Raw genomic sequence first — 55,833 nt, 5'->3', positions numbered from 1 at the left:
ACATCCTGCGCATCCTGCAGAATGACGGGCGTATCTCCTTCACCGAGCTGGGCGAGAAAGTCGGGTTGTCCACTACCCCCTGCACCGAACGTGTCCGCCGCCTGGAACGTGAGGGCATCATCATGGGCTACAACGCCCGCCTCAATCCGCAACACCTCAAGGGCAGCCTGCTGGTGTTCGTCGAGATCAGCCTGGACTACAAGTCCGGCGACACCTTCGAAGAGTTCCGCCGCGCCGTCCTCAAGCTGCCGCATGTGCTGGAGTGCCACCTGGTGTCGGGAGACTTCGACTACCTGGTGAAGGCGCGCATTTCCGAGATGGCCTCGTACCGCAAGCTGTTGGGCGACATCCTGCTCAAGCTGCCGCATGTGCGCGAATCGAAAAGCTACATCGTGATGGAAGAGGTCAAGGAGAGCCTCTGCCTGCCAATTCCGGACTGAACCGTCAGACCAGCACCTGGCGGGTGCTGGCGATATAACCATGGATCAGCCGCTCGGCCTCGGGTTCGATCGGCTGCTGCGGACCACGACCACGGGGGCAGGCCATGCGCGGCGTGGTGCCGAACAGGCGGCAGATCAGCGGGCGCTCTTCATAGACGGTGCAGCCTTGCGGGCCGAGGTGCACACAGTCCAGGCGCTCCAGCGCCGCATCCTGTTCGGCCTGGGTCTTGCGCGGCAGGCGAGCCATCTCTTCACTGGACGTGGTGACCGGGCCACAGCACTCGTGGCAGCCGGGCTCGCATTCGAAGGACGGGATGAGTTCGCGCAGGAACTGGATCTTGTGGTTGCAGGGCATGGGCGGTGTGTCGTCGAGGTTTGTGAGGATTATAGGGCCATTCGCCGAGCAAGCCCTCGCCCGGTTGCCCAACCGCGAAACCCCAGCTTATCCTCGCCCCCTTCGCACCGACTCCAGGGCCTCCCCAGATGATCCACAGCGCGCAGCACGCCGCCTCCTACTATGCCGCCAGCAGCGCGCCTCAACCGGACTACCCCAGCCTCGAAGGCGAGCACAGCGCCGATGTGTGCATCGTCGGCGGCGGTTACTCGGGCCTGAATACCGCCATCGAGCTGGCCGAGCGCGGCTTCTCGGTGATCCTGCTCGAAGCCCGCAAGATCGGCTGGGGCGCCAGCGGTCGCAATGGCGGGCAGTTGATCCGTGGCGTTGGCCACGATGTCGAGCAGTTCCTGCCGGTGCTCGGCAAGGATGGCGTACGCAGCCTCAAGCTGATGGGCCTGGAAGCCGTGGAGATCGCGCGTCAACGTATCGAGCGCCACGCCATCGCCTGCGACCTGACCTGGGGTTACTGCGACCTGGCATACAAGCCCGCCGAGCTGGACGGCTTCGCTGAAAATGCCGAAGAGCTGCGCAGCCTGGGCTACCGCCACGAGGTCCGCGTGGTGCCCGCGTCCGAGATCCGCAGCGTGGTCGGATCCGACAGCTTCGTCGGCGGCCTGGTCGACATGGGCTCAGGCCACCTGCACCCACTCAACCTGGCCCTGGGCGAAGCGGCCGCCGCCGAGCGCCTGGGCGTGAAGCTGCACGAGGGTTCGGCAGTAACCCGCATCGACTACGGCCCGCAAGTCCAGGTGCACACGGCGCGGGGCCGCGTGCGCGCCAGTACGCTGGTGCTGTGCACCAACGCCTACCACAACGACCTCAACCGCGAACTGGGCGGCAAGGTGCTGCCCGCCGGCAGCTACATCATCGCCACCGAACCCCTGGGCGAAGCACGTGCCCGCCAGTTGCTGCCACAGAACATGGCCGTGTGCGACCAGCGCGTGGCGCTGGATTACTTCCGCCTGTCCGCCGACCACCGCCTGCTGTTCGGCGGCGCCTGCCACTACTCCGGGCGCGACCCGAAGGACATCGGCGCCTACATGGGCCCGAAGATGCTCAAGGTGTTCCCGCAGCTGGCCGGTGTGCGCATCGACTACCAGTGGGGCGGCATGATCGGTATCGGCGCCAATCGCCTGCCGCAGGTCGGGCGCCTGGCCAGCCATGCCAACGTCTATTACGCCCAGGCCTACTCCGGCCACGGCCTGAACGCCACGCACCTGGCCGGACGCCTGCTGGGCGAGGCCATCAGCGGCCAGCAGGCGGGGCGCTTCGACCTGTTCGCCAAGGTACCGCACGCGACCTTCCCTGGCGGCAAGCACCTGCGCTCGCCGCTGCTGGCGCTGGGGATGCTCTGGTACCGACTCAAGGAGCTGCTCTGATCACGCTCGCCAGAATGGCTTGCACCCTTCCTCCCGAGCCTGCTGGCGGCTGATGCCGATATCCAGCAACTGGTGATCGCTCAACTCGCGCAGCACCCTGCGCGAGCGCCAGCGATGCACCATCAGCCCCAGGCGACCCAAGCCCACAGGGGCACTGGAAACCTTGGGCCACTGCCCTGCGCGCAGTTCTTCCGCCAACAGTTGCAGCCGTACATCGCTCAAGCCGTTCATTGCCATGTCTCCTGATTGCCTCGAAAGCTGGAGAAAGCATGCGCTCGGCAGACATGCACGATACAGATTCAACACAGGATTATTATTTCCATACAGAATTGGCGCAACGACGGCTGAATGCCGTATTTTTGGCCAATCTGTATCGCTCACCTTGCCCAACGTGTGCAGGAGTATGCCGTGACCCTCTACATGAACCTCGCCGAATTGCTCGGTGCCCGGATCGAACAAGGCCTGTATCGTCCCGGCGAACGGCTGCCGTCGGTGCGCTCATTGAGCCTGGAACACGGCGTCAGCCTGAGCACCGTACAGCAGGCCTATCGCCAGCTGGAGGACAACGGCCTGGTGGCTCCGCGCCCCAAGTCCGGCTACTTCGTCACGGAAAATCGCAGCCTGCCGGCCCTGCCCGCCATCAGCCGCCCCGCCCAACGCCCTGTGGATATTTCCCAGTGGGAACAAGTGCTCGAATTGGTACGTGCCAGCCCTCACCCCGACGTGATCCAGCTCGGCCGCGGCATGCCCGACATCGAGAGCCCGACGCTCAAGCCCCTGCTGCGCAGCCTTGCCCAGCTCAGCCGGCGCCTGGACATGCCAGGGCTGTACTACGACAACATCCACGGCAACGAAGCCCTGCGTGAACAAATCGCCCGCCTGACGCTCGACTCAGGTTGCAACCTCGGGCCAGGCGACCTGGTGGTGACAACTGGTTGTCACGAAGCGCTGTCGACCAGCATCCGCGCAGTGTGCGAGCCGGGCGACATCGTCGCGGTGGATTCGCCCAGCTTCCACGGCGCCATGCAGACGCTCAAGGGCCTGGGCATGAAGGCGCTGGAGATCCCCACAGACCCGACCACCGGCATCAGCCTGGAGGCGCTGGAACTGGCGCTGGAGCAATGGCCGATCAAGCTCATCCAGATCACCCCCAGTTGCAACAACCCGCTGGGCTACATCATGCCCGAGGCGCGCAAGAAGGCCCTGCTGACCCTGGCCCAGCGCTACGACGTGGCGATTCTCGAAGACGATGTTTACGGCGACCTGGCCTACACCTACCCACGCCCACGCACCATCAAATCGTTCGACGAGGATGGCCGCGTACTGCTCTGCAGCTCGTTCTCCAAGACTCTGGCCCCAGGCCTGCGGGTCGGCTGGGTGGCGCCCGGGCGCTATCTGGAGCGGGTGCTGCACATGAAGTACATCAGTACCGGCAGCACGGCCTGCCAGCCCCAGTTGGCGATCGCCGACTTCATCGCCGAAGGCCACTATCAGCCGCACCTGCGCCGAGTCCGGGCGCAGTACCAGCGCGCCCGCGACCAGATGAGCGACTGGGTGACCCGCTACTTCCCGCCCGGCACCCGCGCCAGCCGGCCCCAGGGTGGCTTCATGCTGTGGGTGGAACTGCCCGAGAGCTTCGACACGCTGCGGCTCAACCGTGCGCTACTGGAACAGGGCGTACAGATCGCCGTCGGCAGCATTTTTTCGGCGTCGGGCAAGTACCGGCACTGCCTGCGCATGAATTTCGCCACCCGCGCCACCCCGGAAATCGAGGCGGCGGTACGCAAGGTAGGTGAAACTGCCTATCGCCTACTGGCGCAGGACAGTGACGCCGGGTAACTTTGCAGCGCTTTGCACGGTCCAACCTTCCAGTGACCTGTCGTACAGGACGATTCGCCTTTGAGACTCCAGCGGGCTCTGCCCCTCCTGCTGGCGCTGCTGCTCGGCCTGAGCGGCTGCGCCAGCGTCGATGCACCTCGCGACGTGAGCCAGGCGCTGCCGGCCAACGACTCGGCGTTCGGCCGCTCAGTCCAGCGTCAGGCCGCGCCCTATGAGGGGCGCTCCGGCTTTCGCCTGCTACCGAACAGCAACGAAGCCTTCCGCGCCCGCGCCGAGCTGATTCGCAACGCCCAGACCAGCATCGACCTGCAGTACTACATCGTCCACGATGGCCTGAGCACCCGCGCCCTGGTGCACGAGCTGCTGCGCGCCGCCGACCGCGGCGTGCGGGTGCGCATCCTGCTCGACGACACCACCAGCGATGGCCTGGACAGCCTGATCGGCACCCTCGCCGCCCACCCTCATATCCAGATCCGCGTGTTCAACCCGCTGCACCTGGGCCGCAGCACTGGCCTGACGCGTGCCATGGGGCGGCTGTTCAACCTGTCGCTGCAGCACCGGCGCATGCACAACAAGCTGTTCCTGGTCGACAACAGTATGGCCATCGTCGGCGGCCGCAACCTGGGTGACGAGTACTTCGACGCCGAGCCCAACCTGAACTTCACCGACATCGACCTGCTGGGTGTAGGGCCTGTGGCCGAGCAACTCGGCCACAGCTTCGACCAGTACTGGAACAGCGCCCTGAGTCGGCCGATCGGCGACTTCCTGTGGAGCACGCCGGACGCCAGCGACCTGCGCGCTAGCCGCCAGCGCCTGGAAACCTGGCTGGCGCAGGCCAGGGTGCAGCGCAAGGCGCTGTACGACCGACTGATGGCCTATCAGACCGCGCCACGCCTGGATATCTGGCGCAATGAGCTGATCTGGGCACACAGCCAGGCGCTGTGGGATGCGCCGAGCAAGGTGCTGGCCCGCGGCGAGCCCGACCCCCAATTGCTGATGACCCAGCAACTGGCGCCGGACCTGAAGAACGTACACCGCGAGCTGATCCTCGTCTCGGCCTACTTCGTGCCGGGCGAGCCAGGCCTGCTGTACCTCACCAGCCGCGCCGACGCCGGCACCTCGGTCAAGCTGCTGACCAACTCGCTCGAAGCCACCGATGTGCCGGCCGTGCACGGCGGCTATGCGCCCTATCGCCGAGCCCTGCTCGAACATGGCGTGGAGCTGTTCGAGCTGCGTCGCCAGCCCGGTGACCCGAGCGCCGCGCGCGGCGTCCTCAGCTTCAAGGGCCAGTCCGACTCAAGCCTGCACAGCAAGGCAATGGTCTTCGACCGGCGCAAGACCTTCATTGGCTCCTTCAACTTCGATCCCCGCTCGGTGCTGTGGAACACCGAGGTCGGGGTGATGGTCGACAGCCCGGAGTTGGCCGAGTACACCCGCGCGCTGGCCGAACAGGGCATGGCGCCGGCCTTGAGCTATCAACCGAAGCTGGTGGACGGGAAGATGGTCTGGGTGACCGAGGACAATGGCCAGGTGCATACCCTGACCGCTGAGCCGGGCGGAATATGGCGCCGGTTCAATGCCTGGGTGGCCAAGGCGGTGGGTTTGGAGAAGATGCTCTAGCAGCCGGGCCGCGCGAGTGCGGCCCGGCTATTTCAGGCGGAGGCGGGCTCGAACGCACCGGGACGCCGGGTCAGCAGCACCAGCCCTGCAGCCCCTGCAGCCATCAGGAACAGCAAGGCATGTCCACTGACCCACTGGCTCCCTGCCCCGGCCAGCAACGGCCCGAGCAAACAACCGATCCCCCACAGTTGCGCCACATGGGCGTTGGCACGCACCAATGCGTCATCGCGATAACGCTCGCCGATCAGGATCAGCGACAGGGTGAACAAGCCCCCCGCGCTCGCACCGAACAGTACCCACAGCGGCCACACCGCCGGGGTGTGCAGCAGCAGCGGAATCGCCAGGCTCGAACCCAGCAGACTCACCGCACAGCCACTGAACAAGGCTTGCCGGGACATGCGATCGGCCAGGGCGCCAATTGGCAACTGCAGCACGGCATCGCCGACCACCACGGTGCTGACCATGAACAACGCCACTTCGGCGGTGAAGCCCTGCTGCAACACATACACCGGCAGAAGCGTCAGAATCATCGCCTCGAATGCCGCGAACAACGCAATGGCCCAGGCAATGACCGGCAAGCGTCGACAGAAGGCGAACAAGTCGCTGAAGGTCACGCTGCACGCCTCGGTCGACGGCGCACCACCGCGGCCTAGCAGGAGCAAGGGTGCGAGCAACAGCAGGCCGCTGGCGGCCCAGAAACCGAAATCATCTTCCGAGCCGAGAAAGCCCAGCACCAGCGGCCCGGCCAGCTGGCTCAGGGCATAGCTGCTGCCATACAGCGCCACCAGTCGCCCACGCCACTGCTCGACCACCAACTGGTTGATCCAGCTTTCGCCGAGGATGAACACCACCGTCAGTGACATGCCGATCAGCAGGCGTAGCGCCAGCCACAGCGGATAGCTGGGCAACACCGCCACCAACACAATTGACAACGCACCGCCCCACAGGCACAGGCGCATCGCCGATGGCACGCCGACCCAACCCGCCAGGCGACTGGCCAGGCTCGCGCCGAGCAGTACGCCGATTGCCGGCATCGCCGCCATCACGCCAATGGCGAACCCGCCGTAGCCCCAGCCTTCCAGGCGCAGGGATACCAGCGGCATGCTCACGCCGAGCGCAAGCCCGACACTGAGCACCGACGCCAGCACGGCAAAGTAGGTTCCCCAACGCATTGCAGACCCCCAGGTAAATTTGTTCAGGCCCATTCGCGGGCAAGCCCGCTCCCACAGGTACGCCGCCGCTCGCAAGGACGGCGCTGGGCCTGTGGGAGCGGGCTTGCCCGCGAAGAAGACTACCGGATTACAGCTTGATCCAGGTCGCCTTCAGCTCGGTGTACTTCTCCAGTGCATGCAGCGACTTGTCACGGCCGTTGCCCGACTGCTTGAAGCCGCCGAACGGTGCGGTCATGTCGCCACCGTCGTACTGGTTGACCCACACGCTGCCAGCACGCACGGCGCGGGCAGTCTTGTGCGCCTTGGAGATATCGGCGGTCCAGATGCCAGCTGCCAGGCCATACGGGGTATCGTTGGCGATGGCGATGGCCTCTTCGGCAGTGTCGAAGGCGATCACCGACAGCACCGGGCCGAAGATTTCTTCCTGGGCGATCTTCATGGCGTTGGTCACGCCGTCGAAGATGGTCGGCTCGACGTAGGTGCCGCCGGTCTCTTCGAGGATGCGTTTGCCACCGGCCAGCAGTTTGGCGCCGTCCTGATGACCGGCGTCGATGTACGACAGCACGGTGTTCATCTGCTGAGTATCGACCAGCGCACCGACCGTGGTGGCCGGATCCAATGGGTTGCCTGGCTTCCAGGCCTTGAGGGCCTCGACCACCAGCGGCAGGAACTTGTCCTTGATCGAGCGCTCGACCAGCAGACGCGAGCCAGCGGTGCAGACCTCGCCCTGGTTGAAGGCGATGGCGCTGGCAGCGGCTTCGGCGGCGGCCTTCAGGTCAGGGGCGTCGGCGAAGACGATGTTCGGGCTCTTGCCACCGGCTTCCAGCCAGATGCGCTTCATGTTCGATTCGCCCGCGTACACCATCAGTTGCTTGGCGATCTTGGTAGAACCGGTGAACACCAGGGTATCGACATCCATGTGCAGGGCCAGGGCCTTGCCGACGGTGTGGCCATAGCCAGGCAGCACGTTCAGCACGCCTGCCGGGATGCCGGCCTCGATGGCCAGTTGGGCGATACGGATGGCGGTCAGCGGGGACTTCTCGGACGGCTTGAGCACCACCGAGTTGCCGGTGGCCAGCGCCGGGCCGAGTTTCCAGCAGGCCATCAACAGCGGGAAGTTCCATGGGACGATGGCACCCACGACGCCTACCGGCTCACGGGTCACCAGGCCCAGTTGGTCGTGCGGGGTCGGTGCGACCTCGTCGTAGACCTTGTCGATGGCTTCGGCAGTCCAGTGGATGGCCTGGGCAGCGCCCGGAATATCGATGGTGGAGGAGTCGCCGATCGGCTTGCCCATGTCCAGGGTTTCCAGCAGCGCCAGTTCCTCGACATGCTTGCGCAGCAGGTCGGCGAAGCGGATCAGCTTGGCCTTGCGCTTGGCAGGAGCCAGTTGGGACCAGACGCCAGAGTCGAAGGTGGCGCGAGCGTTTTCCACGGCGCGGTTGGCGTCGGCCAGGTCACAACTGGCAACCTTGGCCAGGAAACGTCCGTCGACTGGGCTCAGGCACTCGAAGGTTTCGCCGGAGGCGGCGTCGGTGTATTCGCCGTTGATGAAGGCGCGGCCTTCGATCTTCAGTTGCTGGGCACGCTGTTCCCAATCCGCACGAGTCAGGGTGGTCATACGAAACTCCTCCTCTTGTTAAGGTGCAGCCCCGTATTGAGGACTCACGGGCACTGTCAGAAATTCTGGCCGGGCGACAAGCGCACACGGGCATCCGACACCCTAAACCAGGCCGGTTAAACTATCAATATATTTGACACGAATGGCTTAAAAGCCTACTGATGTGCATTTTATTAAACAACAACAGGGTATCCAGCATGAGCATCGACAGCATCATCGACTTCGCCCAGGTCCTTACCGAAGCCGAGCGCTATCGCCCGGCGGCCGAGAAAATTCTCAAGGGCGAGCCGGACCAGGCGGTTTACAACCACTATTCGAGCCCCTGCGGGCAGTTCGCCGCGGGCGTCTGGGAGGGTGAAGTCGGCCAGTGGACCGTGAACTACACCGAGCACGAGTATTGCGAGATCGTCCAGGGCGTATCGGTCCTGCGCGACCAGGACGGCGGCGCCAAGACCCTGCGGGCCGGTGACCGCTTCGTCATCCCGGCCGGCTTCAAGGGCACCTGGGAGGTTCTGGAAGCGTGCCGCAAGATCTACGTGATGTTCGAGCAGAAGTAACGGGGCTTGCGAGGATTAAGTACCGCATCCGTCGAACGGGAGGCTGCAACGATGGCAGCGTCCATTTCCGGACAGTCGACAAGGAACAGCATATGACTACCGACATCCTCGCCCCTGCACGCCACGTCATCGGTTCGCGCTACGTTGAAAGCGTGGGCGCCTACATTCTCGAGCTGACGGGCCTGAGTGCAGTTCGGATTGTTACCGGCGCCGCAGACCTGCGGGACTACAGGTCCGACCAGGTCAGGATCGATGTAGACGACGAAGGCATCATAAGCGGCCTGCGCAACTACTGAACCCTGTGGCGCGTAAGCTACGCCTGAAAAGGCAGCAATAAAAAAACCCGCTTCCTTTCGGTTGCGGGTTTTTTTGGTTGCCGGATCAATTACTTGATCTTGGCTTCCTTGTACACCACGTGCTTGCGGACGACCGGATCGTATTTCTTGATCTCGATCTTGTCCGGAGTGGTGCGCTTGTTCTTGTCGGTGGTGTAGAAGTGGCCGGTACCGGCACTCGAAACCAGACGGATCAATTCACGCATGATGTTCTCCCTTAAACCTTGGCGCCAGCTTTACGGATGTCGACCAGAACGGCATCGATGCCGCGCTTGTCGATGATACGCATGCCTTTGGCGGAAACGCGCAGACGCACGAAACGATTCTCGGATTCAACCCAGAAACGGTGGTGCTGCAGGTTCGGCAGGAAACGACGACGGGTTTTGTTGTTTGCGTGGGAAATGTTGTTCCCGGTTACCGGACCCTTACCGGTAACTTGACAGACTCTCGACATGCCTCAGCCCTCTAAAACCACATGCCCAACCCGGCATGGGTTGGCCGCTTAATCTCTCAGTCTATGGCGCCAAGGCGCCGTGTTTCCGGGGGTCTTATCGAACCGGCTCAAATGAGCGACAGGCCGAGCCCCTAGAAAAGAGCGCTGCTTTATACCAGAAAGGGTCGGCCACAACAACAGAAGATGCACATTCCGATCGGGCCGATCGCGCCCGGCCAGCATAGCGACAAGGCCCGCGCACTGTCGACCGCTCGTCGCCGCGCAGCATAAAAATCAGGTGGTCATTTCCCGACTGGCGCACTAGGGTAGGACGTTTCCGCCTCCAGACTGCACTGGCAGATGGGCCCCTGACCAGCCGAGGATCCACCATGCGCGTCGCCGCCCTTTCCGTTCTATTCACTTCCCTGCTCGCCGCAGGCATCGCCCAGGCAGCTCCGCTGTCGGTGTGCACCGAGGCCAGCCCGGAAGGTTTCGACGTGGTTCAGTACAACTCGCTGACCACTACCAACGCCTCGGCCGACGTGCTGATGAACCGCCTGGTCGAGTTCGACGCGGCCCAGGGCAAGGTGGTGCCGAGCCTTGCACAAAGCTGGACGGTCTCCAAAGACGGCCTGGTCTATGACTTCACGTTGCGCGGCGGCGTGAAATTCCACAGCACCGACTACTTCAAGCCGACCCGCGAACTGGACGCCGACGACGTGTTGTTCAGCTTCCAGCGCATGCTCTACCCCGCCCATGCCTGGCACAAGTCCGCACCCGGCGGTTATCCGCACGCCCAGTCGCTGCAGTTGGGCAACCTGATCAAGTCGATCGAGGCGCCCGATCCACAGAGCGTGCGCTTTACCCTCACCCATCCGGACGCGACCTTCCTGGCCACCCTGAGCATGGGCTTCGCCTCGATCTACTCGGCCGAGTATGCCGACAAGCTGCTCAAGGCCGGCACGCCCGAGAAGCTCAATAGCCAGCCCATCGGCACCGGCCCGTTCGTCTTCCAGCGCTTCCAGAAGGACGCCTTGGTGCGTTATCGCGCCAACCCCGACTACTTCGGCGGCAAGCCTGCGGTCGACCCGCTGGTGTTCGCCATCACCACCGACCCGAACGTGCGCCTGCAGAAGCTCAAGCGCAACGAATGCCAGGTAGCCCTGTCGCCCAAGCCGCTGGACATCGCCGAAGCCGCGAAGAACGACAAGCTGAAGGTAGCCTCCACCCCGGCCTTCATGACCGCCTTCGTGGCCATCAACAGCGAGCACCCGCCGCTGGACAAACCCGAAGTGCGCCAGGCGATCAACCTCGCCTTCGACAAACCGGCCTACCTCAAGGCCGTGTTCGATGACACCGCCATCGCCGCCAACGGCCCCTACCCGCCCAATACCTGGAGTTACGCCAAGGACCTGCCCGGCTACGCGCTGGACCTGAAGAAGGCCAAGGCGTTGCTGACCAAGGCCGGCCTGGCCGACGGCTTCAGCACCACGATCTGGACCCGGCCGTCGGGCAGCCTGCTCAACCCCAACCCTAGCCTCGGCGCACAAATGCTCCAGGCCGACCTGGCGAAAGTCGGCATCAAAGCCGAGATCCGTGTGATCGAATGGGGCGAGCTGATCCGCCGGGCCAAGGCCGGTGAACATGACCTGCTGTTCATGGGCTGGGCGGGCGACAACGGCGACCCGGACAACTTCCTCAGCCCGCAATTCTCGTGCGCGGCGGTCAAGTCCGGGACCAACTTCGCGCGTTTCTGCGACAGCCGTCTCGACCAGTTGATCAACGCCGGACGCACCACCAACGACCAGAGCGTGCGCAGCCGTCTGTACCAGCAGGCGCAGACGCTGATCCAACAACAGGCGCTGTGGCTGCCGCTGGCCCACCCGACCGCCTCGTCCCTGCTGAGCAAGGGCGTCGAGGGCTATCAGGTGAGCCCGTTCGGGCGGGTGGACTTCAGCAAGGTGTCGGTGGAGCGCTGACTGGCATTCGGTGCCGGCCTTTTCGCCGCTGCGACTTACCCGCGAATAGGCCGGCACTGCCTCCACTACGCCCCGATCCAACCCTGTTCCACCATCGACAACGGCTCGCCATCGCCGACGATCACGTGATCGAGCGCACGCACGTCGATCAGCGCCAGCGCCTGCTTCAACGTGCGAGTCAGGTGGACATCGTCCTGGCTCGGCGCGCTGTTGCCCGACGGGTGGTTGTGACAGATGATCAACGCCGCCGCGTTATGCAGCAGCGACCGGCGCACAACCTCACGCGGATAGATGCTTGCCCGGTCTATCGTGCCGCGAAACAGGATCTCGAACGCCACGGGCCGGTGCCGGGTGTCCAGGAACAGGCAGCCGAACACCTCGCAGCGCTCATGGCGCAGCATCGACTTCAGGTAGCGCCGCACCGCAGCAGGGCTTTCCAGCGCCGGCGCGCGTTCGATGGTTTCGTCCAGGTAGCGTCGTCCGATCTCCAGCAGTGCCTGCAATTGCGCGTACTTCACCGGCCCGATGCCAGGCTCGCGCAGCAGCGCGGCGCGGTCGGCCTCGAGAAACACCCGCAACCCGCCAAAGCGCTTGAGCAGGCTGCGCGCCAGGTCGACCACGTTGCGCCCGGCAACGCCCGAGCCCAACAGCACTGCCAACAACTCCCCATCCGACAGCACCTGCGCCCCACGCGCCAGCAACTTCTCCCTCGGCCGCTCGTCCAGCGGCCATTCCCTGATGTTCATACCCCTCCTTGCGTTGTACTGCGGCGCCTTCAAGCCCTGTGTTAATCTATTTCGCCTCGTTAAATGCGACGTTCTGCCGCAGGCAATTTCAAACGTCGCCGCCCGCTTTCACTGGAAAAAGGCAAGCCTATGCAGCGGCTGTATCGCAAGCGCATCGTTCTCGGCGTGGGTGGCGGCATTGCCGCCTACAAGAGCGCCGAGCTGATTCGCCGACTCCTGGAACACGGCGCGCAGGTGCGTGTCGTCATGACCCGCGGCGGCGCCGAGTTCATCACTCCGCTGACCCTGCAGGCGCTCTCCGGCCACCCGGTGCACATGGACCTGCTCGACCCTGCCGCCGAGGCTGCCATGGGTCATATCGAACTGGCCAAGTGGGCCGACCTGGTGCTGATCGCCCCGGCCACCGCCGACCTGATGGCGCGCATGGCCCAGGGCATGGCCGATGACCTGCTGACCACACTGGTGCTGGCCACCGACGCCACCGTCGCCGTCGCCCCGGCCATGAACCAGGCCATGTGGCGCGACCCGGCCACCCAGGACAACCTCGAGCTGCTCAAGCGCCGTGGCATCCAGGTATTCGGCCCGGCCTCCGGCAGCCAGGCCTGTGGCGACGTCGGCCTGGGCCGCATGCTCGAAGCCACCGACCTTGCCTGGTGCGCCGCCGAGAGCTTCAAGCGCCAGGCCCTGACCGGCAAGCACGTGCTGATCACCGCCGGCCCGACCCAGGAAAACATCGATCCGGTGCGCTACATCACCAATCATAGTTCCGGGAAGATGGGCTTTGCCCTGGCCGAAGCGGCCGCCGAAGCCGGGGCCCGGGTGACCCTCGTCACCGGCCCCGTGCACCTGCAGACCCCCGACCGGGTCAACCGCATCGACGTGGTGAGCGCGCGGGACATGCTCGCGGCCTGTGAAGCAGCCATGCCGTGCGACCTGTTCATCGCCTCGGCAGCAGTCGCGGACTACCGTCCCGAGGTGGTCGCCCCGCAAAAGCTCAAGAAAGACCCTACGACCGGCGACGGCATGCTGCTGCAGATGGTGCGCAATCCGGATATCCTTGCCACCCTCGCTGGCCGTGCCGACCGCCCGTTCAGCGTCGGTTTCGCAGCCGAGACCGAGCACCTGCTCGATTACGCAACGCGCAAGCTCAAGGACAAGAACCTCGACCTGATCGTCGCCAATGATGTGGCCAACCCCAGCATCGGCTTCAACAGCGAGGAAAACGCCCTGACCGTAATCGACCGCCAGCAGCACCAGACCCTCTTCGCGCAGACCAGCAAGGGCAAGATCGCCCGGCAACTGGTCGCCTTCATCGCCGAACGGCTCAATCAGGTTCAATAAGTTCCATGCACGCTCTTCAAGCCAAGATCCTCGACCCACGCCTGGGTACCGAATTCCCCCTGCCGCAATACGCCACCCCCGGCTCCGCCGGCCTCGACCTGCGCGCCCTGCTGCAAGAGGACACGGTCCTCGAGCCGGGCCAGACCCTGCTGATCCCGACCGGCCTGTCGATCTACATCGGCGACCCGGGCCTGGCGGCAATGATCCTGCCGCGCTCGGGCCTGGGCCACAAACACGGCATCGTGCTGGGCAACCTGGTCGGCCTGATCGACTCGGACTACCAGGGCGAGCTCATGGTCTCGTGCTGGAACCGCGGCAACACGCCGTTCACCATCAGCATCGGCGAGCGCATCGCCCAGCTGATCCTGGTACCGGTGGTGCAGGCGCATTTCGACATCGTCGAAGCCTTCGACGAAACCCAGCGCGGCAGCGGCGGTTTCGGTCACTCCGGGACCCGCTGAGCCGACCGTCGGGGCCATGGACGGCGAACTCTCGGGGCTATCTACCGTCCAAGCGTTCAGTTTGCGCTTACCCAGAAGCCTTTGACCCCTTGGAGTCCCCAGAGATGAACGACATGGCCCAGCTGGTACCCGCATTGCCAGACAGCATCTTCCGTGCCTATGACATCCGCGGCATCGTCGGCAAGACGCTGCACGCCGAAACCGCCTACTGGATCGGCCGCGCCATCGGCGCCCAGACCCTCGCTCAGGGCGAGCCGAAGATCTCCGTGGGCCGCGACGGCCGCCTGTCCGGCCCGATGCTGGTCGAGCAACTGATCAAGGGCCTGGCCGATGCCGGTTGCCAGGTCAGCGACGTCGGCCTGGTGCCCACCCCCGCGCTGTACTACGCCGCCAATGTGCTGGCCGGTACGTCAGGCGTGATGCTCACCGGCAGCCACAACCCGTCGGACTACAACGGCTTCAAGATCGTCATCGCCGGCGACACCCTCGCCAACGAGCAGATCCAGGCCCTGCTGACCCGCCTCAAGACCAACAACGTACCGCGCGGCGAAGGCCACGTGGAGAAGGTCGAGATCCTCGAGCGCTACTACCAGCAGATCACCGGCGACGTGAAGCTGTCGAAAAAGCTCAAGGTCGTGGTCGACTGCGGCAACGGCGCCGCCGGGGTGATCGCCCCGCAACTGATCGAGGCCCTCGGCTGCGAGGTGATCCCGCTGTTCTGCGAGGTCGACGGCAACTTCCCCAACCACCACCCGGATCCGGGCAAGCCGGAGAACCTCGAAGACCTGATCGCCAAGGTCAGGGAAACCGGCGCTGACATCGGCCTGGCCTTCGACGGCGACGGTGACCGCGTGGGCGTGGTCACCAACACCGGCAGCATCGTCTACCCCGACCGCCTGCTGATGCTCTTCGCCCAGGACGTGCTGTCGCGCAACCCCGGCGCCGAGATCATCTTCGACGTCAAATGCACCCGTCGCCTGACTCCACTGATCGAACAGCACGGCGGCCGCGCCCTGATGTGGAAGACCGGTCATTCGTTGATCAAGAAGAAGATGAAACTGACCGGCTCGCTGCTGGCCGGCGAGATGAGCGGACACATCTTCATCAAGGAACGCTGGTACGGTTTCGACGACGGCATCTACAGTGCCGCACGCCTGCTGGAAATCCTCAGCAAGGCCGACCAGGATGCCGAAAGCCTGTTCGCCGCGTTCCCGAACGATATTTCCACACCGGAAATCAACATCGATGTGACCGACGAGAGTAAATTCAGCATCATTGATGCACTGCAACGCGACGCCGACTGGGGCGAAGCCAACCTGACCACCATCGACGGTGTACGGGTCGACTACCCACACGGCTGGGGCCTGGTCCGCGCCTCCAACACCACACCGGTGCTGGTACTGCGATTCGAGGCCGACAGCGAGGCAGAACTCGACCGTATCAAGGCTGTATTCCGCACGCAGTTGCTGCGGGTCGATCCCGGCCTGCAACTGCCGTTCTGACCGACTATCTGTTCCTCACTGGAGCCCTGCATGACCCTCGATCGCGATGCCGCTTCCCATGTAGCCGAGGTTTTGTCCGAAGCACTGCCCTACATCCGCCGCTTTGTCGGCAAGACCCTGGTGATCAAGTACGGCGGCAACGCGATGGAGAGCGAAGAGCTCAAGACCGGCTTTGCCCGTGACATCGTGCTGATGAAAGCGGTGGGCATCAACCCGGTGGTCGTGCACGGCGGCGGCCCGCAGATCGGCGACCTGCTCAAGCGCCTGTCGATCGAGAGCCACTTCATCGACGGCATGCGCGTCACCGATTCGGCGACCATGGACGTGGTGGAGATGGTCCTGGGCGGCCAGGTCAACAAGGATATCGTCAACCTGATCAACCGCCACGGCGGCAGCGCCATCGGCCTGACCGGCAAGGATGCGGAGCTGATCCGCGCCAAGAAGCTCACCGTCAGCCGCCAGACCCCCGAGATGACCACCCCGGAAATCATCGACATCGGCCATGTCGGCGAAGTCGTGGGCGTGAACACCGAGCTGCTGAACATGCTGGTCAAGGGCGACTTCATCCCGGTGATCGCGCCGATCGGCGTGGGTGCCAACGGCGAGTCGTACAACATCAACGCTGACCTGGTCGCCGGCAAGGTCGCCGAAGCCCTGAAAGCCGAGAAGCTGATGCTGCTGACCAACATTGCCGGCCTGATGGACAAGCAGGGCCAGGTGCTCACCGGCCTGACCACCGAGCAGGTCAACGAGCTGATCGCCGACGGCACCATCTACGGTGGCATGCTGCCGAAGATCAAGTGCGCACTGGAAGCCGTGCAGGGCGGCGTGAACAGCTCGCACATCATTGATGGCCGTGTGCCGAACGCGGTGCTGCTGGAGATTTTCACCGACAGCGGCGTGGGTACCCTGATCACCAATCGCAAGCGCCACTGATGCTTTGAGCGACGGCCCGCTCCTGCATAACCCGTAGGAGCGGGCTTGCCCGCGAAAAGTACACCGCGGTAATGGCACCGGCCATACCGGTGTTCGCTGCGATTCTGCGCCCCGACAAGCTTGCTCCTCCAAGGATCGCGCAGGCTTGGCCGAACCAGAACAATGAAACATGGCGCAATGCCATTATTTTTCTCTGTCCCGCCCTCAACTTTCTCTCTAGGCTGCCGACACAACGTGGCAGAATGCACGCCCGTTGCAAATAGTTGCTATTTACCTGGAGAACTCGCGTGAAATACGCATCACAAGGACTCGTGCTGGCAGCTGCCGTCGCGCTCGGGTCCATCGCCGGCTGCGCTACCGAAACTTCCACCGCCGTGGCCGTACAACAGGTCGAGAGCGTCAGCCGCCCGTACAGCGGCGTGCGTGCACCGATCGCCGTAGGCAAGTTCGACAACCGTTCGAGCTACATGCGCGGCATCTTCTCCGACGGCGTCGACCGCCTCGGCGGCCAGGCCAAGACCATCCTGATCACCCACCTGCAGCAGACCGGCCGTTTCAACGTGCTGGACCGCGACAACATGGGTGAGATCCAGCAGGAAGCCGCAATCAAAGGCCAGGTCCAGCGCCTGAAGGGCGCCGATTTCGTGGTGACGGGCGACGTGACCGAATTCGGCCGCAAGGAAGTCGGTGACCACCAGCTGTTCGGCATCCTCGGTCGCGGCAAGACCCAGATTGCCTACGCCAAGGTCGCGCTGAACATCGTCAACATCAGCACCTCCGAAGTGGTCTATTCGAGCCAGGGCGCCGGCGAATACGCCCTGTCCAACCGTGAAGTCATCGGCTTCGGCGGTACCGCCAGCTACGACTCGACCCTCAACGGCAAGGTTCTCGACCTGGCCATGCGCGAAGCGGTGAACAAGCTGGTCGGCGCTGTCGAAAGCGGCCAGTGGAAGCCGCAAGCGCAGTAAGACCCTGCAGCAAGACGACAACGACAAGGAAGCACGTAGATGAGCATCACCCGCTCGGCCTGGCGCACTGGCGCCGGGCTCCTGCTGGCCAGCGCCCTGCTGGTCGGTTGCAACTCGCAGAAGCCGCTGTACCAGTGGGAAAGCTACCAGCCGCAAGTACGCGAATACTTCAACGACCAGTCGAAGGAAGAACAGGTCATCGCCCTGGAGCGCGACCTGGAAAAGATCAAGGCCAAGAACGGCGCCGTCCCTCCTGGGTATCACGCGCAACTGGGCCTGCTCTACTCGAGCCTGGGCAAGGACGACCAGATGATCCAGCAGTTCCGCACCGAGAAGGCGCTGTTCCCTGAGTCGGCGGCGTACATGGACTTCCTGATGAAGAACGCCACGCAAGGAGCGAAGCAGTGATCAAGCGCCTTACCCAACTGATCGTCGGCGCCTGCGTGCTGGCCCTGTTCGCCGGCTGTGCCGAGCGCAAGACCACCGACTACGCGGCCTTCAAGCAGAGCCGCCCGAAGTCGATCCTGATCGTGCCGCCGCTGAACAACTCGCCGGACGTCAAGGCCAGCTACAGCATGCTCGCGCAGGTCACCTACCCGCTGGCCGAAGCCGGCTACTACGTGATGCCGGTGGCGCTGGTCGCCGAGACCTTCCGCCAGAACGGCATGACCACCCCGGCTGACATCCATGAGCTGCCGATGGCCAAGCTGCACGAGATCTTCGGCGCCGATGCGGCGCTGTACGTGACCGTCAGCGACTACGGCACCCGCTACATGGTGCTGAGCAGCGCAACCATCGTGACCGCCAGTGCCAAGCTGGTCGACCTGAAGTCCGGCACCACGCTGTGGACCGGTACTGCATCCGCCTCCAGCGAAGAAGGCCGGCAGAACCAGGGCGGCCTGATCGGCATGCTGATCACTGCGGCAGTGAACCAGGTCATCAGCAGCGTGCAGGAAGACGCAGGTTACCCGATCGCCGGTATCACCAGTGCCCGCCTGCTGTCGCCGAACCCGAACGGCGGGATCCTGTATGGGCCGCGTTCGCCGAAGTACGGCACGGACTAAGCGGCGACCGCTTCGCGGGCAAGCCCGCTCCCACAGAGGTTTACCGCCGTTGTGGGAGTGGGATTGCCCGCGAACGATCCACCGCCGATCCAATGAAAAAGGCGACCCTCATGGGTCGCCTTTTTCATTACCGGTCCGAGATCAGATCCCGTACTGCGCCCGATAGGCCTCGACCGCCGGCAGGTGCTGCTTGAGCTGAGGATCGTCGGCCAGGAACTCCAGTACCTGGGTCAGCGAAACGATACTGACCACCGGAATGCCGAAATCACGCTCCACTTCCTGGATCGCCGAGAGCTCGCCATTGCCGCGCTCTTCGCGGTTCAGTGCGATCAGTACGCCTGCGGCCTTGGCCTGCTGGCCCTTGATGATCTGCATGACCTCTCGGATGGCGGTACCGGCAGTGATCACGTCGTCGATGATCAGCACGTCACCGGCCAACGGGGCGCCGACCAGGCTGCCGCCCTCGCCGTGGTCCTTGGCCTCCTTGCGGTTGAAGCACCATGGCACGTCGAGCTGATGCTGCTCGGCCAGGGACACCGCCGTGGCCGCTGCCAGCGGGATGCCCTTGTACGCGGGACCGAACAGCACGTCGAAGGGGATCTTGCTGTCGACGATCGCGGCTGCATAGCAGCGCCCCAGCTGGGCCAGGGCCGATCCGCTGTTGAACAGCCCGGCGTTGAAGAAGTACGGGCTGGTACGCCCCGATTTCAGGGTGAATTCACCGAAGCGCAGAACGCCGCGATCGATGGCAAAACGAATGAAGTCGCGCTGATACGGCTGCATGAAAAGTCCCGGACACCACGGATTTAGCTAAATGAGTTGAGCTCGGGTATCATACACGCACGAGATTTTTGGGGCCATTTATGCGGATCATCAGTGTGAACGTGAATGGCATTCAGGCTGCGGCCGAGCGTGGACTGCTCAGCTGGCTGCAAGCCCAGAATGCCGACGTCATCTGCCTTCAGGATACCCGCGCCTCGGCCTTTGAACTCGACGACCCAGCTTTCCAGCTCGATGGCTATTTCCTTTATGCCTGCGAAGCGGAGGTGCCTGCCCAAGGTGGCGTGGCGCTCTACTCGCGGATGCAGCCCAAGGCAGTCATCACCGGCCTGGGCTTCGAGACGGCCGACCGTTACGGGCGCTACCTGCAAGCAGATTTCGACAAGGTAAGCATCGCCAGCCTGCTGCTGCCTTCGGGAATGAACGGCGACGAAGACTTGAACCAAAAGTTCAAGTTGATGGACGACTTCGCCAAGTACCTGGACAAGCAGCGTCGCAAGCGTCGCGAATACATCTATTGCGGCTCGTTCTACGTGGCGCAGCAGAAGCTCGACATCAAGAACTGGCGCGACAGCCAGCAATCGCCGGGCTTCCTGCCGCCCGAACGCGCCTGGATGGACGCGATCATCGGCGAGATGGGCTATGTCGACGCCCTGCGCGAAGTCAGCCGCGAAGGTGACCAGTACAGCTGGTGGCCGGACAACGAACAGGCCGAGATGCTCAACCTGGGCTATCGCTTCGACTATCAGATCCTCACCCAGGGTCTGCGCCGCTTCGTGCGCAGTGCTCGCCTGCCGCGCCAGCCACGCTTCTCGCAGCACGCGCCGCTGATCGTCGACTACGACTGGACGCTGACCATCTGAAGACCTGCGGGGGCCTTTGATCAGGCCCCCGCATTTCGTTACGGACTCTCCTCCACCTCGCCAGGCAGCTCCTCATCCAGGTGCAGCCAGGGTAGCCGGCTGCCCGTCCAGATATGCCGACTGGCCCTCACCTGTTCTGGCCGGTCCAGCGTCGCCACCGTCACATCGATGCTCAGCGGGCTATGCGTCGTCTCCAGCGCCACATGCGCGCCGCAGTCGCCGCAGAAGAACCGTGTACAACTGGCCGGCGCCACATAGCGCTTCGGCTCGCCCGCCATCCACTGGAAACCCTTGCGCGGCAGGGTAAGCCAGGTCACCACCAGCCCGCCGCTGACCCGTCGACATCGAGCAGTGGCAGTGGGCGACATCCGTCAGATCGCCCTCCAGCCGGTAGCGCAAGGCACCGCAATGGCACCCGCCTTCCTGTACGTCATTCATGAAACCACCTCCTGTCGCCTTCATCGAGGCGAAAGCTGGCTGAAAGCTTACCCCCCTAGGATAGCGCCACCACCGGCGACAGACCGGCCAGCCAGGGTGTCGGCATTACGTACGAACCCGGCCCAATCAACAACAACAATGGTGATACCGATGTTTTCCTGTGCCCGCCTTCCTGCAGTACCCCGCCCGCTATTCCATGCACAGCGCCTGACGCGCTGATCCGCCCGAATCGTCCGTCCTTTCGCCGCGCCACGCCTGGAGTACCGCCATGCTGACCTTCCTTGGCTTTGCCATGGTCATCACCTTCATGTACCTGATCATGACCAAGCGCCTGTCGGCCTTGATCGCCCTGATCCTGGTACCGATCATTTTCGCCCTGTTCGGCGGCTTCTCCGCCAAGATCGGCCCCATGATGCTCGAAGGCATCAGCAAGCTCGCGCCCACCGGCGTGATGCTGATGTTCGCCATCCTCTACTTCGCCCTGATGATCGACTCCGGCCTGTTCGACCCAGCCGTGCGCAAGATCCTCAAGCTGGTCAAGGGCGACCCGCTGAAAGTCTCGGTCGGCACTGCCGTGCTGGCTTTGGTGGTCTCGCTCGACGGTGACGGCGCCACCACCTACATGATCTGCTGCGCCGCCATGCTGCCGCTGTACAGCCGCCTGGGCATGAGCCCGCGAATCATGGCCGGTTTGATCATCCTCGCCGGTGGCGTGATGAACATGACCCCCTGGGGTGGTCCGACCGCTCGCGCCGCCAGCGCGCTGCATGTAGACCCGTCGGACATCTTCGTGCCGATGATCCCGGCCATGGCCTTCGGTGTGCTGGCGATCCTCGCCATCGCCTACATGTACGGCAAGCGCGAGCGTGCCCGCCTGGGTGAGCTGCACCTGCCGACCGACGACATCGATCACAGCGAAATCAGCGTGTCGCAGTTCCCCGAAGCGCGCCGCCCCAAGCTGATCTGGTTCAACGGCGCCCTGACCGCTGCCCTGATGGTCGCGCTGATCTCCGGCGTGCTGCCGCTGCCGGTGCTGTTCATGATCGCCTTCAGTATCGCCATGATCGTCAACTACCCCTGCCTGCAACAGCAGAAGGACCGCATCGCAGCCCACGCCGGCAGCGTGCTGGCCGTGACCGGGCTGATCTTCGCCGCCGGTATCTTCACCGGCATTCTGTCCGGCACTGGCATGGTCGAGGCCATGTCCAAGAGCCTGCTGGCGGTGATCCCGGATGCGCTCGGCCCGTACCTGGCGGCCATCACCGCGATCGTCAGCATGCCGTTCACCTTCTTCATGTCCAATGACGCCTTCTACTACGGCGTGCTGCCGGTACTGGCCGAAGCCGCCAGCCACTACGGCATCACCCCGGTGGAAATGGCCCGTGCGTCGATCGTCGGACAACCGGTACACCTGCTCAGCCCACTGGTACCCTCCACCTACCTGCTGGTAGCCCTGGCGGGGATCGAATTCGGCGATCACCAGCGCTTCACCCTCAAGTGGGCAGTTCTGGTGTGCCTGTGCATAATGCTCGCCGCCTTGCTCATGGGAGTTTTCCCACTGATCAGTAGTCTGTAAGACAAGAGCACCACCCCACCGCGACACGCCCGCTCTCCCGGGCGCGTCGCCTTCATCGTTCGAAGGAATACACATGGAATGGCTGACCAGCCCGGAAATCTGGGTTGCCTTTTTCACCCTGACCGCACTCGAGATCGTGCTCGGGATCGACAACATCATCATGATCTCGATCCTGGTCAGCCGCATGCCCAAGCACATGCAGCCGCGCACGCGGATCTTCGGCCTGGCGCTGGCGATGGTCACCCGGATCATGCTGCTGCTCTCGATCACCTGGGTAATGCGCCTGACCGACGACCTGTTCGTGGTCTTCGGCGAGGGCATTTCGGGGCGCGACCTGATCCTGTTCTTCGGCGGCCTGTTCCTGTTGTGGAAAAGCTCCCAGGAGATCTACCACGGCCTCGAGGGTGAGGAGGAAAGCAGCGACGAACCCAAAGGCGCTGGCGGCAAGTTCTTCTACACCATCATCCAGATCGCCATCATCGACATCGTGTTCTCGCTGGACTCGGTGATCACCGCGGTGGGCATGGTCTCGCACGTTCCGGTGATGATCGCCGCGATCATCGTCGCCGTGCTGGTGATGATGCTTTGCGCCGGTACCATCAGCGACTTCATCGACAAGCACCCGTCGCTGAAGATGCTCGCGCTGTCGTTCCTGATCGTGGTCGGTACCGTGCTGATTGCCGAGTCCTTCGACGTGCACGTGCCGAAGGGCTATGTGTACTTCGCCATGGCGTTCTCGCTGGCGGTGGAAGCGATCAACATCCGCATGCGTACTGCAATGGCGCGCAAGGAAGGCAAGGAGCATGATCCGGTGAAACTGCGCAAGGACATTCCGGGTCAGTAAGTACCGGACGTCACTGAAAAGGCCCTTCGGGGCCTTTTTCGTTTGTCTGGACTGGCCCTGAACCACCCAACATGCTTGTGACAGAAATGTTTCAAATAAATGCCCGCCATGCCAAGCTGGCGACAACCGCGCAAAACAACTAAAGCTTCAGTGAGCACTGAATACAACGCCCACCCCCGGGCCAGGCTCACGGCTTCACCCATTGGCCCCGCACTGGGGCGTCGGTAATAAGGGGGCCTCGAACATGCTCACCCTGCTCAACCTGCTTTCCGCCGTGGCGCTGCTCGTCTGGGGCACGCATATCGTGCGCACCGGCATTCTTCGGGTTTACGGCTCGAACCTGCGCCGCGTGCTCAGCCAGAACATGGACCGTCGTGCGCTGGCCTTCATTGCTGGCATCGTCGTCACCGCCGTGGTGCAGAGCAGCAACGCCACCGCCATGTTGGTCACTTCCTTCGTCGGCCAGGGCCTGATGGCCATGACCCCAGCCCTGGCGATCATGCTCGGTGCCGACGTGGGTACTGCGCTGATGGCGCGGGTGCTGACCTTCGACCTGTCGTGGCTGTCGCCGTTGCTGGTGTTCGTCGGGGTGATCTTCTTCCTGTCGCGCAAGCAGACGCGCCTCGGCCAGATGGGCCGGGTGGCCATTGGCCTGGGCCTGATCATCCTGGCACTTGAACTGATCGTGCAGGCTGCTGCGCCGATCACCCATGCACAGGGTGTGAAAGTGCTGTTCGCCTCGCTGACCGGCGATATCCTGCTCGACGCCCTGGTCGGCGCCCTGTTCGCCATGATCACCTACTCCAGCCTCGCTGCCGTGCTGCTCACCGCGACCCTGGCCGGTGCCGAGGTGATCAGCCTGCCGGTGGCCATCGGCCTGGTGGTCGGCGCCAACATCGGCAGTGGAATGCTGGCCTTCATCAGCGCCCGCATGCAGAACGCTGCTGGGCGTCGCGTGGCCCTGGGCAGCCTGCTGTACAAGCTGATCGGCCTGCTGCTGATCATTCCGGTGCTGCACCCGCTGGTGGACTGGATGGACTCGCTGAGTTTCAGCCCGCAAGAGCTGGTGATCGGCTTCCATTTGCTCTACAACACCCTGCGTTGCCTGGTCATGCTGCCCACGGTCAAACCTATGGGGCGCCTGTGCACCACCCTGCTACCCGAACGCGAAGTCGCCAACGGCCAGGTCAAGCCCCGGCACCTCGACGCCTCGGCGCTGGAAACCCCCAGCCTGGCATTGGCCAACGCAGCCCGCGAGACCCTGCGCCTGGGCGACATCGTCGACAGCCTGCTCGAGGCCATGCTCGGCGCCCTGCGCGGCAGCCAGACCGCACTGCCACAACAGACCCGCGCCCTGGGCGAGGACGCCGAGGCCCTGTACAGCGCCATCAAGCTGTACCTGGCGCAGATGTCACGCGAGGACCTGAGCGAGCAGGACAACCGGCGCTGGGCCGAGATCATCGAACTGTCGATCAACCTCAAGCTGGCCAGCGACCTGATCGAGCGCATGCTGCGCAAGGTGCAGCAGCAGAAGACCTCACAGCGCCGGGAGTTCTCCCAGGTCGGCCTGGAAGAACTGACGGGCCTTCAGGAGCAACTGCTGGCCAACCTGCGCCTGGGCCTGTCGGTGTTCCTCAGCGCCGACCCTGAGAGCGCACGCCTGCTGTTGCGCGAGAAACGCCGCTTCCGCGCCCAGGAACGGCGCCTGGCCCACGCCCATGTCAGTCGCCTGCAACGCAAGGTGGTGCAGAGTATCGAGACCAGTTCGCTACACTTGGAGCTGATCGCCGACATGAAGCGGTTGAACTCTTTGTTCTGCAGCAGTGCCTATGTGGTACTGGGCGGCGCGGACACCGGCGGGCTTCTGCTCGACAGCGTGCCGGACGACGCCCGCCTGTCCTGACCCCCGCACACCTGGAGACCGGCCCGGAAGCCCGCCCATGCGTTGCCTGACCTTCGTTTGCCTGATCCTCTGCAGCCTGCCCTCGTTCGCCCTCGACCGCTCGCGGGTCGAAGGCTATCTGTTGCCCAACGGCCTGCAGGTGATTCTCAAGTCTGGGTACGAACGCGACCATGTGTCGATCCGCCTTGTGGTCGGCGTGGGCCTCGACGACTTCGAGTGCAACCAGCGCGAATTGCCGCACCTGCTCGAACACCTGCTGTTCAGCGGCATCGACGAGACCGGCGAAGGCGGCCTGGAAGAGCGCCTGCAGGCGCTGGGCGGGGAGTGGAACGCCTTCACCAGCGCCGCCGATACCACCTTCGTCATCGAGGCGCCGGCACGCAACCAGCGCAAGGTGCTCGACCTGCTGTTGGCGGCGGTGCGGGACACGAAGATCGATGCCAAGGCCCTGGCCACCGCCAAGAAAATCATCGAGCGCGAGGACGGCGGCCATTACGGCCACCTGCAGCGCTGGCTGGACCGCCAGGACATCGGCCACCCGGCCAGCGACCAGCTTGCCGTGGAACTGGAGCTCAAATGCCCGGAGCGCTCGGATATCGACGGCATGACCCTCAAACAGGTGCAGGCCATGCGCGAGCATTGGTACGCCGCCAACAACATGAGCCTGATCGTCGTCGGTGGCCTCGACCGCCTGCTGCCGGCCTATCTGGAGCGCACCTATGGCGAGCTGCCAGCCACCGAGCCAGGCGAGCGGCGCAACCTCGACAGCATCAGCCAGCAGGCCGAGCAACGCCGCGACCTGACCCGTGGCTGGCTGGGCGACACTGCCAGGCTGCACTGGCTGTTCATCGAGCCGGTACTCGACAGCAATCACGACCAGACCCTCGAGCTGCTCTCGCGCTACCTCGACTGGGCTGCGTACGATCAACTGCGATTGCGCCACGGCCTGGCCTACGGCCCCTCCGTGCGGCGTGAAAGTTTCGGCGACAGCGGCATGCTCAGCTTCAACGCCGATCTCGAACGCCAGGACATCGACGAAGCGGTGAAAGTGCTGCAGGACCTGTTCGAGCACCTGCGCAAGCACGGCCTGGATGCAGACACCTTTGCCCGCCTCAAGGAGGCCGCGATTGCCCGCGAAAGCTGGACCACCCAGGGCAACAGCGCACTGGCCGACTACTACTGGGGCGCGCTGAACGACTACGATGACGGCCGTTTCGCAGATCCGATCGGCAAACTGCGCAAGGTCAGCCTGAAGGAGGCCAACGAGGCGCTGCGGTTGTTGCTCAAGGAACCTGGCTACCTGCGCATCGAGAAGCCACTGCTGGGCTATGACGAGCTGTACGGGTTGGTGGCGCTGGGGTTGGGGTTGATACTCGCCATCGGGCTGATCCGCAAAAGGCGCCAGCCGGCGGATCGCCCCAGCGGCGCTACACGGGACAGCTGATTCGGCGGTATCCTGTTTCGGCCTCTTCGCCATTGCGACTTGCCCGCGAAGAGGCCAGAACAGTCACCCCTTATCGCTGCCCATCCCCATGCCTCCCATACCCCACATCGTCCAACGCATCATCGAACTGCTCAAACGCTACCCCGGGGTCATCGCCCTTGGCGGCTTCCTGTCCGGCATTGGCAGTTTCATCCTGGTCGACCGCCAGGCCGGCCTCGCCAGTTGGATCGCCGTGCTGATGCTGATCAGCTGGGTCTGGCTGATGCTCGAGAACACCCTGACGGGACTGTTCGCACGCACGTTCAAGCGCGAAATCCCGCAGCCACTTTTGCGTTACGCCACACAGATGATCCACCAGGAAAGTCTGTTCTTCGTCCTGCCGTTCTTCTTCATCACCACCACCTGGAACAGCGGCCAGCTGGTGTTCACCGGCTTGCTCGGCGCAGCCGGGCTGATCTCCATCGTCGATCCGCTGTACTACAAATGGCTCGCACCGCGGCGCTGGCTGTTCATGGCGCTGCACACCCTGACCCTGTTCGCCGCGTTGCTTACGGCGCTGCCGATCATCCTGCACCTGACCACCGCACAGAGCTTCAAGCTGGCGCTGATCGCGGCCATGGCGCTGTCATTCCCGAGCCTGGCCAGCAGTTTCCCGATCAACAACTGGCGCCGCGCCGTGGCGCTGGTACTGGTGACCCTGACCGTGGGCGGCGGCGGGTGGCTGCTGCGCTCATGGGTGCCACCGGCGACCCTGTGGATGACCGAAGTGGCGGTGACCACCGAGCTGCAGGACCGCCAGCCCGGCGAATCGCTGGACGAGATCGCCGCCAGCCGCATTCGCAGCGCGGGGCTGTACGCCTATACCGCAATCAACGCCCCGCGCGGGCTGAACGAGCGGATCTATCACGTGTGGCAGCAGGACGGTAAAGAGGTCGACCGCATCGCCCTGGACATCCACGGTGGGCGCAAGGAAGGCTACCGGGCCTGGACCCACAAGCAGAACTTCCCGCCCAACCCCGTGGGCAAGTGGCAGGTGCGGGTGCTGACCGAGGATGGCCAGGTGATCGGCGTACTGCGCTTCAAGGTGGTCGAGGATGTACCGGCGGGGTGAAGCTTCATCATCGCGTCGCCTCCATCGCCGTTGCGACTTGCCCCGCGATTGAAGCCACCGCCGCTGCAACAGGCTATGATCTGACCCACCGCCGTCGTGCAGAGTCAGAAGCATGGAGCCCAGCGCCACCCTCGACACCCGCCAGCACCCCGCGCGCCTGCTGATCGCCGGCGACTGGACCCTGGCCCACTACACCAGCCTCAAGCGCGACAGCGAGCGCCTGCGCGACCAGTACGGTGCTGACACGATCGCCGACCTCAGCCAGCTTGGGCGCCTGGACACCGCCGGTGCCTCGCTGCTGGCCGAGTTGCTGGGCGCCGAGCGCCTGTCGCACTGCACCGACGAGCTCCCCGAGGCCAGCCGAGCCTTGCTCAGGACGGTGTATGGCTCGGTGCAGGACTACTGCATCCCGATCAAGGAAGCCGAACAACCGGTCCTGCTGCAATTGCTCGCACGCATCGGCTGCGCCGTCGACACGCTCTGGCAGGACACCCGGCAACTGCTCGGTTTCGTCGGCCTGATCCTCGCCACCCTCGCCACCCGGCTCCTGCAACCACACAAGTGGCGGGTCACCCCGGTGGTCGCGCACATCGAGCAGACAGGCCTGGACGCCGCGCCCATCGTCGCCTTGCTGACCTTCCTGGTCGGCGCCGTAGTGGCCTTTCTCGGGGCCACGGTGCTGGCCGACTTCGGTGCGACGGTCTTTACCGTCGACCTGGTGGCCTTCTCCTTCCTGCGCGAATTCGCCGTGCTGCTCACCGCGATCCTGATGGCCGGGCGCACGGCCAGCGCCTTCACCGCGCAGCTCGGCTCGATGAAGGCCAACGAGGAGATCGACGCCATCCGCACCCTGGGCCTGAACCCCATCGAACTGCTGGTGGTGCCGCGGGTTCTGGCGCTGCTGATCGCCTTGCCGCTACTGACCTTCGTCGCCATGGTCTGCGGCATCGTCGGCGGCGCGGTGGTCTGTGCGCTGTCGCTGGACATCCCGCCGGCCATGTTCCTCTCGCTGCTGCAGAGCGACATTGGCGTGCAGCACTTCCTGGTCGGCCTGCTCAAGGCGCCGTTCTTCGCCTTCCTGATCGCCGCCATCGGCTGCCTGGAAGGTTTCAAGGTCAGTGGCAGCGCCGAGTCGGTCGGGGCCCACACCACTTCGGCGGTGGTGCAGTCGATCTTCGTGGTCATCGTGCTGGATGCCGTGGCTGCGTTGTTCTTCATGGAGATGGGCTGGTGAGTGGCACACGTGAAGCGGTGATCGAAGCCCGTGGCCTGTGCAACCGTTTCGGTAGTCAGAGCGTGCACGAGCAGCTCGACCTGGACCTGTACCGCGGCGAGATCCTCGCCGTGGTCGGCGGTTCGGGCAGCGGCAAGTCGGTGCTGCTGCGCAGCATCGTCGGCCTGCGTCGGCCCAACGAGGGCAGGGTGAAGGTGTTCGGCCAGGACCTGGCCACGCTGAACGACGACCAGCGCTCGCAGGTGGAACGGCGCTTCGGTGTGCTGTTCCAGAAGGGCGCGTTGTTCTCGTCACTGACCGTCACCGAGAACGTCGCGCTGCCGTTGATCGAGCATGCCGGGCTGTCACGCGCCGACGCCGAACACCTGGCCGGGGTCAAGCTGGCGCTGGCGGGGCTGCCGATCAGCGCCGCCGACAAGTACCCGGCCTCGCTGTCCGGCGGCATGATCAAGCGCGCGGCCCTGGCCCGCGCGCTGGCACTGGACCCGGACATCCTGTTCCTCGACGAACCCACCGCAGGCCTGGACCCGATCGGCGCAGCGGCATTCGACCAACTGATCCTGACCCTGCGCGACGCCCTCGGGCTTTCGGTGTTCCTCATCACCCACGACCTGGACACCCTCTACACCATCACCGACCGGGTGGCGGTGCTGTCGCAGAAGAGGGTACTGGTCGCAGGCCCGCTGGCCGAGGTCGAACGCACCGACGATCCCTGGATTCACGAATACTTTCACGGCCCGCGCGGACGTGCAGCCGAACAGGCAGCCGCAAGCGCGGGACAGGAGCACTGACGATGGAAACCCGAGCTCATCACGTCCTCATCGGACTGGTCACCGTGCTGGTCGTGGCCGGCGCCATGCTGTTCGGCCTGTGGCTGACCAAGTCCAGCGTCGACGATGCCTTCAAAGATTATGAAGTGGTGTTCAACGAGGCCGTTTCGGGCCTGTCCCGGGGAAGCGCGGTGCAGTACAACGGCATCAAGGTCGGCGATGTCAGCACCTTGCGCCTCGACCCGCAGGACCCGCGCCGGGTACTGGCGCGCATCCGCCTGAGCGCCGACACACCGGTCAAGGAAGACACCCAGGCCAAGCTCACGCTCGCCGGGGTGACCGGCAACTCGTTCATCCAGCTCAGCGGCGGCACGCCGCAGAGCCCATCGCTCAAGGGCAAGGACGGACAGCTGCCGGTGATCGTCGCCTCGCCGTCGCCGATCTCACGCCTGCTCAACGACAGCAGCGACCTGGTGACCAACATCAACCTGCTGCTGCACAACGCCAACCAGATGTTCTCGGAAAACAACATCGAACGCCTGAGCAACACCCTGGCCAACCTCGAACAGACTACCGGTGCCTTCGCCAGCCAGAAGGGCGGCATCGCCCAGGCCATCGAGCAACTCGGCCAGGTCGGCAAACAGGCCAGCGCCACCCTGGCCGAGACACAGGCGCTGATGCGCAACGCCAATGGCCTGCTCGGCAGCGAGGGCAAGCAAGCCTTCGGCAGCGCGGAGCAGGCCATGCAGTCGCTGGCTCAGAGCACCGCGACCATCAATGACCTGCTCAAGAACAACCGCGAGGCGCTCGACGACGGCGCCCAAGGCCTGAATCAGCTGGCCCCGGCAATCCGCGAGCTGCGCGAAACCCTCAATGCCCTCAAGGGCATCTCCCGGCGCCTGGAGGCCGACCCCAGCGGCTACCTGCTGGGCCGCGACCCAACCAAGGAGTTCCAGCCATGAGGCCGTCCCTTCGCCTGCTCGCCGCAGGCAGCCTGCTGAGCCTGGCCAGCGCCTGCTCGATCCTGCCACAGGCCGAGCCCACCGATATCTATCGCCTGCCGGTGAACCAGCAGAGCCGCCCGGCGACACCCGTGGATTGGTCGCTGCGCCTGAACAAGCCGCTGGCCAGCGAAGTCCTGGCCGGGCCGCGTATCGCCGTGATTGCGCAAGGCGACGTGATCAGCAGCTACAAGGGCGCGCGCTGGAGCGATCCGGTGCCACTGCTGGTGCGCAATCGCCTGCTCGATGCCTTCCAGCGGGACGGCCGGGTGCAGCGCCTGAGCGCCGATGACAGCAACCTGCAGGCCGACTACGAGCTGGCGGGTGAGCTGCAAGCGTTCCAGAGCGAATACCGCGAAAACGGGGTGCAGGTACTGATCCGCTACGACGCGCGGCTGGTGCAAGGGCGCAGCCAGCGCATCCTTGCCAGCCAACGCTTCGAGGTGCTCCAGCCACTGGCCGACAAGCAGGTGCCGGCGGTGGTCAGTGGCTTCGGCGCTGCCAGTGACCAGCTCGCGCGCCAGGTGGTGGACTGGACAGTCGCCCAGGCCTCACGGATGCAGGCTCAGGCGAAGAACCAGTAGCAGACGAAGATCGCCGCGATCATCCCGGACAGCTCGGCCAGCAGCGCGCAGCCCACTGCGTGGCGCACGCGCTGGATGCCCACGGCGCCGAAGTACACCGCCAACACGTAGAAGGTGGTTTCGGTACTGCCCTGAATGGTCGCGGCCACGAGCGCCGGGAAGCTGTCGACACCGTGGGTCTGCATGGTCTCGATCAGCATCGCCCGCGCCGCGCTGCCGGAGAACGGCTTGACCAGTGCCGTGGGCAGGCCTTCCACGAAGCGGCTGTCCACACCCATCCACTCGACCGCATGGCGGATGCCGCCCAGCGCCAGCTCGAGCGCCCCGGAGGCACGCAGCACACCCACTGCGACCAGCATCGCGACCAGATAGGGCAACAGGCTCTTGGCCACGTCGAAGCCTTCTTTGGCGCCCTCGACGAAGGCCTCGTAGACCTTCACCTTGCGCAACGCACCGATCACCAGAAACAGCATGATCACGCCGAACAGCGTCAGGTTGCCGAGGATCGACGACAGGCTCGCCAACGCAGCCGCCGACAACGTGCCGAGAAACGCCATGAAGCCACCGAGCAGCAGGGCGCCGGGGATGAAGTAGGCCAGCACCACCGGATCCCACAGGCGCAGGCGCTGCATCACGGCAACCGACAGCAGGCCGACCAGGGTCGAGACGCTGGTCGCCAGCAGGATGGGCAGGAACACCAGCGTCGGGTCGGGAGCGCCTTGCTGGGCGCGGTACATGAAGATGGTGACCGGCAGCAGGGTCAGCGACGAGGCGTTGAGCACCAGGAACAGGATCTGCGCGTTACTCGCCGTGGTGCTGCTGGGGTTGAGCTCCTGCAGCGCACGCATGGCCTTCAGGCCGATGGGCGTGGCGGCGTTGTCCAGGCCCAGGCCGTTGGCAGCGAAGTTCATGGTGATCAGGCCCAGGGCAGGGTGGCCAGGCGGCACTTCCGGCATCAGACGCGCGAACAGCGGGCCGAGAACCTTGGCCAGCCATTCGACGATACCGGCCTTTTCGGCAATCTTGAGAAAGCCCAGCCACAGGGTGAGGGTGCCGAACAGCAGGATCATGACCTCGACCGACAGCTTGGCCATGGCGAAGATGCTCTCGACCATCGCGGCGAAGATTCCCGCGTTGCCACCGACCAGCCACTGGGCCAGGGCGGAGATGGCCGCTACCACGAAAAAGCCGAGCCAGAGGCCGTTGAGCATCTGCAATCCCCCTGAAAAATGCCCGAATGATAGCGCATAAGGCGCCCTGAATCCGATCCCTGCAAGAGCGGCCGACAGGGGTGGTGTCGGACGCCACAATGCAAAAAGCCCCGACGGGTCGGGGCTCTTGCTTGCAACCAGAGGCTTACTGGTTGACGGTCTTGCCCGCCACCACAGCTTCTTTTTTCTTGCCGTTGGCCTGGAACAGCGAGTTGTAGTACGCCTCGCCCTTGGCGCTGTCGTACATGCCTTGCCACTTGGCGATCACCACGGCGGCCAGGGCGTTGCCCACCACGTTCAGTGCGGTACGGGCCATGTCCATGATGCGGTCGACACCGGCGATGAAGGCCAGGCCTTCCAGCGGAATGCCCACGCTGCCCAGGGTCGCCAGCAGCACCACGAAGGAGACGCCCGGCACACCGGCAATACCCTTGGAGGTGACCATCAGGGTCAGCACCAGCAGCAGCTGTTGGCTGATCGACAGGTCGATGCCGTACAGCTGGGCGATGAAGATCGCCGCGATGCTCTGGTACAGGGTCGAACCGTCGAGGTTGAACGAGTAGCCGGTCGGTACCACGAAGGAGCAGATCGACTTCGGCGCACCGTACTTCTCCATCTTCTCGATCACGCGCGGCAGCACGGTCTCGGAGCTGGAGGTGGAGTAGGCGAGGATCAGCTCGTCCTTCATGATGCGCATGATCTTGATGATCGAGAAGCCGAACACGCGTGCCACCAGGCCCAGCACCATGAAGGCGAAGAAGGCGATGGCGAAGTACACCAGCAGCACCAGCTTGGCCAGCGGCAGCAGCGAGGCGAAGCCGAAGTTGGCGACGGTCGCGGCGATCAGGGCGAATACGCCGATCGGGGCGTAGTTCATGATCATGTGGGTGACCTTGAACATGGTCTCCGACACACCCTGGAAGGTACGCACCAGCGGCTCGCGCAGGTCGGCGTTGAGGCTCGAGAGGCCCATGCCGAACATGACCGAGAAGAAGATGATCGGCAGCATCTCGCCACGCATCAGCGCTGCGAAGATGTTCGATGGGATCAGGTTGAGCAGGGTCTCGATGAACGCATGCTCATGCTGTACCTCGGCCGCCGTGGCCTGGTACTTGGAGATGTCGACGGTGCCCAGGGTGCTCATGTCGATGCCGGCACCTGGGTGGAACACATTGGCCAGTACCAGACCGACGACGATGGCGATGGTGGTCACCACTTCGAAGTAGAGAATGGTCTTCAGGCCGATGCTGCCCAGTTTCTTCGCGTCGCCAACCCCGGCGATGCCCACGATCAGCGACGAAATCACGATCGGGACGACGATCATCTTGATCAGGCGAATGAAGATGTCGCCGGCGGGCTGGAGGACGTTGCTGATCCACCATGCCTTTTCTGCACTGAAATGATTCAGTAGCGCGCCGACTGCAACGCCGAGGACGAGACCGATCACGATCTGCCAGGCGAGGCTCAGTTTTGCCTTCTTCATGTCGTTACCTTTGTTGTAGTGGTCATGGCCAGCAGATCGGAAAAGCGCGTCCCAGAGCCTTTGGCAACGTCACGGGCAGCGATTGGCTTCCGTCTGGCGACCCTGTTCTCAGGTCAACGCCAGCGAGCGAACGAGCGCTCGGGCCAGCTAAAAAGGCGGCAACTATTGCGACGTGGACAGGGTCAGTCTAATGCCGGAAACGACTACCCCATGCCGAATCGGCATAGGAAAAGACCGCAAATCGGCCAATTCAGCGGCCAAAAAATCCAGGCGTTCGGTTTTCCGAACAAGACCAAACCGCCATTTTTAGGCAGAAACGACAGGATCAGTTGGAGGGTGGTGGGGGGTTGTTCGACAATCCGAATGGAAGAAAACACACCCTGCGCACAGCGCAATCGAGGGGAAAAAAATTCGATATACGGTTACGACAAAATGTGTCTTGAGAGAAAAATCGTACAAGTACGTTTTGGAAGGGAGATTTCTGTAAGGACGCTTCGGAAGCCAGGTCGAGTGTTAGTGCCTTTTCCGACACCACTGACCTGGATCTTCCGATGCTGTCTCTCCTGACCCGGCCCTCGTCGGAGGTACTCCCTGTACCCCTAGGCCACTCCGATCCTGACGCGATCAGAACAGCCCGGCCCCCTGGTCATGTGCTGCCTCTCCTCGAGGCGGCGCATCATGGACGACGCAACGGTAAATACGTTCAACGTCCATCCGATTACGGTGCGCGACCGTTGGTCAGTACCAGTTCGGATCGCGCTTGAGCTGCTCCTGCAGCAGCTTCTTCATGCCGTCATCCGGCTCGCCCAGCCAGCGATAATCCGCATGGCGGGTCGGCGACTTGTCTGAGGGCAGACCTTCGGGAACCTCCACGAGCATCCCGTAGGCTTCATCCTTGTCCCAGCTGAACGCAACGATCAGGCGCTTGTACGTGCAGTTGTCGTCCGACTCGCAGAGAGGGCCGACCAAATACTTGTCGCCGTCCTCGGTCACCGCCGACATCTGCTGCGCAGAGCTGCCGCTGAGGTTGATCACCCACTCGGGCAGGCGTTCTTCATTCTTTATGGTCTTCTGCCAGGTCTGGCGGTATTCCGGGTCCGACCCCAGCAACTGGTTAGCCCGCACCTGACCGTCATTGGCTGCCATCGCCGCCGAGCCACCGCCCACGAGCAGGGCGGTGACCAGGGCGTTAAAGAGCATCCTGCTCATGGGCGTCCTCTACCGCGTCCGAAGAAGAAGGAAGCGACGAACAGGACCAGGAAGACAATGAACAGGATCTTCGCGATACCCGTTGCGGCGCCGGCGATACCACCGAAGCCCAGCACTGCGGCGACAATGGCGATGATCAGGAATGTGATAGCCCAGCTCAGCATGGTGTTTCTCCTTTCTTTTCGGGATAGGGTCGGTGTGGCACTAGAACACCCAGCGTTCCTGAGGAACGATGTTTTCCAGGGTGGCCGGCGAAGCATTGGCCGAAGGCAGCGGCTGTGCCGCCTTGACCAGGGTGGTGGCGTGATTCGTCTTCAATTGCGTCAACAACGCAGTCTGAGCAGCTACCTGATCGGCCAGGCGAGCGGTCTGCCAGCTGTGATAGAACAGGCCGCCGGCGAGGGTCAGTACCAGTGCCATCGCCAGGTACAGAAACTGATGCACGGGCAGCGCTGCGTCCTGCGAACGGTTGACTGATTGGCGATTCATGCCGGCTCCTCCTGCTGTATTTGTTATCCAAACCTTGAGGGAGTTATTGCAGCCTGCATGCCAGCTTTTTAATCTCAAAAAAATCTTTATAAATCAGTCAGTTATGCGCAAATGGAAAATGCAGCAAGGACGTATCCTGCACGATGCCTTGCTGCACGCCGTGCGTTTTGCACGATTCAACCTTCCACTTTGCTCGCCACCTTCAGCAAGTCCGCATCCACGCCCCGTACTCCGAGGATCTGCCCCGCAATCTGCACGGCGATGGTCTTCTGCTCCTGGCTGACCACCTCGCCAGACAGTCGCACCAGGCCTTCCTGGCTCGCGACCTTGATGTTCGGCCCGTCGAGATTCCGGCTGTAGCGCAAGCTGCTTTGTACCTTGTCGATGATCCAGGCATCGCTGGGCTGCGGCCCTGTCGGAACAGTCGGCGGATTTTCACGGGCCTGGGCCATGGCTGCGGAATCCAGGCTGATCAGGTTGTTGACCAGGTACACGCCCTCGCTGGTACGGGCGATGACCCCGGCCAGCTCCTTGGCCTCGACGTTGTCGACGCGACCGCGCATGGTCACCACGCCCTCGCGGCTCTCGACCTCGATTGGCGCCTTTTCCGTCACCCGGCTCCAGAGCAGGCGCGCGCGGATGATCGCGGTCAAGGTGGCGTCCTCAAGGCGTTGGGCGTAGGCACGCCGCTCAAGCGGCTGCTCCGCCAGCTCGGCATTGACCTGCAGACGGTTATCCACCCGCTCGATACCGCGGGTGGCCAAGGCGACACGCTCGGCCAGGTCGCGCTCGACAGGATTTTCCACCTCACCGCTGAGGCGGGCCTGCTGCCCCTCCACCTGCACCTCTATGCGGAACGGATTGAGTACCTTGTTGAGGGAAACCGCAGTCTGCACGGCCCCCTCCAGCCGTGCATCCTGCAACGGGTCGGCGACAACGGGACCGACTGCCAGCAGCAGGCCGGCAGCCAGGGCGCAATGACGTGGGAACAAAGGCATGGCACTTCTCCTTTTTCGTAACAAATCCAACCAACCTCGCAACCTGCATGCCAGCGTCACAAATGCTGGAAAATCTATTTATTTCAATCTGTTAGCCAATAAACAGAGCAACAGCTAGCATGCACAGGACGGAATCCTTCAGAATCGACCATGCAACTTGCCCGATTTTTCCGACACTAACTGAGATCAATCCCATAGGAGCGCAGGAAAAATGGAACCAGCCCAGGACAAGCAAGGCCGCATTCTGCTGGTGGACGACGAGTCCGCGATCCTGCGCACCTTCCGTTACTGCCTCGAAGACGAGGGCTACAGCGTCGCCACGGCCAACAGTGCCGTTCAGGCAGAGACCCTGTTGCAACGCCAGGTGTTCGATCTGTGCTTCCTCGACCTGCGCCTGGGAGAGGACAACGGCCTAGACGTGCTGGCCCAGATGCGCATCCAGGCGCCCTGGATGCGCGTGGTGATCGTCACTGCACACTCGGCGATCGATACCGCAGTGGATGCCATCCAGGCCGGCGCTGCCGACTATCTGGTCAAACCCTGCAGCCCCGACCAGTTGCGCCTGGCCACCGCCAAGCAACTGGAGGTGCGCCAACTGTCGGCGCGCCTGGAAGCGCTGGAAGGCGAAGTGCGCAAGCCCAAGGACGGTCTCGACTCGCACAGCCCGCAAATGATGGCGGTGCTGGAAACCGCGCGGCAGGTGGCGACCACCGATGCCAATATCCTGATCCTGGGCGAGTCCGGCACCGGCAAGGGCGAACTGGCCCGCGCCATTCACGGCTGGAGCAAACGCGCACGCAAGGCCTGCGTGACCATCAACTGCCCCTCGCTGAACGCCGAGCTGATGGAAAGCGAACTGTTTGGTCATACCCGCGGCGCCTTCACCGGCGCCAGCGAGAGCACGCTCGGGCGGGTCAGCCAGGCGGACGGCGGCACGCTGTTCCTCGACGAAATCGGTGATTTCCCACTGACCCTGCAGCCAAAACTGCTGCGTTTCATCCAGGACAAGGAATACGAAAGGGTCGGCGATCCGGTCACCCGTCGGGCGGACGTTCGCATCCTCGCCGCAACCAACCTCAACCTTGAGGAGATGGTGCGCGAGAGCCGCTTCCGTGAAGACCTGCTGTACCGCCTCAACGTCATCACCCTGCACCTGCCGCCACTGCGCGAGCGCAGCGAGGACATCCTCACGCTCGCCGATCGCTTCCTCGCCCGTTTCGTGAAGGAGTATTCGCGCCCGGCGCGGGGATTCAGCGACGAGGCCCGTGCGGCACTGCTCAACTACCGCTGGCCGGGCAACATCCGCGAACTGCGCAACGTGGTGGAGCGCGCCAGCATCATCTGCCCGCAGGAGCGCGTGGAAATCAGCCACCTGGGGATGGGCGAGCAGCCCACCGGCAACGCCCCGAAGGTTGGCGCAGCGTTGAGTCTCGATGAGCTGGAGCGCGCCCACATCGGTGCCGTCCTGGCAGCCAGCGATACCCTCGACCAGGCCGCCAAGACCCTCGGTATCGATGCCTCCACCCTGTACCGCAAGCGCAAGCAGTACAACCTGTGAAGTGGCCCATGAAGCTGCGCACGCGGCTGTTCCTGAGCATCTCGGCACTGGTGACGGTTGCGTTGCTGGGGTTGCTGCTGGGGCTGATCAGCGTGCTGCAGATGGCAGCGGTGCAGCAAAAGCTGGTGCGTGACACCACCCATACCCTGGAAGTCGGGCTCAAGCTGCGGCAGAACCTGGGCGAGCAGTTGAACCTGATACTCGATCCAGATACCGATCCGAAAAGCTTGGCAAGCCTGCAGGAAAACTTCCAGGCGCTATTGGTGGCAGGCCTCGAACAGGGCGGTGAACGCACCGGATTCAGCAAGGCCAGCAGCAACTACCAGACCTTCCTCCAGGCCTATCGCGACAGCACCTCACCGTCGCGCAGCATGGGCGTCGACGACCCTTTGGGCGCCGCGTTCAACCAGGTCCGTACCGACCTGATCGACTCGCACAAGCAGGCGCTGGAGCACATTTCCCGCAGCGAAGAACATGCTCGCGATCATGCCCTGCTGGTCAGTGGTGCATTGGGCCTGATGGGCCTGGCGGTGGTGGTGCTGGGCTTCATCACCGCGCATAACATCGCGCGTCGCTTCGGCCAGCCGATCGAGGCCTTGGCCAAGGCAGCCGACCAGGTTGGCCAAGGCAACTTCGACGTTACCCTACCTGTGACCCAAGCCACCGAACTCAACCAATTGACCCGCCGTTTCGGCCTGATGGCCGACGCCCTGCGCAAGCACCAGGCCACCAATGTCGATGAGCTGCTGGCCGGCCAGCAGCGCCTGCAGGCCGTGCTCGACAGCATCGACGATGGCCTGCTGATCATCGATCGCCAAGGTCGCCTGGAACACCTCAACCCCGTGGCCCAACGGCAGTTGGGCTGGAACGCCTCGCGGCTCGGCAGCAATCTGGCCGAAGCCCTGAACCGCCCGGAGCTGGAGCAACAGATGCGCCAGGTGCTGCGCGGCGGCAGCCTGGACCGGCCACCGGATGACCTGAGCATCGAGGTGGACGAAGAGACCCGTCTGCTGACCTTCAGTCTGACACCCGTCAGCCACCCGCAAGGGCCGATTCTCGGCGCGGTGATGGTGTTGCATGACGTGACCGAACAGCGTGCATTCGAGCGCGTACGCAGCGAGTTCGTCCTGCGTGCCTCCCATGAACTGCGCACCCCGGTCACCGGCATGCATATGGCTTTCGGCCTGCTGCGCGAGCGGGTCTCGTTCCCGCCCGAAGCGCGGGAAAACGATCTGCTCGACACCATCGGCGAAGAAATGCAGCGTCTGACCCAACTGATCAACGACCTGCTCAATTTCTCTCGTTACCAGAGCGGACTGCAGAAACTGGAACTGGCGCCCTGTACACTCGATGACCTGCTGGAGCGTGCCCGGGCACGCTTCGCCGAATCGGCGGCGCACAAGCAGATCGAACTGGTCAGCGAGCTGGAACCTCCCTTGCCGCACATCCAGGTCGACCTTGCGCAGATCGACCGGGTGCTGGACAACCTGCTGCACAACGCCATCCGCCACACTGCCAGTGGCGGGCACATTCGCCTGCACGCACGGCGGCATGCCGAGCGGGTGATCATCAGCGTCGAGGACGACGGCGAAGGCATTGCCTATGGCCAGCAAGGGCGAATCTTCGAGCCGTTCGTGCAGGTCGGGCGCAAGAAGGGCGGCGCAGGGTTGGGCCTGGCCCTGTGCAAGGAAATCGTGCAACTGCATGGCGGGCGCATGGGCGTGTTCTCTCGGCCGGGGCAGGGGACGCAGTTCTACATGGCCCTGCCGGTGTGAGGCGCCTGTTCAAGGCTCATCATCGATTCGCCGCCCGCCCATCCGTCGTCCGCGCGTGATCAGCTCGGCGAACTGTCGGGCGTTGAGCGGATGGGCGAACAGCCAACCCTGCCCATAGTTGACCCCTTCGCTGTTGAGCAATACGGCCTGGTCCTCGCACTCGATCCCCTCGGCGATCACCCGCAGGTGCAGGTCATGGGCCATGCGGATGATATGCGGGGCGACGCCGCTGCTGGCGGCGTCGTGGCCCAGGGCGTCGATGAACGCCTTGTCGATCTTCAGGCAATCGACCGGCAGGGTCTGCAGGTAGGCCAGGCTGCAGTAGCCGGTGCCGAAATCGTCGATCAGTACCTGATGCCCGACCGAGCGCAGGGCCTGCAGGTTGTCGCGGGCCACCACCACATCGATCAGGCCGCGCTCGGTCACTTCGAATGCGATCTGCGTTGCGGACACCCGATGCTGGGCCAGCAACCGCGCTGCGACCCGGCCGATACGCGGCACCATCACATCGCACGCTGCCAGGTTCACCGAGATGTACAAGTGCCGATTGGCCCGCAACAACTGGCCCAGTTGCTCCAGTACCCGCTGCAGGACGAAGTCGGTGATCGGACGGATCTGCCCGGTGTTCTCGGCAAGCGGGATGAACAGCTCCGGGCTGGTCAGGCTGCCATCCGGTCGGCGCCAGCGCACCAGTGCTTCGGCGCCGACACAACGGCGGCTGTCCAGTTCGAAGATCGGTTGGTAGAGCACCTGCAGCTCGCCACGGCGCAGCGCCTGCTGCAACTCCGAGCTCATCGAGCGCCGCTGCAGGATCAGTTGCAGCACCAGCCAGCCGATGCAGCAGGCGAGCAGCAGGCTACCGGGGAACAACAACCAGAGCATGCCGTTGAGCTTCAGCGGCAGGCTTGCACGGGGGGCGATGAGGACGAGTTGGTAGTCCGGTGACTTGGTCGGCATCCGGTAGACGAGGCGGTCGCTGAGCTCGATCAGCGCCTTGCGTGACGGTGGCGGCCAGTCCGGCGCAGGTGGCCAGGGCTGGGGAGGGCCCAGCACCGGGATCGCCCGGCTGCCGCGGTCGAGCACTACCAGCAGGCTGCCACCGGGCGGGAGATCGACCACGTCGGTCAGGTGGCCGCGTGAGGTGGACACCAGGAAATGGCCACGCCCCAGCATCAACGCCGCAAGATTTTCGTTCGGCTCGGTGGTGGTGTTCAGCCAGTAACTGTAGGTCGGCCCCTGGATGTCGGGTGAGCGCATGGGCCGCATGACCTGCTCCCCACCCCGGCTGGAGCAGGCGATGTCTCCGTCGACATAGACCGCCTCGTAGACAAAACGGTAGCTCAGGCCCACCTGACGCAGCGCAGACAACATCGCTGCATCACAGCCGCGCATCGGCAGCGCCTGCAGTTGGTCGACCCCCTCGCGCAACTGGCCGAACACTTGCTCCAGGCGCTCGAGAAAACGCTCGCCGCGGGCATTCATCTGCGCGCTTTCGCTCTGTTTCATCTGCTGCAGGGTGACACCGACACTGGCGGCCAGCAGCAGCGCAGCACTGGCCAACGCGACCAGAGAGGCCAACAGCCAGGGGCGGTAGAAAATTTGGCGCACAGAGGCGATCAGCGAAGACATGCGCGGCATCCAGTTGAATACCAAAGGTATAGCAACTGGATGAACAGTTGGCGCGGTGCGATAGGCGGTCCTGATTCACCGCATGCTGTTGAGCACCTGCAGTATTGCCGCGGTCTGCGCATCGGGCATGCCGTCGAAGCGCTGCGCGCGGAAATGCATCTGGAAAGCGGCGATCACATGGCGGGTCGAGACATCCAGCTCGCCAGTCTGCTCGATGGCATAGCCGAAGCGGGCCAGTTGTTGCTGATACCAGAGCGGGCTCGGTGGATTGGCCTCGAAATACACCTGCTGGCGCGCCACGGAGGCAGCGTTCGGCCAGATCCCCAGGCCTGCGTCAGCCAGCCGCTTCCAGGGGAACAGCGGCCCCGGGTCGAGCTTGCGCAAAGGTGCGATGTCGCTATGGCCAATGATGTTGCGCGGCTGGATGTTGTAGCGCTGGACGATATCCTTGACCAAGGCGATCACTGCCTCGATCTGCGCTTCGCTGTAGGGGTGCCAGACACGTCCGCTGGGGGTATCGGTATAGCCGGGATTGACGATCTCGATACCGATCGAGCTCGAGTTGAGCCAGGTGCGGCCCTGCCACTGACTTTCGCCGGCATGCCAGGAGCGGCGGCTTTCATCCACCAGCTGGTAGACCGTGGCATTGCCGTCGCCAACCAGGTAATGGCTGCTGACCTCGCCATGGGTCAGCAGCGCCAGCGAGCGCTCCAGCGAAGCGTTGGTGTAGTGCAGGACGACGAACTGGATGCGGCTGTCCTGGTTCGCCGAGGTGTGGCTGCGGTCGATGCGCAGACCGCTGGAGCAGCCGGCGAGCAGGATGAGGAGAAGGGCAGTAGCGAACGTTTTCATCGGATGGAGGCACGTCATGTGTCGGTATAAGCGCTACAGTATAACGTGCTATCGCCGATTACCCATTCCCAACGATGCCCGCTCAGCGGACTGAGCGCACGACCCGTGTCGAAAGCAACAGGGCTGGCGTAGCGGTACTCGTTACCCTTGCTCGACGCGATTGCGCCCCTGGTCCTTGGCGCGGTACAGCGCTTCATCCGCACGCTTGAGCACCTGGTCGCCACGCTCGCCGGAGCGGAAGGCGCTGACGCCGATGGACGTGGTGATCACCACGCGCTCGCCCTTGAAGTGAAACGGGCAGGCCTCGATCGCCGCACGCAGCGCTTCGGCGACCTGCAGCGCTGCGGGAGGGGATGTCTGGGGCAGCAGCAGGACGAACTCCTCGCCACCAAAGCGGGCGATGAAGTCGCGCCCGCGCAAGCGCTTGCGCAACTGGTCGGCAACGATCTTCAGCACCTTGTCGCCGGCCAGGTGGCCATAGCCGTCGTTGATGCGTTTGAAATGATCGAGGTCGAGGATGGCCATGGCCAGGTGGCCGCCATTCTCCTGCCAGTCGGCAAGCTCGCGCTCGACCCGTTCGCTCCAGGCGGCGCGATTGGGCAGCCCGGTCAGTGGATCGACCAGTGCTTTCTGCCGCTGTTCTTCCAGGTGCTCACGGTAGCCAAGCGCCTCCTGCTCCATGCTCGCCACTCGCTCGGCCAGGCCTTGCAGGCGTCCGGCCAGTTCCTGCTCACGGCGGTCGCGTTCGTGCTGGTGGTCATCCATGGTGACCAGCAGGCCCTCGAGCCGGTGGTCCAGCAGGTGCTTGAGGCTGTCGATGTCCACTGCGCCCTGGACGCTGGTTTGCAGGCCATCGACCTGTTCACGCAACTGACTGTCCAACTCGCGAGCGGCAGTGCTGTTGTCGGCGTGGCCCTCGCTGGCCTCCTGCAGGTGGCTCTGGAAGGTCTCCAGGCGCTCGTTGATCTGCTGCAGGTAGGCTTCGAACTCATGCTGGCCGCTGTCGTTGATTGCCAGCATCAACACCGCCAGGTCGTCCAGTACCGGGATCAGCTCGTACCAGTTCAGCCCGCGCGCCACCCGCTCGCGCATTTCCAGGGCCTGGGCCTTGTGGCGCTCCGGCAGGCTCAGGTCGTCGAGCAGGCCGATCAGGGTTTCTTCGATGTGCGCGGCAACCTGGCTGTAGGGCGGCTCGACGGCATCAGGCAGGGCGTAAGGGCCGTCTTCACCGACTGGTTGTTCTTCCGGGGGCTCGGTGGCGGGGGCTTCGTCCGCTGGCGTGCTGTCGGCGGCGGTCTCCGGCTCGACAGGCTCGGACTCGGCGGGAGGAGCGACTGGCTCGGGTTCGACAATGCTCGCCGGCTCGCGGGCGTCGTCAACTGGCTCCACCGTCTCGGCAGCACCGGCCAATTGCGCAACCGGCGCCGGGGCCTCGGGGGCGGGCTCGACAGAGCGGGGCGCCGCAGGCAGAGGCTCCAGTTCATCAGCATCGATCGTGCTGTGTGCCGCAGAGGCTGGGCTCGGGGCTGGGGCTGGGGATCGTGGCTCAGGTTCGCGCGCAGGCAACGGTTCGCCCGTTGGCTCGACGGTCTGGCTCTGTGACGTTGCGCGCGAGGGTGCCGGTTCGTGCTCCGGCTCCGGCGCTTCGGCCTGAGCACCCTCTTCGCGACCGCCAAACAAGCGTTGCAGGAAGCCTGGCCGGGCCTCTTCGGTCGCCTTGCGCAGCGACGACAGCGCGCGCCCCTGCAGACCGCTGAGCTCGCCAAGCAGCGGCGGCAACTCACGCGACTGGCTGACACCGCCGTCGAGCTTCTTGGCCAACTTCTTGAGCGGACGGGAAACGTCGCCGGGCAGCTCAAGCCCCTGCAACTGGGAAACCAGCGAGGTCAGCGCATCGCTGACCTGGTTCATCCGCGTTTCGCGACGCTGCTCCGACTCGAGCACGGCCTTTTCCAGTCGTGGGATAAGCCCGGCGAGCCCCGCGTCCATGCTGTCACTGCGGATGACCTCGCGCATTTCCTTCATGCACTGGTCGACGACCTTGTCGCTACCCTCGGCGGCCAGCGTGCTGCGGACCAAGCCACGGCGCAGCAAGTCGAGGCGAGCTTCCCAGCGACGCTCGAGCTTTTCCTGCCGTTCGATGCTTTTCAGATATTTTTCTTTCCAGCGCTCGGCTTCGTCGGTCATGCCTGGATCCGCAACGGTAATAGCATCAGAGGGTATGTGATTACTGGATTTCGGCGCGAAGCGCGAACTCTTGAGTGTGTCAGCGCACGACCGGCAGGGTATCCACAGTCAAGGCATCCGGCAATCGGATCTCGACCGCCACAGGCAGGTGGTCGGAAATCGGCTGCGACAGCACCTCGACTCGTTCAAGCGTCAGGCTCGGGCTGAGCAGGATGTGATCCAGGCAGCGTTGCGGACGCCAGCTGGGGAAGGTCGCCTCGACCTGTGGGGCGATCAGTCCGAGGTCGCGCAGGGGCGAGCGCTCGAGCAGGTCGTTGGCGTGGGTGTTCATGTCGCCCATGAGGATCTGATGGCGGTAGCCGCCGATCAGCTCACGGATATACCCGAGTTGCAGGGCACGGGTCTTGGCGCCGAGCGCCAGGTGCATCATCACCACGATCAGCGCGTCCTCGCCTTCGCCGAAACGCACCAGGATCGCCCCACGACCGGCCGGACCGGGCAGGGGATGGTCTTCAAGGTGCTGGGGCTTGAGCCGGCTGAGCACGCCGTTGCTGTGCTGGGCGAAACGCCCGAGATTGCGGTTGAGCTGCTGATACCAGTAGGGGAAGGCACCGAGCTGGGCCAGGTGTTCGACCTGGTTGACGTAGCCCGAACGCAGGCTGCCGCCGTCGGCTTCCTGCAGGGCAACCAGGTCGAAATCAGCGAGCAGGTCGCCGATCTTCTGCAGGTTGCCGACCCGCCCGGTATGGGGCAGCAGGTGCTGCCAGCTGCGGGTCAGGTAGTGGCGGTAGCGCTCGGTGCTGATACCGACCTGGATATTGAAGCTGAGCAGCCGCAGGCGACCATCCTCCGGCAGGCCTGGCGCCTGCAGATGATGTTCGTTGACCCGCGGCTGGTGCAGGCCAACACTTCGCGTGGTACGCAAGCGGGCCATGGCTGCGCCGCTTACTTAGCGGCACGCTCCTTGGCGATCAGTTGGTCGGCTACGTTCAGGACGCCTTCCGGCCCGCCAGCGGTACCCAGGTCGAAGCGATACTTGCCGTTGACCACCATGCTCGGTACGCCGGTGATTTCGTACTTCTTCGCCAGTTCCTTGGCCTGATTGACCTGGCCCTTGATGGCGAACGAGTTGAAGGTAGCGAGGAACTTGTCCTTGTCCACGCCTTGGGTGGCGAGGAAGTCGGCCATGTCCTGCGGGTCGGTCAGACGCTTGCGCTGGTTCTGGATGGCGTCGAAGACCGCGGCGTGAACCTTGTGCTCGACGCCCATGGCTTCGAGGGTGAGGAACATCTGGCCGTGGGCATCCCAAGGGCCGCCGAACATGGCCGGGACGCGCTTGAAGTTGACGTCGGCCGGCAGCTTGTCGATCCAGGGATTGATGGTGGGTTCGAAGTGGTAGCAGTGCGGGCAGCCGTACCAGAACAGCTCGACGACTTCGATCTTGCCTGGCTGCGAGACCGGGACCGGGTTGCTCAGCTCGATATATTCCTTGCCCGCCACAGGCTCGGCGGCCTGCACCGCGGCCATACCGAATACGCTGGCGGCGACCAGCGCAGCGCTGAGAATCAGTTTACGCATGCTTTACTCCTGAGCAATCAATGGTCGCCTCGACACGACCTATGCTGTGACAGGCCATGAAGGGCTCGAGTTCTGTAGTGTAACGGCTGGGACCATAAAAAAGGGCGGCCTACGCCACCCTTTTCATGTTTAGCGATGTTGCATTAACCGAGTGTTAACGCTCGTCTCAATGCAGCCCCTGGATATAGCTGGCCAACGCCTCGATATCCTTGTTGCTCAGCTTGCCGGCGATGGTGCGCATGGTCATGGCATCGCCATCGTTGGTGCGATTACCTTCACGGAAGTCGGTGAGCTGCTTGCTGACATACTGCGAGTGCTGGCCGCTCAGGTGAGGGAAGCCGGCAAGGGCAATGCCTGCGCCGTTAGGTGAGTGGCAACCGGTGCAGGCGGGCATGCCTTTCTCCAGGTCACCGCCGTTGAACAGCGCACGTCCACGCTCGACCAGCTTGGGATCTGCCGCGCCGACACTGCCTTTCTGGCTGGCGAAGTAAGCGGCGATATCGGCCAGGTCCTGGTCATTGAAGGCGGCCAGCATGCCGGTCATTTCCAGCACCGTGCGCTTGCCCGACTTGATGTCGTGCAATTGCTTCTCAAGGTAGCGCTGGCCCTGGCCGGCCAGTTTCGGGAAGTTCGGCGCCAGGCTGTTGCCGTCAGGGTTATGGCAGGCACCACAGACCGCAGTCTTCGCCTGGCCGGCAGCGGCATCGCCTTTGATGGGGTCGGCAGCAGTGGCCGCACCTGCGACACCCATGGTCAACAGCAGACTCACGAATAGTTTGTTCATCAGCTAATCCAACACGGCTAAGGGTGAAATGTTATGTATCGGGACTGCCACTCATCCAAAGGATGACCAATCGGTAGTCCTCGGCACTGCAGTCCATGCACAATCCACGCGGCGGCATAGCCTTGAAACCCTGGGTAACATGCGCCACCAGTACATCCACACCTCGCGCCAGCCTCGGTTCCCAGGCCGCCGCATCGCCCTTCCTGGGGGCCTGTGGCAGCTGACCGGCGTGACAGGCCGCACATGTGCGGTTGTACAACGCCTCGGGATCCTGTGTAGCCTGTGCGCTGAAAAACGGCTGGAACATACCGACCGCCAGCAGCCATTTCGCCATGCGGAACGACCTGACAGGGTTGGGGGCCGCGCTGCGTTCTGATGCGCGAGCTAGTGATCGACACCCCATGCTCGTCCTCCTTCGCTGGGAGAATGAGCACACAAAAACTGGGGCATTATATACTTCCGCCCTCCAAACGGAAACGCGGCCTGGATCAGGCAACACCCACATCGGATATCCCATGCAAGTCAAGAACCCCATCCTCGGCCTCTGCCAGAAAGCCAAATTCGCCCTCAGCGCTGCCAAGGTCGAACAATGCCCGGAAGACCAGGGCTACGAGGTGGCTTTCGCCGGCCGCTCCAACGCCGGTAAGTCCAGCGCCCTCAATACCCTGACCCATGCCAGCCTGGCGCGTACCTCCAAGACCCCGGGGCGCACCCAGCTGTTGAATTTCTTCAGTCTGGACGATGAACGGCGTTTGGTCGACCTGCCAGGTTACGGTTATGCGAAAGTGCCGATTCCGCTCAAGCAGCACTGGCAGAAACACCTGGAGGCCTACCTGGGCGGGCGCGAATGCCTGCGCGGCGTGATCCTGCTGATGGACGTGCGCCACCCGATGACCGACTTCGACAAGATGATGCTCGACTGGGCCAAGGCCAGCGGCATGCCCATGCACATCCTGCTGACCAAGGCCGACAAGCTCACTCACGGCGCAGGCAAGAACACCCTGCTCAAGGTGCAGTCGGAAATTCGCAAGGGCTGGGGCGACGCGGCGTCCATCCAGCTGTTTTCGGCACCCAAGCGCCAGGGGCTGGAAGAGGCCTATCGGGTCTTGGCGGACTGGATGGAGCTGGAAGACAAGCCGGTGGCTTGAAGATCCACCTGCACGCTGTGGCGGCGGGCTGATCCGCTGCCGCAGGCTTCTCCAGCAGCCATGAGGCAAATTCCGGGCAAAAAAAACCCCGGACTTCATATGGGGAGGGGGAAGTTCGGGGTCCAAGTCCGGACCGCTAGGGCGGGGTCCAGATATCTGCCAACACTTAACACAACATAGGAGCATCGAAAGGCTTCACCAGCCATTCAGTTACTCTGAGTTCCGGTTCACCGGTTTAGTTCCGAAGCCTTGAAAACTATTTGCGATAGTTTCATGAAACTTCAGAACCGGGGGCGAGGAGCCCACCCTGCGGATCCGCGACACTACGCCACAGATCCTACTCCTCTTCGCCACGCCGTTTAGTGAGCTTCGTCCCAATTCGAACCAACGCCGACTTCGACTAGCAGCGGCACATCGAGCTGCGCGGCGTTGCTCATGTAGGGGCGAATTTCAGCCTTCACCTGCTCGACCAGGTCTTCACGCACCTCCAGCACCAGTTCGTCGTGCACCTGCAGGATCACCCGTGCATCCAGGCCACTGTCGTTCAGCCAGTTGTCTACCGCGACCATGGCGCGCTTGACGATATCGGCCGCGGTGCCCTGCATCGGCGCGTTGATCGCGGTGCGTTCGGCGCCTTTGCGCAGGGCCGGGTTCTTCGCATTGATGTCCGGCAGATACAGGCGCCGCCCGAACAGCGTCTCGACGAAGCCTTGCTCGGCGGCCTGGGTGCGAGTGCGCTCCATGTAGGCCAGCACGCCGGGATAGCGGGCAAAGTAACGGTCGATGTAGTCCTGCGACTGCTTGCGGTCGACGCCGATCTGCTTGGCCAGACCGAAGGCGCTCATGCCGTAGATCAAGCCGAAGTTGATGGCCTTGGCGCTGCGGCGCTGGTCATTGGTGACGGCCTCCAGCGCCACGCCGAATACCTCCGCGGCCGTTGCGCGGTGCACATCGAGGTCATTGCGGAAGGCATGCAGCAGGCCTTCATCCTTGGCCAGGTGGGCCATGATGCGCAGCTCGATCTGCGAGTAGTCCGCGGCCAGCAGCTTGTAGCCGGGGCTGGCGACGAAGGCCTGGCGGATGCGTCGGCCTTCGGGAGTGCGTACCGGAATGTTCTGCAGGTTCGGGTCGCTGGACGACAAGCGCCCGGTGGCGGCCACCGCCTGCTGGTAGGAGGTGTGGATACGCCCGGTACGCGGGTTGATCTGCTCCGGCAGCTTGTCGGTGTAGGTACTCTTGAGCTTGCTGAGCGAGCGGTATTCCATCAGCACCGTTGGCAGCGGATAGCCTTCGGCGGCCAGGTCTGCTAGCACGGCTTCGGCCGTGGAAGCCTGGCCCTTGGCGGTCTTGCTCAATACCGGCATGCCCAGCTTGTCATAGAGGATCACTCCCAGCTGCTTGGGTGAGCCCAGATTGAACTCCTCGCCCGCCAGCTCGAACGCCCGACGTTCGAGCTCGGCCATCTTCACGCCCAGCTCACCACTCTGCACCTTGAGCAGCGCAGCGTCGACCAGCGCGCCCTGGCGCTCGATTCTGGCCAGCACCGGCACCAGCGGCATCTCGATATCCATCAGCACCGGCTGCACGCTGGGGGTTTTCGCCAGGCGTGCCTGCAGTGCGTGGTGCAGGCGCAGGGTGATGTCGGCATCTTCGGCGGCGTACGGGCCAGCCTTGTCCAGATGGATCTGGTTGAAGGTCAGCTGCTTGGCGCCCTTGCCAGCAATATCCTCGAACGCAATGGTGCTGTGGTCGAGGTATTTCTGCGCAAGGCTGTCCATGTCGTGGCGCGTAGCAGTGGAGTCGAGCACATAGGACTCGAGCATGGTGTCATAGGCCACGCCGCGCATCTGGATCGGCAGCGAAGCGTTGGCCAGGATATTGATGTCGTACTTGGCGTTCTGCCCGACCTTGGCCTTGGCCGGGTCTTCCAGCAGCGGCTTGAGCGCCGTTAGCACCGCGTCGCGGTCCAGCTGCGTCGGAGCACCTTCGTAGTCGTGGGCCAGCGGCACATAGGCCGCTTCATGGGGCTCGACCGCGAACGACAGGCCGACCAGCTCCGCACGCTGGGCATCCAGGCCGGTGGTCTCGGTGTCGAAGGCGAACAGCGGCGCCTGGCGCAGCTTCTCAAGCCAGACATCAAAACGCGCCTGGTCGAGGATGGTTTCGTATTTCGCCTCGACCTGGGCAGCAGGCTCCTCGACCGGAGCAATGGTGTCACCCTCCCGGGCGGCGTCGCGCTGTACCTCGGCGATCCAGCTCTTGAACTCCATTTCGGTGTACAGCGCCAGCAATGCTTCGCGGTCCGGCTCGCCGCATATCAGGGCATCGACTTGGACATCCAGCTCGACATCGACCTTGATGGTCGCCAGCTCATACGACAGAAAGGCCGCGTCGCGGTGCTCCTCGAGCTTGGCCGGCAGGGTCTTGGCGCCGCGAATGGCCAGGCCCGGAACCTTGTCGAGGTTCTGGTACAGGTCACGCAGACCGCCTCCGATACCGGTCAGCAGGCCCACTGCGGTCTTCTCGCCGACCCCCGGAACACCGGGGATGTTGTCGACCTTGTCACCCATCAGGGCCAGGAAGTCGATGATGTGCTCAGGGCCCACGCCGAACTTCTCGTGCACGCCTGCCACGTCGAGCACCGTGCCGGTCATGGTGTTGACCAGGGTGATGTGGCCGTCTACCAGTTGCGCCATGTCCTTGTCGCCGGTCGAGATGATGACCGGACGCCCGGCTGCCGCACTGCTGCGGGCCAGGGTACCGATCACGTCGTCGGCCTCGACACCCTCGACGCACAGCAGCGGGTAGCCCAGGGCCCTGACGCTGGCGTGCAACGGTTCGACCTGCACACGCAGATCGTCGGGCATGCTCGGGCGGTTGGCCTTGTACTCGGCGAACATGGCATCGCGGAAAGTGCCGCCCTTGGCGTCGAAGACCACCGCGAACAGGCTGTCCGGGTACTGCTTGCGCAGGCTCTTGAGCATGTTCAGCACGCCCTTGACCGCGCCGGTGGGCATGCCTTTGGAGGTGGTCAGCGGCGGCAGGGCGTGAAAGGCGCGGTAGAGGTAGGACGAACCGTCCACCAGGACGAGAGGCGCTTGGCTCATGAGGAGAATCAACCTTTTCGACGGGTCCGGAGCTAGAATAGCCGGATCAGTGACGACAAAAGGACTTAGGTTATCATGCGTACACCCATTCGCCTGTTACTGCTCAGCCTGCTGGCCACCATGCCGGTCGTTACGCTGGCGGCGGACGACGCCCCATCGGCAGATCCCGATGTGACCATTCGCACGGAAGGCGACAGAACCATCCAGGAGTACCGTCAGAACGGTTTCCTGTATGCGATCAAGATCACGCCGAAAAACGGCAAGCCTTATTTCCTGGTACGCGCCGATGGCTCCGATGGCAATTTCATTCGATCCGACCAGCCGGACATGCTGATTCCGTCCTGGAAAATCTTCGAATGGTAAGCTAGTAACGCGTATCGTTCTTATCAACCAGGCACCTCCTCCAGGAGGTGCCCGTATGGGCAACTTTTCAACATGTCAGTCTTCACCCCTGTGTCCCGGCCTGAGCTGGAAACCTTTCTGGCGCCGTACGAGCTGGGCCGTCTGCTCGACTTCCAGGGCATTGCCGCCGGAACCGAAAACAGCAATTTCTTCGTAAGCCTGGAAAAAGGGGAATTCGTCCTGACGCTGATCGAGCGGGGGCCGGCCGAAGACATGCCGTTCTTCATCGAACTGCTCGACGTCCTGCATGACGCCGACATGCCCGTTCCCTACGCTGTGCGCGATCGCGACGGCAAGGGCCTGCGCGAACTGTGCGGCAAGCCGGCACTGCTGCAGCCACGGCTGTCGGGCAAGCACGTCAAGGCGCCGAACAACCAGCACTGCGCCCAGGTTGGCGAGCTGTTGGCGCATATCCACCTGGCGACCCGCGAGCGCATCATCGAGCGCCGCACCGATCGGGGCCTGGACTGGATGCTGGCCTCAGGCGCCGACCTGCTGCCGGGCCTGAGCACCGAACAGGCGCAGCTGCTGCAACCCGCACTGGACGAAATCGCCGCGCACAAGGCGCAGATCCTGGCACTGCCCAGGGCCAACCTGCACGCCGACCTGTTCCGCGACAACGTGATGTTCGAAGGCACCCACCTGACCGGGCTGATCGACTTCTACAACGCCTGCTCCGGGCCGATGCTGTATGACATCGCCATCACCATAAACGACTGGTGCCTGGACGCCGACGGCGGCATCGATCTGCCGCGCGCCCAGGCGCTGCTGGGGGCGTACGCGGCGCTGCGGCCGTTCACTGCAGCCGAGGCAGAGCTGTGGCAGGTGATGCTGCGCGTGGGTTGCGTACGCTTCTGGCTGTCGCGCCTGATCGCGGCGCGGGACTTCGCCGGCATGGACGTGACGATCCATGATCCGAGCGAGTTCGAGGTGCGTTTGGTGCAGCGTCAGCAGGTGGCTTTGAAGTTGCCGTTTGCGCTGTAAGCGCGGCGGCCCTATCGCGGGACAAGTCGCAGCGGCGGTTCGCCGCTGCGACTTGCCCCGCGATAGGGCCGGGTCAGCCGCTAGAGATGCTCCAGGCAACCCACCAGGTCGTTGCCCAGCTTCTCCAGCAAACGCTCGTAGCCCTTGCCATCCACCGGATCGTTCCCACCCAGTGCATCCAGCTCCGCCAAGGTCACCGGCAGCCCGGCCACCAGTGTTTCGGCCAGGCGCGGGCGGATCGGCGGCTCGCTGAACACGCAGGTCGGGCCAACTTCCTGCAGACGCTTGCGCATGGCCGCGACATGCTGGGCACCCGGCTGCACTTCGGCGGCGACGCTGAACACGCCGGTATGACGCAGCCCGTACTCGGCTTCGAAATAGTCGAACGCTTCGTGGAACACGAAGTAAGGCTTGCCGGCAATGCCAGCCACACGGGCCTTGATCCGCTGGTCGAGCGCGTCCAGACGCTCGACGAAGGCCTTCTGGTTGGCCTGATAGCGCGCCGCATTGGCCGGATCCGCCGCCGCCAGGTCGCTGGCCATTTTCGCCGAAATCACCCGGGCATTGACCGATGACAGCCACAGGTGCGCATCGAGCGACCCCGGCTGGTGGTCATGGTCGTGATCGTCGTGGTCTTCTTCATGCGAGTGGCTGTCCTCGCCAAAACGACGCAGCTTCATGTCCGCCAACGTCTGCACGGCGATGGTCGGCTTGCTGCGGTTTTTCAGCACGCGCGGCAGGAAGCTCTCCATGTCCGGTCCGATCCAGTACAGCAGGTCGGCATCGCCCACCTTCCGTACGTCGGACGGGCGCAAGGCGTAGTTGTGCGGCGAGGCGCCGGGCGGCAGCAGCACTTCGGTGCTGCCGACACCGTCCTGAACCGCGGCAGCGATCTGCTGCAGGGGCTTGATGCTGGTCAGCACACGCACGTCGGCCTGGGCCGAGAAGGTGATGAAAGCGACAAAGAGAGCAAGGAATCGGGACACAGTGGATACTCGGCTCGTCAGAAACAGGTAACATAATAACGTCTCCATCGATAACCGTCGCCGCCCATGTCAATCACGCCGCTGGCTCACCGTCCCCACGATCATTCCCATTGCGTCCACAGCGCCTTGGCCGAAGCCGACGCCCTGTGCGTCCGCCACGGTCTGCGCCTGACCGCGCTGCGCCGCCGTGTGCTGGAGCTGGTGTGGCAAAGCCACAAACCGCTGGGCGCCTACGACATCCTCGCCGTGCTCAGCGAACAGGACGGCCGCCGCGCCGCACCACCGACCGTGTACCGCGCCCTGGACTTCCTGCTCGAGAACGGCCTGGTGCACCGCATCGCCTCGCTCAACGCCTTCATCGGCTGCAGCCACCCTGAACACAAGCACCAAGGCCAGTTCCTGATCTGCCGCGAATGCCACGTGGCCATCGAACTGGAGCAGGAGAGCATCAGCGGCGCCATCGTCGCCAGTGCCAAGGCCGTGGGCTTTGCCGTCGACACCCAGACCGTCGAAGTGGTCGGCCTTTGCAGTAACTGCCGGGGCGCCGCATGAGCGACGCGCTGATCCGCCTGGAGCAGGTCGGCGTCACCTTTGGCGGCGAAGCGGTGCTCGACAGCATCGATCTGTCGGTCGCACCACGCCAGATCGTCACCCTGATCGGCCCCAACGGTGCTGGCAAGACCACGCTGGTGCGCGCCGTACTCGGTCTGCTCAAGCCGAACAGTGGCAAGGTCTGGCGCAAGCCGCGCCTGCGCATCGGCTACATGCCGCAGAAGATCCAGGTAGACGCCACCCTGCCGCTTTCGGTACTGCGTTTCCTGCGCCTGGTGCCGGGCGTGGATCGCGCCGCGGCCTTGTCGGCATTGCAGGAGGTGGGCGCCGAACACGTCATCGACAGCCCGATCCAGACGGTCTCCGGGGGCGAGATGCAACGGGTATTGCTGGCGCGGGCGCTGCTGCGCGAGCCTGAACTGCTGGTGCTCGACGAACCGGTACAGGGCGTCGACGTGGTTGGCCAGACCGAGCTATACAACCTCATCACCCGCCTGCGCGACCGCCATGGCTGCGGTGTGCTGATGGTCTCCCACGACCTGCACCTGGTGATGAGCGCCACCGACCAGGTGGTCTGCCTGAACCGCCACGTGTGCTGCTCCGGGCACCCGGAGCAGGTCAGCAACGACCCGGCCTTCGTCGAGCTGTTCGGCCAGAACGCTCCCAGCCTTGCGGTCTACCACCACCATCATGATCACAGCCACGATCTGCACGGCGCGGTGATCGCCCCTGGCGCCCATGTTCACGGAGAGCACTGCAAGCATGGCTGATTTTCTTCTGTACGCCTTGCTTGCCGGTCTTTCCCTGGCGCTGGTGGCCGGCCCACTGGGCTCCTTCGTGGTCTGGCGGCGCATGGCCTATTTCGGCGACACCTTGTCCCATGCCGCGCTGCTGGGCGTGGCGCTGGGCTTCGTGCTGGACGTCAGCCCTACGCTCGCGGTAACGGTCGGCTGCCTGCTGCTGGCGATCCTGCTAGTGACCCTGCAACAGCGTCAGCCGCTGGCCTCCGACACCCTGCTCGGCATCCTCGCACCCAGCACCCTGTCGCTTGGACTGGTGGTGCTGAGCTTCATGCACGATGTGCGCATCGACCTGATGGCCTACCTGTTCGGTGATCTGCTGGCGATCAGTACCACCGACCTTTCATGGATTCTCGGCGGCAGCGTGTTGGTGCTGGGCTTGCTCGCGGTGCTCTGGCGCCCGCTGCTGGCAATCACCGTGCACGAGGAGCTGGCGATGGTCGAGGGCCTGCCAGTGGCGGCCCTGCGTATGGCGCTGATGCTGCTGATCGCGGTGGTGATCGCAGTGGCGATGAAGATCGTCGGCGTGCTGCTGATCACCTCGCTGCTGATCATCCCGGCCGCTGCGGCACAGCGTCACGCGCGCTCGCCGGAGCAGATGGCCCTGGGCGCCAGTTTGCTGGGCGTGGCAGCGGTTTGCGGGGGGCTGGCGATGTCCTGGTTCAAGGATACGCCTGCTGGTCCATCGATCGTGGTCTGTGCCGCAGTGCTATTCTTGCTGAGCCTGGCATTGCCCAAGCGCTGAAATTTCAGGGTGCGCATT

The 55,833-nt window shown here is 63.9% G+C and carries 54 protein-coding genes and 2 pseudogenes (1 of these 56 running past the window's edge); 32 read left to right on the top strand and 24 right to left on the bottom strand.

What is annotated here, in order from left to right; translation table 11 throughout:
• Positions 1 to 440 carry the 3' portion of a transcriptional regulator DadR gene (gene dadR / locus ACMGGG_RS24460; RefSeq protein ID WP_003258963.1) on the top strand. 49 nt of this gene lie to the left of the window's left edge, so the window shows 440 of its 489 coding nt (coding positions 50-489); its start codon lies off the left edge, out of view; its stop codon occupies positions 438 to 440.
• 4 nt (positions 441 to 444) lie between these two features.
• Here dadR and ACMGGG_RS24455 read toward each other — a convergent pair whose 3' ends face one another.
• Positions 445 to 795: a YkgJ family cysteine cluster protein gene (locus ACMGGG_RS24455; RefSeq protein ID WP_414154570.1), complete on the bottom strand. Its 351-nt coding sequence runs from the start codon at positions 793 to 795 to the stop codon at positions 445 to 447.
• A 128-nt stretch (positions 796 to 923) separates the two neighbouring features.
• Here ACMGGG_RS24455 and ACMGGG_RS24450 point away from each other — a divergent pair, with 128 nt between their 5' ends.
• Complete coding sequence (locus ACMGGG_RS24450) at positions 924 to 2,216, top strand: NAD(P)/FAD-dependent oxidoreductase (RefSeq protein WP_151925439.1); 1,293 nt, start codon at positions 924 to 926, stop codon at positions 2,214 to 2,216.
• On the opposite strand, the gene ACMGGG_RS24445 is transcribed toward ACMGGG_RS24450, so the two are convergent.
• Positions 2,217 to 2,447: a DUF1127 domain-containing protein gene (locus tag ACMGGG_RS24445; RefSeq protein ID WP_063542038.1), complete on the bottom strand. Its 231-nt coding sequence runs from the start codon at positions 2,445 to 2,447 to the stop codon at positions 2,217 to 2,219.
• A 177-nt stretch (positions 2,448 to 2,624) separates the two neighbouring features.
• Here ACMGGG_RS24445 and ACMGGG_RS24440 point away from each other — a divergent pair, with 177 nt between their 5' ends.
• Together ACMGGG_RS24440 and ACMGGG_RS24435 are read left to right on the top strand one after the other, a co-directional pair.
• Positions 2,625 to 4,055 carry a PLP-dependent aminotransferase family protein gene (locus ACMGGG_RS24440; RefSeq protein WP_172964799.1) on the top strand — a complete coding sequence of 477 codons (1,431 nt, stop codon included), beginning with the start codon at positions 2,625 to 2,627 and terminating at the stop codon, positions 4,053 to 4,055.
• A 60-nt stretch (positions 4,056 to 4,115) separates the two neighbouring features.
• Complete coding sequence (locus ACMGGG_RS24435; protein WP_054894114.1) at positions 4,116 to 5,675, top strand: phospholipase D family protein; 1,560 nt, start codon at positions 4,116 to 4,118, stop codon at positions 5,673 to 5,675.
• Positions 5,676 to 5,707: 32 nt separating this feature from the next.
• On the opposite strand, the gene ACMGGG_RS24430 is transcribed toward ACMGGG_RS24435, so the two are convergent.
• Positions 5,708 to 6,847 carry an MFS transporter gene (locus ACMGGG_RS24430; RefSeq protein WP_065864722.1) on the bottom strand — a complete coding sequence of 380 codons (1,140 nt, stop codon included), beginning with the start codon at positions 6,845 to 6,847 and terminating at the stop codon, positions 5,708 to 5,710.
• A gap of 127 nt (positions 6,848 to 6,974) precedes the next feature.
• Positions 6,975 to 8,468 (bottom strand): aldehyde dehydrogenase, encoded by a 1,494-nt coding sequence (locus ACMGGG_RS24425; RefSeq protein WP_112897061.1) that lies wholly within the window; start codon positions 8,466 to 8,468, stop codon positions 6,975 to 6,977.
• A 197-nt stretch (positions 8,469 to 8,665) separates the two neighbouring features.
• Between ACMGGG_RS24425 and ACMGGG_RS24420 the strand changes: the two genes are divergently transcribed.
• The gene (locus ACMGGG_RS24420) at positions 8,666 to 9,025 is read left to right on the top strand and encodes a cupin domain-containing protein (RefSeq protein WP_054894117.1); all 360 of its coding nucleotides are present in this window, start codon (positions 8,666 to 8,668) and stop codon (positions 9,023 to 9,025) included.
• A 92-nt stretch (positions 9,026 to 9,117) separates the two neighbouring features.
• Complete coding sequence (locus tag ACMGGG_RS24415) at positions 9,118 to 9,321, top strand: hypothetical protein (RefSeq protein WP_063542036.1); 204 nt, start codon at positions 9,118 to 9,120, stop codon at positions 9,319 to 9,321.
• An 89-nt stretch (positions 9,322 to 9,410) separates the two neighbouring features.
• Here ACMGGG_RS24415 and rpmG read toward each other — a convergent pair whose 3' ends face one another.
• Together rpmG and rpmB are read right to left on the bottom strand one after the other, a co-directional pair.
• Positions 9,411 to 9,566, bottom strand: a complete 156-nt coding sequence (gene rpmG, locus ACMGGG_RS24410) for a 50S ribosomal protein L33 (RefSeq protein ID WP_003253507.1) — start codon at positions 9,564 to 9,566, stop codon at positions 9,411 to 9,413.
• A gap of 11 nt (positions 9,567 to 9,577) precedes the next feature.
• Positions 9,578 to 9,814 carry a 50S ribosomal protein L28 gene (rpmB, locus tag ACMGGG_RS24405; protein ID WP_054894119.1) on the bottom strand — a complete coding sequence of 79 codons (237 nt, stop codon included), beginning with the start codon at positions 9,812 to 9,814 and terminating at the stop codon, positions 9,578 to 9,580.
• 368 nt (positions 9,815 to 10,182) lie between these two features.
• Between rpmB and ACMGGG_RS24400 the strand changes: the two genes are divergently transcribed.
• On the top strand, positions 10,183 to 11,772 hold the full coding sequence (locus tag ACMGGG_RS24400; protein WP_414154569.1) for an ABC transporter substrate-binding protein: 1,590 nt from the start codon (positions 10,183 to 10,185) through the stop codon (positions 11,770 to 11,772).
• A gap of 65 nt (positions 11,773 to 11,837) precedes the next feature.
• Here the strand turns inward: ACMGGG_RS24400 and radC are convergent, their stop codons facing one another.
• On the bottom strand, positions 11,838 to 12,518 hold the full coding sequence (gene radC, locus ACMGGG_RS24395; protein ID WP_414154568.1) for a RadC family protein: 681 nt from the start codon (positions 12,516 to 12,518) through the stop codon (positions 11,838 to 11,840).
• 129 nt (positions 12,519 to 12,647) lie between these two features.
• Between radC and coaBC the strand changes: the two genes are divergently transcribed.
• The 7 genes and pseudogenes from coaBC to ACMGGG_RS24360 all read left to right on the top strand — a co-directional run bounded on the left by coaBC (position 12,648) and on the right by ACMGGG_RS24360 (position 18,790).
• A complete protein-coding gene (gene coaBC, locus ACMGGG_RS24390; protein ID WP_054894122.1) occupies positions 12,648 to 13,859 on the top strand; it encodes a bifunctional phosphopantothenoylcysteine decarboxylase/phosphopantothenate--cysteine ligase CoaBC in 1,212 nt (403 codons plus the stop codon).
• 5 nt (positions 13,860 to 13,864) lie between these two features.
• A complete protein-coding gene (gene dut, locus ACMGGG_RS24385) occupies positions 13,865 to 14,320 on the top strand; it encodes a dUTP diphosphatase (protein WP_414154566.1) in 456 nt (151 codons plus the stop codon).
• Between the two features lie 128 nt (positions 14,321 to 14,448).
• Positions 14,449 to 15,822 (top strand): annotated as a pseudogene (locus tag ACMGGG_RS24380) (phosphomannomutase/phosphoglucomutase); the annotation flags it as partial.
• A gap of 30 nt (positions 15,823 to 15,852) precedes the next feature.
• Positions 15,853 to 16,758, top strand: a complete 906-nt coding sequence (argB, locus tag ACMGGG_RS24375; protein WP_063542032.1) for an acetylglutamate kinase — start codon at positions 15,853 to 15,855, stop codon at positions 16,756 to 16,758.
• 287 nt (positions 16,759 to 17,045) lie between these two features.
• Complete coding sequence (locus ACMGGG_RS24370; RefSeq protein WP_054926178.1) at positions 17,046 to 17,726, top strand: CsgG/HfaB family protein; 681 nt, start codon at positions 17,046 to 17,048, stop codon at positions 17,724 to 17,726.
• A gap of 39 nt (positions 17,727 to 17,765) precedes the next feature.
• Positions 17,766 to 18,134, top strand: a complete 369-nt coding sequence (locus tag ACMGGG_RS24365; RefSeq protein ID WP_054893326.1) for a DUF4810 domain-containing protein — start codon at positions 17,766 to 17,768, stop codon at positions 18,132 to 18,134.
• 17 nt (positions 18,135 to 18,151) lie between these two features.
• A complete protein-coding gene (locus tag ACMGGG_RS24360; protein ID WP_232233654.1) occupies positions 18,152 to 18,790 on the top strand; it encodes a DUF799 domain-containing protein in 639 nt (212 codons plus the stop codon).
• 141 nt (positions 18,791 to 18,931) lie between these two features.
• Here ACMGGG_RS24360 and pyrE read toward each other — a convergent pair whose 3' ends face one another.
• Positions 18,932 to 19,573, bottom strand: coding sequence for an orotate phosphoribosyltransferase (gene pyrE / locus ACMGGG_RS24355; RefSeq protein WP_054893328.1), 642 nt, complete (start codon positions 19,571 to 19,573; stop codon positions 18,932 to 18,934).
• A gap of 80 nt (positions 19,574 to 19,653) precedes the next feature.
• Between pyrE and ACMGGG_RS24350 the strand changes: the two genes are divergently transcribed.
• Positions 19,654 to 20,433, top strand: a complete 780-nt coding sequence (locus ACMGGG_RS24350) for an exodeoxyribonuclease III (protein ID WP_054893329.1) — start codon at positions 19,654 to 19,656, stop codon at positions 20,431 to 20,433.
• 38 nt (positions 20,434 to 20,471) lie between these two features.
• Here the strand turns inward: ACMGGG_RS24350 and ACMGGG_RS24345 are convergent.
• Positions 20,472 to 20,871 (bottom strand): annotated as a pseudogene (locus tag ACMGGG_RS24345) (GFA family protein).
• Positions 20,872 to 21,139: 268 nt separating this feature from the next.
• Between ACMGGG_RS24345 and ACMGGG_RS24340 the strand changes: the two are divergent.
• The 9 genes from ACMGGG_RS24340 to ACMGGG_RS24300 all read left to right on the top strand — a co-directional run bounded on the left by ACMGGG_RS24340 (position 21,140) and on the right by ACMGGG_RS24300 (position 31,338).
• A complete protein-coding gene (locus tag ACMGGG_RS24340) occupies positions 21,140 to 22,447 on the top strand; it encodes a CitMHS family transporter (RefSeq protein WP_054893331.1) in 1,308 nt (435 codons plus the stop codon).
• Between the two features lie 73 nt (positions 22,448 to 22,520).
• Positions 22,521 to 23,291 (top strand): TerC family protein, encoded by a 771-nt coding sequence (locus ACMGGG_RS24335; RefSeq protein ID WP_054893332.1) that lies wholly within the window; start codon positions 22,521 to 22,523, stop codon positions 23,289 to 23,291.
• A 244-nt stretch (positions 23,292 to 23,535) separates the two neighbouring features.
• The gene (locus tag ACMGGG_RS24330; RefSeq protein ID WP_054893333.1) at positions 23,536 to 25,194 is read left to right on the top strand and encodes a Na/Pi cotransporter family protein; all 1,659 of its coding nucleotides are present in this window, start codon (positions 23,536 to 23,538) and stop codon (positions 25,192 to 25,194) included.
• Between the two features lie 37 nt (positions 25,195 to 25,231).
• On the top strand, positions 25,232 to 26,638 hold the full coding sequence (locus tag ACMGGG_RS24325; RefSeq protein ID WP_414154565.1) for a M16 family metallopeptidase: 1,407 nt from the start codon (positions 25,232 to 25,234) through the stop codon (positions 26,636 to 26,638).
• Between the two features lie 88 nt (positions 26,639 to 26,726).
• On the top strand, positions 26,727 to 27,749 hold the full coding sequence (locus ACMGGG_RS24320) for a DUF5924 family protein (RefSeq protein ID WP_065864710.1): 1,023 nt from the start codon (positions 26,727 to 26,729) through the stop codon (positions 27,747 to 27,749).
• 112 nt (positions 27,750 to 27,861) lie between these two features.
• On the top strand, positions 27,862 to 28,983 hold the full coding sequence (locus ACMGGG_RS24315; RefSeq protein WP_054893335.1) for an ABC transporter permease: 1,122 nt from the start codon (positions 27,862 to 27,864) through the stop codon (positions 28,981 to 28,983).
• Positions 28,980 to 29,774: an ABC transporter ATP-binding protein gene (locus ACMGGG_RS24310; protein WP_197893393.1), complete on the top strand. Its 795-nt coding sequence runs from the start codon at positions 28,980 to 28,982 to the stop codon at positions 29,772 to 29,774. Before ACMGGG_RS24315 ends, ACMGGG_RS24310 begins: the two co-directional genes overlap by 4 nt.
• 2 nt (positions 29,775 to 29,776) lie before the next feature.
• On the top strand, positions 29,777 to 30,715 hold the full coding sequence (locus ACMGGG_RS24305) for an MlaD family protein (RefSeq protein ID WP_065864707.1): 939 nt from the start codon (positions 29,777 to 29,779) through the stop codon (positions 30,713 to 30,715).
• On the top strand, positions 30,712 to 31,338 hold the full coding sequence (locus ACMGGG_RS24300; RefSeq protein ID WP_054893338.1) for an ABC-type transport auxiliary lipoprotein family protein: 627 nt from the start codon (positions 30,712 to 30,714) through the stop codon (positions 31,336 to 31,338). Before ACMGGG_RS24305 ends, ACMGGG_RS24300 begins: the two co-directional genes overlap by 4 nt.
• Here the strand turns inward: ACMGGG_RS24300 and ACMGGG_RS24295 are convergent.
• The 6 genes from ACMGGG_RS24295 to ACMGGG_RS24270 all read right to left on the bottom strand — a co-directional run bounded on the left by ACMGGG_RS24295 (position 31,320) and on the right by ACMGGG_RS24270 (position 36,728).
• On the bottom strand, positions 31,320 to 32,549 hold the full coding sequence (locus tag ACMGGG_RS24295; protein ID WP_414154564.1) for a nucleoside recognition domain-containing protein: 1,230 nt from the start codon (positions 32,547 to 32,549) through the stop codon (positions 31,320 to 31,322). The genes ACMGGG_RS24300 and ACMGGG_RS24295 overlap by 19 nt on opposite strands.
• A gap of 145 nt (positions 32,550 to 32,694) precedes the next feature.
• Entirely contained in the window at positions 32,695 to 34,032 is a 1,338-nt protein-coding gene (gene gltP, locus ACMGGG_RS24290; protein ID WP_054893340.1) for a glutamate/aspartate:proton symporter GltP, read from the bottom strand.
• Positions 34,033 to 34,770: 738 nt separating this feature from the next.
• Positions 34,771 to 35,241, bottom strand: a complete 471-nt coding sequence (locus ACMGGG_RS24285) for an inhibitor of vertebrate lysozyme family protein (protein WP_063542020.1) — start codon at positions 35,239 to 35,241, stop codon at positions 34,771 to 34,773.
• Entirely contained in the window at positions 35,238 to 35,405 is a 168-nt protein-coding gene (locus ACMGGG_RS24280; protein ID WP_028695791.1) for a DUF1328 domain-containing protein, read from the bottom strand. The genes ACMGGG_RS24285 and ACMGGG_RS24280 overlap by 4 nt, the downstream gene beginning before the upstream one ends.
• A gap of 40 nt (positions 35,406 to 35,445) precedes the next feature.
• Positions 35,446 to 35,730 carry a hypothetical protein gene (locus ACMGGG_RS24275; protein WP_063542018.1) on the bottom strand — a complete coding sequence of 95 codons (285 nt, stop codon included), beginning with the start codon at positions 35,728 to 35,730 and terminating at the stop codon, positions 35,446 to 35,448.
• A 176-nt stretch (positions 35,731 to 35,906) separates the two neighbouring features.
• A complete protein-coding gene (locus ACMGGG_RS24270; RefSeq protein WP_054893343.1) occupies positions 35,907 to 36,728 on the bottom strand; it encodes a BON domain-containing protein in 822 nt (273 codons plus the stop codon).
• Positions 36,729 to 36,939: 211 nt separating this feature from the next.
• On the opposite strand from ACMGGG_RS24270, the gene algB reads away from it, so the two are divergent.
• Together algB and ACMGGG_RS24260 are read left to right on the top strand one after the other, a co-directional pair.
• Entirely contained in the window at positions 36,940 to 38,286 is a 1,347-nt protein-coding gene (gene algB / locus ACMGGG_RS24265) for a sigma-54-dependent response regulator transcription factor AlgB (RefSeq protein ID WP_054893344.1), read from the top strand.
• An 8-nt stretch (positions 38,287 to 38,294) separates the two neighbouring features.
• A complete protein-coding gene (locus tag ACMGGG_RS24260) occupies positions 38,295 to 40,061 on the top strand; it encodes a KinB sensor domain-containing domain (protein WP_414154563.1) in 1,767 nt (588 codons plus the stop codon).
• Positions 40,062 to 40,070: 9 nt separating this feature from the next.
• Here ACMGGG_RS24260 and ACMGGG_RS24255 read toward each other — a convergent pair whose 3' ends face one another.
• The 7 genes from ACMGGG_RS24255 to ACMGGG_RS24225 form a co-directional block, all read right to left on the bottom strand.
• Positions 40,071 to 41,690 (bottom strand): EAL domain-containing protein, encoded by a 1,620-nt coding sequence (locus tag ACMGGG_RS24255; RefSeq protein WP_414154562.1) that lies wholly within the window; start codon positions 41,688 to 41,690, stop codon positions 40,071 to 40,073.
• A 75-nt stretch (positions 41,691 to 41,765) separates the two neighbouring features.
• Complete coding sequence (locus ACMGGG_RS24250; protein WP_414154561.1) at positions 41,766 to 42,542, bottom strand: N-acetylmuramoyl-L-alanine amidase; 777 nt, start codon at positions 42,540 to 42,542, stop codon at positions 41,766 to 41,768.
• 141 nt (positions 42,543 to 42,683) lie between these two features.
• Positions 42,684 to 44,729: a diguanylate cyclase gene (locus ACMGGG_RS24245; RefSeq protein WP_414154560.1), complete on the bottom strand. Its 2,046-nt coding sequence runs from the start codon at positions 44,727 to 44,729 to the stop codon at positions 42,684 to 42,686.
• A 79-nt stretch (positions 44,730 to 44,808) separates the two neighbouring features.
• On the bottom strand, positions 44,809 to 45,663 hold the full coding sequence (locus tag ACMGGG_RS24240) for an endonuclease/exonuclease/phosphatase family protein (protein WP_414154559.1): 855 nt from the start codon (positions 45,661 to 45,663) through the stop codon (positions 44,809 to 44,811).
• 11 nt (positions 45,664 to 45,674) lie between these two features.
• Complete coding sequence (gene dsbA, locus ACMGGG_RS24235; RefSeq protein ID WP_063542006.1) at positions 45,675 to 46,307, bottom strand: thiol:disulfide interchange protein DsbA; 633 nt, start codon at positions 46,305 to 46,307, stop codon at positions 45,675 to 45,677.
• 166 nt (positions 46,308 to 46,473) lie between these two features.
• Positions 46,474 to 47,091: a c-type cytochrome gene (locus ACMGGG_RS24230; protein ID WP_054893351.1), complete on the bottom strand. Its 618-nt coding sequence runs from the start codon at positions 47,089 to 47,091 to the stop codon at positions 46,474 to 46,476.
• 31 nt (positions 47,092 to 47,122) lie between these two features.
• Positions 47,123 to 47,425, bottom strand: a complete 303-nt coding sequence (locus tag ACMGGG_RS24225) for a c-type cytochrome (RefSeq protein ID WP_054893352.1) — start codon at positions 47,423 to 47,425, stop codon at positions 47,123 to 47,125.
• A gap of 181 nt (positions 47,426 to 47,606) precedes the next feature.
• Here ACMGGG_RS24225 and yihA point away from each other — a divergent pair, with 181 nt between their 5' ends.
• Entirely contained in the window at positions 47,607 to 48,239 is a 633-nt protein-coding gene (gene yihA / locus ACMGGG_RS24220; protein ID WP_054893353.1) for a ribosome biogenesis GTP-binding protein YihA/YsxC, read from the top strand.
• A gap of 359 nt (positions 48,240 to 48,598) precedes the next feature.
• Here yihA and polA read toward each other — a convergent pair whose 3' ends face one another.
• Positions 48,599 to 51,346, bottom strand: a complete 2,748-nt coding sequence (polA, locus tag ACMGGG_RS24215; RefSeq protein WP_414154558.1) for a DNA polymerase I — start codon at positions 51,344 to 51,346, stop codon at positions 48,599 to 48,601.
• A gap of 75 nt (positions 51,347 to 51,421) precedes the next feature.
• Between polA and ACMGGG_RS24210 the strand changes: the two genes are divergently transcribed.
• Together ACMGGG_RS24210 and ACMGGG_RS24205 are read left to right on the top strand one after the other, a co-directional pair.
• Positions 51,422 to 51,709: a DUF2782 domain-containing protein gene (locus tag ACMGGG_RS24210; RefSeq protein WP_063542000.1), complete on the top strand. Its 288-nt coding sequence runs from the start codon at positions 51,422 to 51,424 to the stop codon at positions 51,707 to 51,709.
• Between the two features lie 72 nt (positions 51,710 to 51,781).
• A complete protein-coding gene (locus ACMGGG_RS24205; RefSeq protein ID WP_054893356.1) occupies positions 51,782 to 52,732 on the top strand; it encodes a homoserine kinase in 951 nt (316 codons plus the stop codon).
• Positions 52,733 to 52,812: 80 nt separating this feature from the next.
• Here the strand turns inward: ACMGGG_RS24205 and ACMGGG_RS24200 are convergent, their stop codons facing one another.
• The gene (locus ACMGGG_RS24200) at positions 52,813 to 53,766 is read right to left on the bottom strand and encodes a zinc ABC transporter substrate-binding protein (RefSeq protein WP_414154557.1); all 954 of its coding nucleotides are present in this window, start codon (positions 53,764 to 53,766) and stop codon (positions 52,813 to 52,815) included.
• 18 nt (positions 53,767 to 53,784) lie between these two features.
• Here ACMGGG_RS24200 and zur point away from each other — a divergent pair, with 18 nt between their 5' ends.
• From zur to znuB, 3 genes are read left to right on the top strand one after another with little or no spacing between them, the layout of a single operon-like run.
• Entirely contained in the window at positions 53,785 to 54,270 is a 486-nt protein-coding gene (gene zur / locus ACMGGG_RS24195; RefSeq protein ID WP_414154556.1) for a zinc uptake transcriptional repressor Zur, read from the top strand.
• A complete protein-coding gene (gene znuC, locus ACMGGG_RS24190) occupies positions 54,267 to 55,040 on the top strand; it encodes a zinc ABC transporter ATP-binding protein ZnuC (RefSeq protein WP_054893359.1) in 774 nt (257 codons plus the stop codon). Before zur ends, znuC begins: the two co-directional genes overlap by 4 nt.
• Positions 55,033 to 55,815: a zinc ABC transporter permease subunit ZnuB gene (znuB, locus tag ACMGGG_RS24185; RefSeq protein WP_063541998.1), complete on the top strand. Its 783-nt coding sequence runs from the start codon at positions 55,033 to 55,035 to the stop codon at positions 55,813 to 55,815. The genes znuC and znuB overlap by 8 nt, the downstream gene beginning before the upstream one ends.
• The last annotated feature ends 18 nt before the right edge of the window (positions 55,816 to 55,833 follow it).

Source organism: Pseudomonas sp. BNK-44-b, assembly GCF_047456245.1.
Lineage (GTDB): Bacteria > Pseudomonadota > Gammaproteobacteria > Pseudomonadales > Pseudomonadaceae > Aquipseudomonas > Aquipseudomonas machongensis.
This window is presented reverse-complemented; position numbering and strand designations above follow the sequence as displayed.

Coding starts and splice junctions, on each gene's coding strand:
- ACMGGG_RS24455 (WP_414154570.1), bottom strand. CDS start 795: ATGCCCTGCAACCACAAGATCCAGTTCCTGCGCGAACTCATCCCGTCC.
- ACMGGG_RS24450 (WP_151925439.1), top strand. CDS start 924: ATGATCCACAGCGCGCAGCACGCCGCCTCCTACTATGCCGCCAGCAGC.
- ACMGGG_RS24445 (WP_063542038.1), bottom strand. CDS start 2,447: ATGAACGGCTTGAGCGATGTACGGCTGCAACTGTTGGCGGAAGAACTG.
- ACMGGG_RS24430 (WP_065864722.1), bottom strand. CDS start 6,847: ATGCGTTGGGGAACCTACTTTGCCGTGCTGGCGTCGGTGCTCAGTGTC.
- ACMGGG_RS24425 (WP_112897061.1), bottom strand. CDS start 8,468: ATGACCACCCTGACTCGTGCGGATTGGGAACAGCGTGCCCAGCAACTG.
- ACMGGG_RS24420 (WP_054894117.1), top strand. CDS start 8,666: ATGAGCATCGACAGCATCATCGACTTCGCCCAGGTCCTTACCGAAGCC.
- ACMGGG_RS24415 (WP_063542036.1), top strand. CDS start 9,118: ATGACTACCGACATCCTCGCCCCTGCACGCCACGTCATCGGTTCGCGC.
- rpmG (WP_003253507.1), bottom strand. CDS start 9,566: ATGCGTGAATTGATCCGTCTGGTTTCGAGTGCCGGTACCGGCCACTTC.
- rpmB (WP_054894119.1), bottom strand. CDS start 9,814: ATGTCGAGAGTCTGTCAAGTTACCGGTAAGGGTCCGGTAACCGGGAAC.
- ACMGGG_RS24400 (WP_414154569.1), top strand. CDS start 10,183: ATGCGCGTCGCCGCCCTTTCCGTTCTATTCACTTCCCTGCTCGCCGCA.
- radC (WP_414154568.1), bottom strand. CDS start 12,518: ATGAACATCAGGGAATGGCCGCTGGACGAGCGGCCGAGGGAGAAGTTG.
- coaBC (WP_054894122.1), top strand. CDS start 12,648: ATGCAGCGGCTGTATCGCAAGCGCATCGTTCTCGGCGTGGGTGGCGGC.
- dut (WP_414154566.1), top strand. CDS start 13,865: ATGCACGCTCTTCAAGCCAAGATCCTCGACCCACGCCTGGGTACCGAA.
- argB (WP_063542032.1), top strand. CDS start 15,853: ATGACCCTCGATCGCGATGCCGCTTCCCATGTAGCCGAGGTTTTGTCC.
- ACMGGG_RS24365 (WP_054893326.1), top strand. CDS start 17,766: ATGAGCATCACCCGCTCGGCCTGGCGCACTGGCGCCGGGCTCCTGCTG.
- pyrE (WP_054893328.1), bottom strand. CDS start 19,573: ATGCAGCCGTATCAGCGCGACTTCATTCGTTTTGCCATCGATCGCGGC.
- ACMGGG_RS24350 (WP_054893329.1), top strand. CDS start 19,654: ATGCGGATCATCAGTGTGAACGTGAATGGCATTCAGGCTGCGGCCGAG.
- ACMGGG_RS24340 (WP_054893331.1), top strand. CDS start 21,140: ATGCTGACCTTCCTTGGCTTTGCCATGGTCATCACCTTCATGTACCTG.
- ACMGGG_RS24335 (WP_054893332.1), top strand. CDS start 22,521: ATGGAATGGCTGACCAGCCCGGAAATCTGGGTTGCCTTTTTCACCCTG.
- ACMGGG_RS24330 (WP_054893333.1), top strand. CDS start 23,536: ATGCTCACCCTGCTCAACCTGCTTTCCGCCGTGGCGCTGCTCGTCTGG.
- ACMGGG_RS24325 (WP_414154565.1), top strand. CDS start 25,232: ATGCGTTGCCTGACCTTCGTTTGCCTGATCCTCTGCAGCCTGCCCTCG.
- ACMGGG_RS24320 (WP_065864710.1), top strand. CDS start 26,727: ATGCCTCCCATACCCCACATCGTCCAACGCATCATCGAACTGCTCAAA.
- ACMGGG_RS24315 (WP_054893335.1), top strand. CDS start 27,862: ATGGAGCCCAGCGCCACCCTCGACACCCGCCAGCACCCCGCGCGCCTG.
- ACMGGG_RS24305 (WP_065864707.1), top strand. CDS start 29,777: ATGGAAACCCGAGCTCATCACGTCCTCATCGGACTGGTCACCGTGCTG.
- ACMGGG_RS24300 (WP_054893338.1), top strand. CDS start 30,712: ATGAGGCCGTCCCTTCGCCTGCTCGCCGCAGGCAGCCTGCTGAGCCTG.
- ACMGGG_RS24295 (WP_414154564.1), bottom strand. CDS start 32,549: ATGCTCAACGGCCTCTGGCTCGGCTTTTTCGTGGTAGCGGCCATCTCC.
- gltP (WP_054893340.1), bottom strand. CDS start 34,032: ATGAAGAAGGCAAAACTGAGCCTCGCCTGGCAGATCGTGATCGGTCTC.
- ACMGGG_RS24285 (WP_063542020.1), bottom strand. CDS start 35,241: ATGAGCAGGATGCTCTTTAACGCCCTGGTCACCGCCCTGCTCGTGGGC.
- ACMGGG_RS24280 (WP_028695791.1), bottom strand. CDS start 35,405: ATGCTGAGCTGGGCTATCACATTCCTGATCATCGCCATTGTCGCCGCA.
- ACMGGG_RS24275 (WP_063542018.1), bottom strand. CDS start 35,730: ATGAATCGCCAATCAGTCAACCGTTCGCAGGACGCAGCGCTGCCCGTG.
- ACMGGG_RS24270 (WP_054893343.1), bottom strand. CDS start 36,728: ATGCCTTTGTTCCCACGTCATTGCGCCCTGGCTGCCGGCCTGCTGCTG.
- algB (WP_054893344.1), top strand. CDS start 36,940: ATGGAACCAGCCCAGGACAAGCAAGGCCGCATTCTGCTGGTGGACGAC.
- ACMGGG_RS24260 (WP_414154563.1), top strand. CDS start 38,295: ATGAAGCTGCGCACGCGGCTGTTCCTGAGCATCTCGGCACTGGTGACG.
- ACMGGG_RS24255 (WP_414154562.1), bottom strand. CDS start 41,690: ATGTCTTCGCTGATCGCCTCTGTGCGCCAAATTTTCTACCGCCCCTGG.
- ACMGGG_RS24250 (WP_414154561.1), bottom strand. CDS start 42,542: ATGAAAACGTTCGCTACTGCCCTTCTCCTCATCCTGCTCGCCGGCTGC.
- ACMGGG_RS24245 (WP_414154560.1), bottom strand. CDS start 44,729: ATGACCGACGAAGCCGAGCGCTGGAAAGAAAAATATCTGAAAAGCATC.
- ACMGGG_RS24240 (WP_414154559.1), bottom strand. CDS start 45,663: ATGGCCCGCTTGCGTACCACGCGAAGTGTTGGCCTGCACCAGCCGCGG.
- dsbA (WP_063542006.1), bottom strand. CDS start 46,307: ATGCGTAAACTGATTCTCAGCGCTGCGCTGGTCGCCGCCAGCGTATTC.
- ACMGGG_RS24230 (WP_054893351.1), bottom strand. CDS start 47,091: ATGAACAAACTATTCGTGAGTCTGCTGTTGACCATGGGTGTCGCAGGT.
- ACMGGG_RS24225 (WP_054893352.1), bottom strand. CDS start 47,425: ATGGCGAAATGGCTGCTGGCGGTCGGTATGTTCCAGCCGTTTTTCAGC.
- yihA (WP_054893353.1), top strand. CDS start 47,607: ATGCAAGTCAAGAACCCCATCCTCGGCCTCTGCCAGAAAGCCAAATTC.
- polA (WP_414154558.1), bottom strand. CDS start 51,346: ATGAGCCAAGCGCCTCTCGTCCTGGTGGACGGTTCGTCCTACCTCTAC.
- ACMGGG_RS24210 (WP_063542000.1), top strand. CDS start 51,422: ATGCGTACACCCATTCGCCTGTTACTGCTCAGCCTGCTGGCCACCATG.
- ACMGGG_RS24205 (WP_054893356.1), top strand. CDS start 51,782: ATGTCAGTCTTCACCCCTGTGTCCCGGCCTGAGCTGGAAACCTTTCTG.
- ACMGGG_RS24200 (WP_414154557.1), bottom strand. CDS start 53,766: ATGGAGACGTTATTATGTTACCTGTTTCTGACGAGCCGAGTATCCACT.
- zur (WP_414154556.1), top strand. CDS start 53,785: ATGTCAATCACGCCGCTGGCTCACCGTCCCCACGATCATTCCCATTGC.
- znuC (WP_054893359.1), top strand. CDS start 54,267: ATGAGCGACGCGCTGATCCGCCTGGAGCAGGTCGGCGTCACCTTTGGC.
- znuB (WP_063541998.1), top strand. CDS start 55,033: ATGGCTGATTTTCTTCTGTACGCCTTGCTTGCCGGTCTTTCCCTGGCG.